Origin of the sequence: Dialister succinatiphilus YIT 11850, assembly GCF_000242435.1 — a bacterium.
Taxonomy (GTDB): Bacteria; Bacillota; Negativicutes; order Veillonellales; family Dialisteraceae; genus Dialister; species Dialister succinatiphilus.
Window position 1 is genome coordinate 247,672 of the sequence record NZ_JH591187.1, and the last position, 57,671, is coordinate 305,342.

Below are 57,671 nucleotides of genomic sequence, written 5' to 3' on the forward strand. Positions count from 1 at the left end.
ATCATCAGATTCCTTGATGATAGAAATAACTGCTCCTATTGCATTTTCACTCCAAATTTCTCCAGTTTTTGTTATAATATCCATGAGGAAAGACCTTTCTTTGTTTTATTCTTTGCCACGGAAATTATAACATTTCCACTCAAGGGGAGGCTTTCCTCTTTTATTGTTTCTGGAAAAATTCCCCTACCGAGTAAAATTTTACACTAAGATATATTATATAAGGTAAGGAGAAGGGGAAGGAGAAATTGAAATTCAAATTTGAATTATATATAATAGGGATAGAAATGAATCAGACAGGGACAGGCATCAGATGGCCTTCCCTTTCATGCATATCCAGCTTGTAAGGAGGTGGCGGCATGGATAAAAAAAGAAAAGCAGCCCTTGGCATGGTTTCCCTATTAGCGGCTGCTTTTTGTATGGTTCCCCTTTCCGGAAAAGCAGAGGAACCGGTGAATCTTGAGAAAACGTCATGGACGGCTCTGGCGTCCATGTACGGGAACCCCTATTTCACAGAAGAAAAGGGAGCCACCCTTTCGCCGGAGGTGCTGGCGGAATGGTGGAAAGTATTTCATGATGATACCCTGGACTCCCTGATTTATACCGCCCTGGACCATAACCGGGACCTGGCCCAGGCAGAGTCAAGACTGAAACAGGCCAGGGAGGCGCTGGGCATGACGAAAGCTTCTCTGGTGCCCTGGGTGAATGCAGGCGCCGGATGGGTGAGGGCAGAGGCACCGGAAGGGGTGATCACCGATGTCACTCCATCGGCTTTGGAAAAGGTGCCGGGCATGACCATCGATAACAGCCATAATCTTACCTACACCGGACTGGATGCGTCCTGGGAACCGGATTTCTTCGGTAAAAACCGGTCTAAAGTAAAGGCGTCGGAAAAATCGCTGGAAGCCCAAAGGGCCGCTCTCTACTCCACCTGGGTATCCCTTTCGGCGGAAGTGGCCATGAATTACATCACCCTCCGCACCCTGCAGGAAGAGCTGGCGGTGACGGAAGCCCATATCCATAATCAGAAAGAAAATCTCGCCCTTCTTCAGGTGAACGAGAATGCGGGCCTTCTCTCATCCCTCCCTGCAGACCAGGCGTCCTATACACTTCATGAATCGGAAGCGAAAGTGCCGGAGCTGAAGACGGAAATCGCAGATACAGCCAATCGGATTTCCATTCTCACCGGCACGGTACCGGGGGCGCTGAATGATAAGCTCCTTACCCCTTCGCCTCTTCCGGATATCGACAGCGCCATGTACAATGCCATTCCGGCGGAGGTGCTTCGCCAGCGGCCGGATGTGCGCGCGGCGGAAATGGCCTGGGCTGCGCAGATAGCAAAGACAAAGGAAGCAAAGGCGGAAATGAAGCCGAAGTTTTCCATTCTGGGCGTGCTGGGGCTGGCAGCCCTTTCCGGCGGCCTCTTCTCTGCCGGCAGCCACGCCTTCGGCATTATGCCTCAGGTGTCCTATCCTTTATTTAACGGCGGCGCGCTGAAAAGAAATGTAAGGGTACAGAGCGAAAAGGAAAAAGAAATGCAGAGTGCCTATGAAAATACGGTGCTCAAGGCGGCCGGTGAAGTACGAAGCGCCATGACTGCCATCAGCCAGGATAAGATCCGGAAGGACTCTCTGGAACAGGGAAGAAATAAGGCCAAAGAAGCACTGGATCTGGCACAGAACCAGTTCACCTACGGCCTTTCCGACTACATGGGAGTCCTGGACGCAGAGCGCCATTACCTGTCCCTGGACCAGAACTATACCCTGTCCAAAGGAAAGGAACTCACCGACATGGTATCTCTCTTCAAAGCATTGGGCGGCGGCTGGAAACCGCTGGATGAGGGGCTGGAAAAAGGGAGAAAATAGAGAGCAGGCCTATCAGCTTACGGCTGTCCGATTCTCCCGGGATGACATAGGTGGCGTTCCCAGGGAACGAGCTTTGCGAAGCGGTGCGGATGGTTCCTTATACTCATCGCCCGCAGGGCGAAGCGGGCAAACCTTCTACCCAACCCGCGGCGCCAGCCGCTATAATCTGCGGCGAAGCCGCCACTACCACCCTCTGAACCCTTTGAACCTTTTGAACCTTCTGAACCTTCTGAACCCTCATGTGCGCATTCTGCATAGAATGCGCAAGTCAGTCGAAGTTGGCCCTTAGCCTGCCCATAAAAGGGCCTTCTTATTGTCGGCTGACCGTTCGAAGGGCGTGTTTAATATAAAAATGTGAGGTGTATAGTATGTTTGAAAAATGCAGGGAGCATAAAAAAGCCTTTATTCTCATAGCGGCCCTTCTTATACTGGCCGTGGGCTTTGGGTGCTATGAGTACAGGAGCCGCAAAGCGGCGGAAGAGGCGGCGCATCAGCTGGTGCTCTATGGCAATGTGGATCTCCGGGAGGTGTCACTGGCCTTTAAGAACAGCGACCGCATTTCCGATATCCTTGTGGAGGAAGGGGATGCGGTGAAGAAGGGACAGGTGCTGGCGAAGCTGGACACGGCGGATCTGGAGCATCGCATGGACATTACCCGTTCCCAGGTCGATGCCCAGCAGGCAGTGGTGGATAAACTTCATAACGGCACCAGGGAAGAAGATCTGCGGAGCGCTGAAGCCAAGGTCCGGGAAGCCCGGGCAGAAAAGGATTTCCTGACTTCTGATTACCAGAGAAAACAGGATGCTTTCCAGGCTTCCGGCGGCAAGTCCGTAAGCCGCCAGGTCCTTGAAGATGCCAGGACGAAGCTTCAGGTGGCCGAGGCAAAGGTGAATGAGGCAGAGGAAGCACAGAATCTGGCTGTGGCCGGCCCCAGAAGTGAAGATGTGGCGGCCGGGGAAGCCCAGCTGGATGCGCTTAAGAATACGCTGAAGCAGGAAGAGTATACCTTGTCCCAGTCGGAACTGACGGCGCCCCAGGACGGCGTCATCCGGTCCCGTCTTATGGAAGTGGGGGATATGGCTTCTCCCCAGAAGCCGGTGTTCCGCATGTCCCTGAATACGAAGAAATGGGTACGGGTGTATGTGAAGGAAGGGGACCTGGGCAAAATCCATGAAGGCATGGACGCCCGGGTGTATACGGACAGCGATCCGAAAAATCCGGTGAAGGGCCAGATCGGATATATTTCCTCCACCGCTGAGTTTACGCCGAAAAATGTGGAGACCTCGGAACTCCGCACGGCCCTTCTCTATGAGGTGCGGGTGTATGTGACAGATCCGGAAAACAGACTGCGCATGGGCATGCCGGCTACGGTAAAAATCGGACTGTAAAGGGTGATGACATTGGAAGACTCTGTAATCAGGGCCAAAGACCTGTATAAAGGCTTTGCCATCAAAGGGGGCGTCCTTCCTGCCCTGGACCATCTGTCCCTTTCCGTGAAAAGGGGAGAGCTTACGGCGGTGATCGGTCCTGACGGCGCCGGAAAGACTACCCTCATGCGGCTCATTGCGGGCCTCATGGCGCCTTCCTCCGGCAGTCTTTCCGTCCTGGGTCTTGACAGTGTGAAAGATGCGCAGGAAATCCAGAGCCGCATTTCCTACATGCCCCAGAAATTCGGACTCTATGAGGACTTGACGGTGGCAGAGAATATGAATCTCTATGCCGACCTGCACGGCGTTGCGAAGGACAAGCGGCCTGCCCGCTTCCAAAAGCTCTTGGAAATGATGGGGCTGGAGCGGTTCACCGGCCGATTTGCGGGGAAGCTGTCCGGCGGCATGAAGCAGAAGCTGGGCCTTGCCTGCACCCTGGTCCGTTCGCCGGACCTGCTTCTCCTGGATGAGCCTACGGTGGGGGTGGATCCCCTGTCCCGGCGGGAGCTCTGGGACATTTTGAAGGAGTTTGTGAAGGAGGAGCATCTTTCTATTTTCGTCAGCACTGCCTACATGAATGAAGCGGAAATGTGCCGTCATGTGTTTGTGCTGAACAAGGGCCGTATCTTGGCTGATGGCACGCCGGAGGATCTGCGGAACCTGGCCAGGGGACGTACCTACCGGGTCATGCCGGAGGCGGGAATGCCTACCCGGATTCTCCAGGCCCATTTACTGGACGATGATGATCATGTGGTGGACGCGGTGCCCCGGGGCGGGGAGGTCCATTTCATTGCCCGAAAGCAGGGCATGGTAATTCCCTGTCTGGAGGCCGGAGGTCTCAAGGCGGAAGCCGATGAACCCCGTCTGGAGGACGGCTTTATGATTCTTCTAAGGAAAGCGGAGCCGTCGGTGCTGAAATCTTCACCGGACAGCGAAAGAGCCCTGGATGAAGGCGGCCGGCCTTCAGAAGAGGTCAATATCCGGGTGAAAAATCTGGTGAAGAAGTTTGGCGATTTCACAGCGGTAGCCAATACGTCCTTTGAAGTGCATAAGGGTGAAATTTTCGGCCTGCTGGGACCTAACGGTGCCGGAAAGACCACCACTTTCAAAATGCTCTGCGGCCTTCTGCCGGAAACCAGCGGTTTCCTTTCGGTGGCAGGGGTGGATTTGAGAAAGGCCAGAACCAGGGCCAGGGCCAACATAGGCTATGTGGCTCAGAAATTTTCCCTTTACAGCCACATGACAGTGCGGGAAAATCTGAATTTCTTCGGCGGTCTCTATGGACTGGCACCGGCAAAGAAGAAGGAACGGATCAGGGAAGTGGTGAAGGAATTTCATCTGGAAAACCGGTTGGACATGAAGGCGGGTGATCTCCCTGGCGGTTACAAGCAGCGCCTGTCCATGGCCTGTGCCCTTATTCATGAGCCTAAAATCCTGTTTCTCGATGAGCCCACCTCCGGCATCGACCCTCTGGCAAGACGCAATTTCTGGCGGCAGATTACCACCCTGGCCGCCCGGGGGACCACCATTATCATTACCACCCATTTCATGGAAGAGGCGGAGTACTGCGACCGTTTCATGATTCAGGATAACGGCCAGCTGCTGGCCATCGGAAGTCCTTCAGAAATCAGAAGAAAACTGAAGGAACCCCGGGCGGATATGGATGATATTTTTATTAAAATCGTTGATGAAGCAAGGAAGAAAGGAGAGAGAAATCCATGGAAGGATTCTGCCGGCGCATGAAAGCGCTGATTTACAAAGAATTTCTCCAGCTCATCCGTGATTCCAGTTCTCTTCTTCTGGGTATCGTGCTCCCCATCATTCTGATCCTTATCATCGGTTACGGCATATCTCTGGATGTGAAGAACGTACCCTGCGCCGTGGTGCTGGAAGATGCATCGCCCAAAGCCCAGGATGCCGTGAGCTTTCTGAACGGGTCCGACTACTTTTCACCGGTTTATGTGACAAGCATGAAAGAGGCGGAAAAACAGCTTCTGGACAGGGACGTAAATGTCATTATAGATATTCCTCCCGATTTCACCTCCTCCCTCTATGAAGGACGGGCGAAGGTTGAGGTCATTATGGACGGTGTGGAAACGGCCACGGCCATGAGCACCGGCTCCTATGTGGAAAGCTCCCTGTCCGCCTGGATGGCAAAGGAAGGGCTCACCGGTAAAGGCGGAATTTCCATCGTTTCCCGCATGTGGTTTAACGATGACAATTCCAGTACCTGGTTCTTCATTCCCGGTCTTATCATGCTCATTATGACCATCGTGGGGGTCATGCTGACCTCTGTGGTCATGGCCCGGGAATGGGAGCGGGGTACCTTTGAATCCCTCTTCGTCACGCCGGTGAAGCCCATGGAGCTGGTGCTGGCCAAAATGGTGCCCTATTTCTGCGTGGCCCTTCTGGGCATGGGCATCTGCCTGGTGCTGTCCCGCTTCCTCTTCGAGGTGCCTATAGAGGGGTCCCTGATAGCACTGATTCTGATTTCCATGGTGTATCTTCTGGTGGCCCTGGGCATAGGGCTGGTAATATCTGCCATTACGAAAAGGCAGTTCCTGGCCTGCCAGTTTTCTCTGCTCATCAGCTTCCTGCCCTGCCTGGTGCTGTCGGGCTTCATTTTTGACCTTCGCTCTACGCCGGAATTCGTACAGGCCGTAGGGGAAGTGCTGCCCTTTTCCCACTATCTTATTTCCATCAGGACCCTCTTCCTCTCCGGCACCGATACAGGCCTTCTTCTGAAAGAGGGAGGGCTCCTTATGCTGTATGCCCTGTTTTTTGTCAGTGCTGCCTTCGGCATGACCAGGAAGAAGGTGGAATGATGGATGACCTCAGACTCTTCCTCCAGCAGCTTCGGGTAATCTGCGTGAAGGAAATCATGGCTATCTGGAATGATCCCGCCACCCGCCGCATCGTGGTGGTGCCGGTCATCATTCTGGGGTTCCTTTTCGGCTATGCCGCCAATTACAATCTGGAAGACGCACCCTATGTGGCAGTGGATGAAAGCAGGAGCTATGATTCCTCCCGCCTCCTTTCCCGCTTTGATGGCACCGGACTTTTCCATCGGGTGGCCACGCTGCAGAGTCCCGATGAAATGGGGACTATCATTACCCGGGGCGACGCGGTGATGGCGGTGTTCATTCCCGCCGATTTCCAGCGAAAACTGGATGGGGGAGAAAAAGCGGATATCCAGATCATTACGGATGGCAGAAATACCATGACCGCCGGCCTCTCTTCGGCCTATGCCGCCCATATTGTGGGACAGTTCAATCTGGAAAGGGCCGGAAGGGAAAGCCCGGTGACCATAGAAAGCAGGACCTGGTTCAATCCGAACCAGATTACCCGCTGGTTCTTCCTGCCCGGTATTATCGGCCTTTTGAGCTTTGCCCAGGTCTTTCTCCTGGCAGGCCTTTCGGTGGCCCGGGAAAGGGAAGAAGGCACCTTCGAGCAGCTTCTGGTGGCGCCGGTCTCTCCGGTGGTGATTCTTGTGGGGAAGGCAGTGCCTCCCATGATCGTGGGATTTATCCAGTGCACCATTCTCCTCTGCATCAGCTACTTCTGGTTTAACGTGCCCTTTGCAGGCTCCCTTGTGACTTTCTATACAGCCCTTTTCTTCTACCTTTTAAGCTCTACCGGCTGCGGGCTCATTGTATCCTCTATTTCCAAAAACATGCAGCAGGTGCTGGTCTACGTCATTGTGTTCATGATTCCTATGGCCCTTCTTTCCGGCATTATTACGCCGGTAAGGAATATGCCTCCTTTCCTGCAGCTTGTGACCTATGCGGATCCCCTGCGCTTTGCCCTGGAATTGATACGGCGCATTTATTTGGAAGGCCTTACCTTCGGAGAGCTGGCCTGGAATTTTGTGCCCCTGGCCGTCATATCCCTGGTGACCCTCACCATTGCGGGGTACCTGTTCCGGCATCATATGAATTGAAGGTGAATCTATGAAATCCATCAAAAAGAATACAAGGGAAGACGGCGCAGAAACAAAAGCCCGGCTCATTCAGTGCGCCGGCCGCCTGATAGCAGACCAGGGCTATGACCGTACCACCAGCAAGGATATCTGTCGTCTGGCAGGGGTCAATATGGCAGCTGTGAACTATCACTTCGGCAGCCGGGAAGGTCTCTATCAGGCAGTGCTGGATGAGGTATACCACTATGTCCTTTCGCCGGTGGAAATAGAAACCATTTACCATATGGACATAGGGCCCCGGGAGAAACTGATGAAGCTCCTGGATTTATATGTGAAGGAAGCCCTCTTTTCTGAAAGCTGGCAGGTAAAGGTGAGCATACGGGAACTCATTAATCCGTCGGACGTATTCACCAGGTTTGTGGAAAGCTATATCGGGCGAAAGCTGACGCCGGTGCTGGATATCCTTTCCAGTTATCTGGGCCTTCCTGCCCATGATGCCAGAGTGCCCCGGGCCTTTCTGGCCGCCCTTTCGCCTTTCCTCATTTTCCTCCTCTCCGGCCACCGCCAGATGGGCCTTGTTATGTACGGCCTGTCCAAAAGAGACAGAAAAGAAAAAATGGAAGAAGCGGACCTGTTGAAAGAATTCGTCTTCGCAGGCTTGGACCGGCTGAAGGAGAAATGGAAAGGGAAGGAAAAGTAAGATTTTAAGATTTGAAGATAGGCAGAGAGTCAGACGGCAGACTCCTTTTCATCGGGCGCCGTCATTCTTCACCGGCGGCGCCAGCCGCTGCTGCAGCCCCCTGAATCTTCTGAACCCTTTGAACCTTCCTTTCCATTTGATATACTTACTATATAAATTCACGTAGGGGACAGGAGGAATTCCCATGCAGGAGCATTTAAAGGTTGCATATACGAAGAAGGCGCTGGAGCTGTTTGCGCCTATTCCCACACGGAAGGCTGCAGCGGCAGAAGAAACGGATTTCACAGATATTGCTGCCCTGGTGGTGACGGAGGAAGATGAATCCATTATCCATGACAGAAGGGTTAAGGCTTTTCACATTCCCCTTTTCCTCATCGTCCATGGCCATGAGGAAAGGACGGATAACACCCTGGGCCATGTGTACGGAATGATTGACACCCGGTCCCTTTCCCGGCCTTATTTTGAACGGCAGATTGAACAGGCCGCATCTTCCTATGAAGATTCCCTTCTGCCACCCTTCTTTAAGACGCTGAAGAACTATGTGGACTGCGGAAACGCCCAGTTTGACTGCCCTGGGCACCAGGGGGGAGCCTATTTCAGAAAGCATCCGGCAGGCCGTATTTTTTATGATTTCTATGGGGAAAATACTTTCCGCAGTGACCTCTGCAACGCCGACGTGGCCATGGGGGACCTTCTCATTCATGAAGGGGCAGCCCTGGCGGCCCAGAAACATGCGGCCCGGGTGTTTAATGCAGACAAAGCCTATTTCATTCTGAACGGCACGTCCGGTGCCAACAAGGTGGTTATGAATGCCCTCCTCACGCCGGGAGATCTGGTGCTCTATGAAAGAAACAACCATAAGTCCGTAGGCTACGGCGCCCTGATCCAGGCCGGTGCCATTCCCATCTACCTGGAAACCGCCAGGAACCCCTTCGGCCTCATCGGCGGGGTGCTGGATCACTGCTTTAATGAAGAATACATCCGCATGCTCATTGCGGAAAGAGATCCCCGGCGGGCCCGCATGGACAGGCCCCTTCGGGCGGCGGTAATCCAGCTGGGAAATTATGACGGCTGCATTTACAATGCCCGGCAGGTGGTGGAAAAAATCGGCCATCTCTGCGACTACATCGTCTTCGATTCCGCCTGGGTAGGCTATGAACAGTTCATCCCCATGATGAAGGACTGCAGCCCCCTGCTCCTTGACCTTAAGCCCGACGACCCCGGCATCATTGTGACCCAGTCCATTCATAAGCAGCAGGCCGGTTTCTCCCAGGCCTCCCAGATTCTGAAAAAAGACTCTCACATCAAGGGGCAGGCGCGGTATGTGCCTCATAAGATTTTTAATAATGCCTTCATGGTAAATTCATCCACCTCCCCGAACTACCAGATTTTTGCCTCTCTGGACATGAATGCCAAAATGCAGGAAGGCGATGCAGGGAAAATGCTGTGGCATGAATGCATTATCAATGCCATTGAAGCCAGAAAAAAAGTGCTCCGCCACTGCCGCTACCTCCGTCCCATTGTTCCCCCTGTGGTCCATGGGAAGAAATGGGAAGAAGGGGATACGGAACAAATGGCGGAGGATATTGCCTACTTCGCCTTCGAGCCGGGCGGCAAATGGCACTCCTTCCAGGGCTACGCCAAGGGCCAGTATTTCATAGATCCCCTGAAACTGCAGCTCATGACACCGGGTATTCATATGGAAACCGGGGAATACGAAGACTTCGGCATTCCCGCCATCATTCTGGCCGATTACCTTCGGGACTGCCAGATTATACCCGAAAAGTGCGACCTCAACGATATTCTCTTCCTTATGACGCCGGCCGAATCGAAAACAAAGCTGGATAACCTGATTACCAAGCTCATCCGGTTTGAAGCCCATATAGACAACGATTCCCCCATGGAAATGGTACTTCCTACGGTATACAGGAAATATCAGTCCCGCTACGAACGCTACACCATCCGGCAGCTCTGCCAGGAACTCCATGACTTTTACAAGGCAAAGAAAATCAACGTACTGCAGAAGAAAATGTTCCTGAAAGCCTACTTCCCCGAATATTTCATGAGCCCCCAGGAAGCCAACTGGGCCCTGGTGAGAGGTCAGGGAGAACTGATCCCTCTGGACGAGGCAGAAGGCAGAGTAGCCCTCCAGGCCGCCGTGCCCTACCCGCCGGGCGTTACCTGCGTGCAGCCCGGAGAAAGATGGACCCGCATCGCTTTAGACTACTTCCTGGACTTCGCAGAAACCGCCGATATCCTCCCCGGCTTCGCCCCGGAACTGCAGGGCGTGTACCTGGAAAAAGACAGCATGGGCCATGGAAAAGCCAAAGGCTATGTGCTGAAAAAGGAATATGAAAAAGACTATAAGAATGGCTGAGAAATAGGGAAATGGCATCGAGCGAGACCGCTGTCAGGTATCCGCCTTCAGCTTGGCAGGGCCGCCCCCTTCCGTCTCGCTGCGCTCGCCACCCACCCCCGGAAAGGGGTGGGCAGGTAACATGGAGGAGAGGACCACGCCTTTAAGCCTTGCCTCCCACCGCTTGCGGGGGGAGGGGGACCACGAAGTGGTGGTGGGGGGAGGCCTCCAATAGAGGCCGGTGCCCGCCAAGCGGGCTATAAAACTCATCGCCCGCAGGGCGATACCACCACCCTTTGAACCCTCAGAACCCGGGCCACAGAGTGGCCCATACGGCCGCCCCCTTCCGTCTCGCTGCGCTCGCCACCCACCCCCAGAAAGGGGGTGGGCAGGTAACATGGAGGAGAGGACTGCGCCCTTAAGCCTTGCCTCCCACCGCTTGCGGGGGGAGGGGGACCACGAAGTGGTGGAGGGGGGAGGCCTCCAATGGAGGCCGGTGCTCGCCAAGCGGGCTATAAAAGCCAGTGCCCGCCATGCGGGCACAAGATGAGTCAGTAACTAAAAGCTGATATTTAACTGTTCACTGGTGATGCATTCACGTTGCAATATCTACGGCTTCATCCGGAGGCTCCTATGGATAAGAAATACATGATGCCTGAAGACCGCTCTCTCTTGGAAAAAGCAAAAGAACTTCGAAGTCATATGACACAGGAAGAAAGGAAATTGTGGTATCTTTTCCTTCGAAAACACCGCTTTCGCTTTTACCGACAGAAAATCATAGGTCACTACATCTGTGACTTTTACTGCCCACAAACCCGCCTGGTCATAGAATTGGACGGGAGCCAGCACTACACTGAAAAAGAACTGGCCTACGACATGAAAAGAACCGCTTTCCTTGAAAGCTGTCATATTCATGTTATCCGTTTCTACAATGGGCAGGTTAACCTTCATTTTAGAGAAGTCTGCATAGAAATCGAAAGGACCATAAAAGAAAGGATAAAAGAGTGAAGAATGTACGGCCGCCCCCTTCCGTCTCGCTGCGCTCGCCACCCACCCCCGGAAAGGGGGTGGGCAGGTAACATGAGAGGACTGCGCTCTTAAGCCTTGCCTCCCACCGCTTGCGAGGGGAGGGGGACCACGAAGTGGTGGAGGGGGGAGGCCTCCAATGGAGGCCGGTGCTCGCCAAGCGGGCTATAAAACTCATCGCCCGCAGGGCGATACCACCACCCTTTGAACCCGCCTGCCAAAGGCAGGCAGAACCCTCTGAACCCAGGCACCAAAGGCGCCGAACCTTCACGCCCCAAAGGGGCTGTCCATAAGGGCACCCACCTCCCCAGTGGTAACGCCCTTCGGGCGATGAGTATAAAGTCAGCGTTACGGATTTACCTTTTTGCGTCATACGTTATGATAGGCATTCTGCAGTGGAAACCATACAACCGCGCCTGGGGCGCGAGGAAATGTACCCCTATCCCCACCTGCGGCGGTACTTCCCCCGGTGGGGGAAGTCTGCTCTGCGCTTGCCTTACTGCTAACTTAAGCAGCTCAACACATAGCGGAGAGTAAAGTTCCCCCGCCCGGGTGGCAAAGGAACTGGATTCATAGGGGAGCTCCGTGACCCGCGAATCCAGTGAGACGCCATCCAGCGAAGTCGGTGTGCATTCCCTCACCCGCCAGGGCGGTTATATAGTTTTTATCATATAATTTGGCGCCTTTTATAATTTAGAGGCGCCCACCACAACCCTCACGGCCGTAGGCCGTGTCAAACTTAAGCCCCTTAAGAACCTTCGGCCCGAAGGGCCGTCAACCCTCAAGCCCCATAGGGGCTTGTCCATAGAAAACCACCGCCCTCAAAGAGGACGGTGGTTTTCTGTTGTAGAGGATGTTATATGGTATGGCCTGTTCTGCCCCAGACAGGCCATATTTTATTTTTCTGCAGCTGCAGGAACAGCGTCAGCGGGAGCTTTGCCGGAGGCCACGGCTTCGTTGTCGGCTTTGGCCTTTTTCAGGTCGAAGCGGTCGGATACGAAACCGTAGAGGGTCCAGCCGAATACGGTGACGATGGCGCCGTAGGTCATGGCTTCAAAGCCGGAGGCGTAGCATGCATAGAGGCTGTAGAGGGAAGCGATGAAAGCGATGAGTTTCGTGGTTTTCAGTTCGCTGCCTACATGATCTACAGCTTTCATGATGACTACCACGGAAGCCATGCAGAGGAGGTAGGGCATGATGTTGGTAATGACTGCCAGGTTGACCAGGGTCTCGAACTGTTCGTTCAGGGAGGGGCTGATGGTCATGAGGGAGAAGAGGGACTGAATGATGGTGATGGCCACCATGCCGGCGATGGGAGCGCCGTGGGAAGTCACTCTCTTCAGGAAGGCCGGGAAGTATCCTTCATCGCTGCCTGCCTTGAATACGTTGGCAATGGTGAACTGCCAGCCCAGGAGGGAACCGAAGCAGGAGAGAACCATGAGGCCCATGATGATCTTGCCTACGGTGCCGCCAAACATCTGGGAGAATACGAGGCCGAAGGGAGCGGAGCTGGAGACGAGAACGTCAGCAGGAACGATACCGAAGATAATGTTGGTGGAAACGATGTAGCAGGCTGCTGCCAGCAGGGTGCCGCCGAGAACGGCTTTCGGCACGTTCTTTTCCGGATTATCCACGGCATCGGCATTGGCGCAGGCCGATTCCATACCCAGAAAAGCCCACAGGGTCATGGTGATGGCGTTCAGTGCAGCTTCACCGAAGCCCAGGTCATGGACATTCCAGTTAGCGGTGTACATGGAGGGGGAGAACCAGAACCAGCCTACGAAAGCGAGGCCGATACAGGGAATGATGACGCCCCATACGGTGATGGAGGAAACCTGGCCGGTATACTTGGCGCCGCCGAAGTTAAGAACGGTAGCCAGCCAGAGGGTGAAGATAGTGGCAGCGCAGGTCATGACCGGGTCCAGAGTCGTATCCAGGAAACCCAGGGCATAGCCTACGGCGGAAATGGCAATGGCGGTGTTCGCAAAAATCAGGGACACCCCATAGGTGTAGTTGGCAAGGAAGTTTCCGGCCTTGCCGAAGGAATATTCAGCATAGCCGCCCATGCCGCCGCCTTTTTTACTGTACATGCCGCACTTGGCAAATACATAGGCCAGAGCCATGGATCCCACGGCCGTTACCAGCCAGGAAACGATGGACAGGGCACCCACCTGAGCCAGTTTGGATGGCAGCATGATAATGCCGGAACCCATCATATTGACTGCTGTCAGGATGGTGAGCTGGAAAACGCTCATTTTGTTTGCTTTACTCATGTTTGTCTCCTTTGATAAGGAAGGATGGGGAAACCCTGTTTCCCCGCTTCCCTATGAGTTTATTTCTTTTCAAATTCCTTTTTCAGCACATAGCCATAGGCATGTTTCTTTCCATCAGCGCCAGGCTGTACATAAACGCCCTGGATTTCAGGAGCAAAGCCGGGCAGCTGGTTGATGCCTTCCACCAGGTCCAGGAAATAGGTGACAGCGGTTTTGGACCACTTTTCACCGGGATGTACGCAGAGTACTCCTGGCGGATAGGGGAGAGCGCCTTCCAGGGCGGTGCGGCCTTCTGCATCAGCCAGGTCCACCAGTTCGCCATGGGCTCTCATGAATTCATACTGCGCTTCCTGGGGATTCATCACGTATTCCGGGAAATAGTCCTTCAGGAAGAGTTCCTTCTGCAGAGTGGAAACTTTGCGGTCCTTGTAGAAATCATGCATTTCCTGGCAGAGACGGCGGATGGTGTAGCCTCTGTATTTTTCTTCGTAAGCGTTATAAATGGAGGGGAGCACTTCAGACATGGGCGCATCCTGGTCGATGAGCTGTTCGAAACGGATGAGCTTTGCTACCAGGTCGTTCATCTTTGTTTCGCTTTCCGCAGGGGTCATGAGGAAGAGGATGTCGTTGAGATCGCATTTTTCCGGAATAATGCCGTTTTCACGGAGATAGTTGGCCAGAATGTTTCCTGGAATGCCGAAATCTTCATAGCCGCCGTTTTCTACATCAATGCCGGCAGTGACGAACTGCAGCTTCATGGGATCGATGAAGTACTGGCCCTTGCCGTAGCCGTCGAATCCGTGCCATTTGGCGCCCGGTTCGAAAGCCCAGTAATTGATGTCGTTAGCCATCTTTTCGGTGTCTCCATCTTCCCATTTCTTTCCGTAAACCACCGGAGGAACCAGAGGACGGATGTAGTGGCAGTTGCGGAGCACCTGTTTTCTTGTTTCAATCACAAGCTTCACAGCGTCCATCCAGAGCTTTCTGCCTGCTTCGCCTTCATGCATCTTGGCATTCACGTCAAGGGCTGCGAAAAGCTGGTACAGCGGGGAAGTGGAAGCGTGCATCATGAATGCATTGTTCACTCTCTTATGAGGTACATAGCGGTCCTGGCCTTTAATGTGAGAGTCTTTCTTGTGAATCTGGGAGGTCATGGAGAAGCCGGCCTGCTGTTTGTGGACGGACTGGGTGACGAAGATGCCGGGATCTTCCGGTCCCAGGTCCAGAAGCAGAGGAGAGCAGTCCTTCATCATGGGGATAAACTGTTCATAGCCTACCCATGCGGAATCGAAGAAAATGTAGTCGCAGAGATGGCCGATCTTATCCACTACCTGGCGGGCATTATAGATGCAGCCGTCGTAGGTGCCCAGCTGAATCACTGCCAGGCGGATCGGTCTTTTAGCCTTGGCTTTTACCGGATCCTTTTCAGCCACCAGTTTCCGGATGTAATCTTCATTGAAGCAGTGTTCCGGAATGCCGCCGATGGAGCCGAAGGCATTTCTTTCCGTTTCCAGATATACCGGAGTTGCGCCGGCCAGTACCAGAGCGCCGTGGTCAATGGACTTATGGTTGTTTCTGTCGTAGAGGACGATATCGCCAGGAGTGAGGACAGCGTTGAGCACCACCTTGTTGGATGTGGAAGTGCCGTTCAGTACGAAGTAGGTCTTGTCGGCGTTGTATACCCGGGCTGCATGCTTCTGGGCTGCCAGAGCCGGGCCTTCATGAATGAGGAGATCCCCCATGGCCACGTCGGCGTTGCACAGGTCGGCGCGGAAAGTGTTTTCACCGAAGAAATCGTAGAATGCGCGGCCTGCAGGATGCTTGCGGAAGAAAGCGCCGCCCTGATGGCCTGGGCAGTCAAACTGGGAGTATCCGTTTTCCACGTATTTTTCCAGATCCTTGAAGAATGGGGGCAGTACTTTTTCTTCATAATGGGAAGCAGCGCTTTCAATCTGGCGGCTGTAGAAAGCATGATCCGTGTCGTTCAGGTCAATCACCCGATATACCTTGCTGATGACATCATCGGCTACCGGGCCTTCCTTGGTGCGGATGAGAAGTACCGGAATATGGAAGGCAAAAATCATTTCCTTCTTGAGCACATCGGTATCGGTGTCTGTAATGACTACGGCACCTACATCGGTAAAGTCGGTATCATTGACGTTTACCGTTTCGCGGGATGGAATGGCTCCGAAAATTTCGAGTGCTTTGTCAGAGTAAGCAATTTTTAAACGTTTCACGATTGAAACCTCCTGTACTGAACATTTTGTTATGAATGGGAAGCGGAAGGTGTGTGCACATCACCGAAGCCGCTTTCCCGGCAGGGGACGTATGTCCTTTACTGAGCTTATTGTATAGAAAATGGAGAAAATACTCCAATACCGATTCCATGCAAAAAATAAAAATCCCCGAAATGATTACAAATTGCATGGATAAAACGAAATATGAGGCTATTTATAACAATATTGCTATAAATAGCCTCGATGAATGGCGCCCATGCAGAACAAATACATGTCTATATTATGTAAATAGTTTGTAAAATCATGGATTCTATGAGAAGCAAAGAGAATGCCGGAAAGAAGAAGGCGGAAAAAATCTGTATTTCCTGAAAGAAAGCATGGCTGGCAGAAAAAACTCCGAACAATAATAACAAGATAGTTATTATTGTTCGGAGTCATTACCTTCCGTGGACCCATTTCCAGTAGGACAAAAGGCAGAGGGCGTAGCCGCCAGTCATGAGGAGCCCCAGGGGGAGAGCCGTATCTTCCCCGGCAATACCGGTGAGAGGCATGGTCAAACTGCCCGGAGCTACCGTAAAGAATCCCAGCAGCGCAGAAGCGGCGCCGGCATTCTTTCCCTGCCTTGAAAGGGCCATGGACATACTCACCGTTTCTGTAATGGATAAAGGAATGACCGTGATAATAAGGATGGGAATGAGCAGGTGAAGGGGCCAGAGGAAATAAAAACCGGCCAGCAGGAAAAGACTTGCTATAAAGAAAAGAATAATAGAATGGCGCAGCATGGCATCATCCAGCAACTTCTTTGCCAGGGCTGCCGGAAGAAGGCCTGTAAGCAGAAGCCCCACGCCCACCACGCCCAGAATCAAACTGTAAGTCTGGGCACTGAGACCGTAAATATGCTGGAACAGGAACGAAGAACCGGCCAGATATCCGAAGAAAGAAATGAAAAGGAACCCTTCCAGAAGACAATGACCCATAAAGTAGGAATCATGGAAAAGATGGGGATAGGAGCGGAAAGCGGCAGTGAGCCGGGGAAGACGGTGTTCCTTGGGAAGTGTTTCCCGGTAGGGGATACAGGACAGGGCCAGCAGGAGACCGATACCAGTCAGCACATAAAAAACGCCTCTCCAGTCAGTCCAGCGGAGAATCTGTCCTCCTGCCACAGGAGCCAGCACCGGCGCCAGACCGTTAATCATCATGAGGGCGGAATACAGAGTCAGAAGCTCAGTGCCTGTCTTGATATCCCGGGCAATGGCCCTGGCAATGACCAGCCCGAAAGAGCCGAAAAAGCCCTGTACGAAACGGAAGAAAAGAAGCACCGAAGGCGTAGAAGCCTCACTGGCACCGTAGGAAGTCAGAGTAAAAACAGTCATGCCCACAAGGATAGGAACCTTCCTTCCGAAACGGTCGGAAAGAGGGCCGCCAAAGAGCTGCCCCAGCGCCATGCCCGCCATGGTCATGGTGAGAGTCAGCTGGGCCAGGGATGGAGAAATACCAAAGAAATCCGCCAGCTCGGGAAGGGCCGGAAGATACATGTCCGTAGCCAGCGGCGCTACCGCCGTCATGAGACCCAGAAAGATAAAAAGGCCGATTTCAGATACTTTCATACAAACCTCCAGAAAATACAAAGAAGCAGGCTGCCCTGCAAAAAAAGCCGCCCAACGCTAAACAGCGCTGAACGGCTTATATTGCGGATGCTCAGAAAACGCAGCTCTACTGTGTGGAGCCTACGGCTCCTTATCTTGAGTAAATGATAACAAGAGGGCTGGAAATTGTCAAGGGCAGGCGGTGGAGGCGCCTCTAGCACTTGCACTCCCCTGAATGAGGGCGGGGAAGTAAAATAGTGGAGAGGATCGCACTCTTTAAAATCTGCGGCGTCAGCCGCCACCACAACCTCTGAACTATCGGAACCCGGGCCGCAGAGCGGGCCCATACAGCCGCCCCCTTCCGACTCGCTGCGCTCGCCACCCACCCCGGAAAGGGGGTGGGCAAGTAAAAAGGAGGAGAGGGACGTACTCTTTAAAATTTGCGGCGTCAGCCGCCACCACTACCCTCGGCCTGAAAGGCCGTCAAACTTACGAACCCTCCGGCCGTCAGGCCGGTCAATCCTAAGAACCTTTTCCATCCCCGTTGACACCATCCTGCGGGGGTGATATACTCTTGACATACAAATACAAAGCCATAGAACAGGAAGAGTAGTCCTGATGGAAGCCATCCAAGGGAGCCGGCGCAAGTGGAAGTCCGGTATGGCAGTCTGGATGAATGGGCCTGGGAGGCGCTGTTTCGAACCATAGGTGTAGAGACAGACGGATTTCACCGTTACAGGAAACTGAGTTGGGCATTTGCCAAGTTGGGTGGTACCGCGGAAATAGATCCTTTCGTCCCTTTGCTTTTCAGCAGAGGGACGAAAGGATTTTTTGTTATATTGATTAAGGAGGAATGTCATGATGGAACAGGTTATGGATGTATCAAAACTTGTCTTTACCAAGGCGAGGGGAGGTCGGTTCCGCTGGCTTACCATTTCCACCCTCATGCTGGCTATCGGCATGCTGCTCCATCTGGTCTCTCCGTCGGTGGCAGGTTTTACGCCGAACTGGATGATCGCCTGCTATGTGGTGGCTATTCTTCTGACGAAACCGAGCTACAAGCAGTGCCTGGGCATCTGCATGGTGGCGGCGCTGATGGAAGTTTTTACCAGTAAGTCCGCTTTCCCCTACGGCGACTTTGCTTCCGAATTCTTCGGCGCCTATGTGGCAGGCTTCTTTGCCCATTCCGTGCCGCCCATTAAAATCGGGAAATTTTCTCTCCGTCCTGCCATTGCAGGATTCATTACCACCTGCGTGTCTGGCTTCACCTTCGTTTCCATTCTGACCCTGGTCATGGGGATTCCTATGAAGGTATACCTCTATGGTATGCTTCCGGCAGTCGCCATGGTGGGTATCGGAAATGGCATTATCACACCGTTCCTTTATTTCCCGGCGCTCCGCCTTTTCAAGTCCATGCATTACATGGCAGAGTCCGACGTGGAGGACAGCGACCACAGCGGTCTGGTGCTGAAGCAGCAGCAGGAAGGGGTCATCAGCGTGGAGCATCTGACCTATACCTATCCCTTCTCTAAGAAGAAAGCTCTGGATAACGTGTCCATGGCAGTATCCAAAGGAGATTTCGTGGTGGTTACCGGCCCTAACGGTGCCGGCAAAACCACTCTCCTCATGTCCATGGCCGGCGCCATTCCTCATTACTACGGCGGCACCATGGAAGGCATGGTCTTCACCGGCGGCAAGGCAGTGACCCAGCACACCATTGCGGATCTGGCATCCTCCATCGGCGTCATCCTTTCAGACTACAAGGCCCAGATCGTCACCCTCACCGTGGGAGAAGAAATGGCATTTACTCTGGAAAACCACGGATTTCCGCCGGATGAAATCCGCCGCCGGTCAAAAGAAGCTCTGGCCAAGGTTCACCTGGACGGACTGGAGGAACGGAAGGTTTCCACCCTTTCCGGCGGCCAGTGCCAGCGTCTGGTGGTGGCTGCGGTGCTGGCGGAAGAGCCGGAAGTACTGGTATTCGATGAACCTACCTCTGCGCTGGATCCGGAAGGTATCCGCGAATTTTATGAAATGGTGGGCGAACTGAACCGGAAGGAAGGACTGACGGTGATTGTGGCGGAACACCATCTGGAAGCTGCCCTGCCTTTTGCGAAGAAATTTATCCTCATGAATCAGGGAAAGATTATCAGCCAGGGCACGCCGGAAGAAGTGATGCGGGCCATGAAACAGAATCACATTTATGAAGAAGCCATTCCGGATATGTACCGCGCCCAGCTGACCCTGGAAGACCAGGGGATTTCCTTCGAAAAACCGTTCCTCAACATCAGGGATGCAGAGCAGTCTGTGATGGATTCATTCGAGAAAGGAGAGGGGAAACATGCTTGAGCTGAAAAATGTATCTTTCCGTTACGCCAAAAACCTGCCCCTGGTCCTGGATGGGGTGTCCCTCTCCTTTGACAAGGGAGAATTCGTAGCCATCACCGGACGCAACGGCAGCGGTAAAACCACCATTACCCGTCTTCTTACGGGACTGGAAAAACCAGCTTCCGGAGATATTGTCTACAATGGCACCTCTGTGACAAAGGAAGATGCTTCGAAGAGAAGCCGCTTTATCGGCTATGTGTTCCAGCAGCCGGACCGGCAGATGTTCATGCCCACGGTGCGCGAGGAAATCGCCTTCGGCCCCTTCCATCAGGGAAAACGGGGGCAGGAACTGGAAGATGCCATCGACCGCGCCATGGCGGATACCGATACGGAAAGCTTATCGGCGGAATACCCGAGAACCCTTTCCCGGGGCGACCAGCAGCGGGTGGCCATTGCCTCTGCCCTGGCCATGGATACGGAATACCTGGTGCTCGATGAACCTACCAGCGGACAGGACGGCAGAGAAAAGAAAAGACTCATGGCCCTCATGGAAAGACTGCAGCAGAAAGGCATCACCATTATCCTGGTTACCCACGACATGGACATTGTAGCCAGAGACTGCACCAGGGTGGTGGTCATTGCAGGCCACAAAGTGGTCTTTGATGACAAGCCGGAAATCCTGTTTTCCGAAGCCAACCGCCCCGAAGACTGGGGCCTGGCCTATCCGCCGGCAGTTCTTCTGGGCCGGCGCCTCCCCGGCGCTCCCTACTGCCGGGACATGGACAGCTTCTGCAAAGAATTTATGAAACGGAAAGGAGGAGCTTCCTTATGAGAAATCTGGTACCCCTGACAAAAATCCTTTTAACCCTGGGCACTGCCGTATGGGCCATTGTGCTTCACCGGCCGGAAAGCCTCCTTTACCTCTGCGTTCTGGAACTTCTCATCCTCCTCGTATCCGGTGAACTTTTCAAAAATATCAAAGCCCTCATTATGCTCATCATCTTTGCTGCCCTTCTGGGAGCTATTGAAAAGGTGGGCGGCGGCTCCACCGAAGAATCGGTGGTGGCGGCCCTTCGCATGCTGGGCATGACCATCATCTTCATTTACCTCCTGGGCACCGTGAAACTGCAGGATCTCACCGCCTCCATGGTGCGGCAGCTGAAGGTACCTTATGAATACGCCTTCATGTTCACTGCAGGACTTCGCTTCATCCCTGATTTCATTGAAGAAAACAGAGCTGTCTCCGAAGCCCAGGCCTGCCGCGGCCTGGCTGTCAAAGGCAACTTCTTCAAACAGGTCAAGCGCTACATGTCCATCGTTCGTCCGCTGATGCTCCGCTCCCTGGGAAGAAGCGAAACCATGGCCCTCTCCCTGGAACTCCGCGGCTTCGGCGGATCCCGGAGAACCTTCATGGAAAGCGTGGCGCCCAAGGGAAAAGACTACGTCTTCATGGTCCTCATCCTCCTCGTCACCGCTGCCGTCATCTACGGCCGGGTGAAACTGGGGATGTGAAACAGGTATAAAAAAAGCACCCTGCCAAAGGGTGCTTTTTTAGTGGATTCGTAGGCCGGTAAAGACCGCTGCCGGCTATCCGCTGACCGCCATCCGCCGTTGTCCCCATCCATCTGATTGCCAGACCGGAATGGAACGCCCTGGATCCCTGAGGATAGGACATATAAAACTCATCGCCTCCTGAGCGAAAGCGACGCACAAAATGTAGTGAGTCATTTTCCCTGTGGGATGCACAACCCTTCTACACAACTCGCGGCGTCAGCCGCGCCCCTTATTATAATTTGCGGCGAAGCCGCCACCACAACCCTCGGCCTGAAAGGCCGTCAAACTTAAGAACCCTCTGGCCGCAGGCCGGTCCATCTTAAGAACCTTTCTCCCTGCCCCCTGAGCGAAGCGAATATAACCTGCCGCCGGCAGGCGGCCACAACCCTCGGGGCGCAGCCCCGTCAACCCTCACACCGAAGGTGTGTCCAAAGCCGTCACTTTTTAAATGAAATGAACTTACCGATTATCCACTTTTTCCGGATTCATATCGTGATGGAGCAGACGGAAACGGGCGAAATCCTTCCATTCTGTACCGGGAATGCCGTAGTTGCAGTAGGGGTCGATGGAAAGGCCGCCCCGGGGGAGGAATTTTCCCCATACTTCAATGTACCGCGGCCGCAGCAGACGGATGAGGTCGGTCATAATCATATTCACGCAGTCCTCATGGAAATCACCGTGATTCCGGTAGCTGAAAAGATAGAGCTTTAAAGACTTGCTTTCTACCATGTACTTGTCAGGAATGTAGGAAATATAAATGGTGGCAAAATCAGGCTGTCCCGTCTTCGGGCACAGGCTCGTAAACTCCGGGCAGTTGAACTTGATAAAGAAATCCCGGTCACTGTGCTTGTTGGGAATCCTCTCCAAAAGGCCCGGGTCATAATCATAGGTATATTTCGTGTTCCGGCTGCCCAGCTGTTTCAGCTCATCCAGCCCTTCTCTCTTTTCTGTCATAACGTACCTCACATTCATATAATTCAATGTAACTGTAACAAGAATATCACAGGAAAGAAAAGATGTAAATAGAGGGGCGCCTTGGGGCGAGGTCGGGATCGGGATCGGGATCGGGATCGAGGTCGGGATTGGGATCGAGGTCGTGTGAACCCCGATAGGGGGGGAGGATCATTCTATAAAAACTGCGGCGAAGCCGCCACCACAACCCTCGGCCCGAAGGGCCGTCAACCTTCCCCTCTGAACCCTCACACCGAAGGCCCGTCCAATCACATGGGAAATTCGCTGTTTGCCTTTTCTCTCACGTATTCCCAGAAGTGGTCGATAATGTATTCCCTGAGGAGCACGGCGGAGAGGGACAGCTTTCCTTCTGTTTTCCAGGAAAGATTCAGGTAGCGGTGGCAGTCCATGTCTCCCACTGGGAGAGAGGCCAGACCGCTGTAGGCGTTGTACCAGGTCATCTGGGGGACCAGGGCGATGCCAAGGCCGGCATTGACAAATTCATGGATGGTGTCGGGGTTGTCGCTTTCCATGACGATTTTTGGTGAAAATCCAGCTTTTCCGCAGTAGGTTTCAAGGATGTCCCGGAGCACGAATCCCTTGGGCGGGGCGATGTAGTTTCTGTCTGCGAAATCAGCCAGATTGATGTAGGGCAGCCGGGCATGGCGGTCGGAAAGGGGAAGCACCATGACCAGGTTTTCCCGGAAAAGGGTGACGGTATGTTCATTCTCCACATGATGAATGCTGGAATAGAGGGTGAGATCCGTATGTTTCGGAGCGGCTTCCATCTTTGGGTTGATGATTTCCATCATGGCTTCGGGATGGTCTTTCCGGAATTCCGCCAGAAATGAAGGAATGAGCTTGGTGGCGGAATGGATGGCAAGGTTTACTGTCATCTGCTGGAGATTTTTAGAATCGGCGAATTCCTGTTGCATTTCATCATATTCCTGCAGGAAATTTTCCGCATGCTTCAGAAGGATGTGACCGTCCCTGGTGAGATGGATATTTCTTCCTTCCCGTTCAAAGAGGGTGACACCCAGCTCCTCTTCCAGCCCCCTGATGGTTCGGGAAAGGGCAGGCTGGGCGATATGGAGGGCCTCCGCTGCTTTGGTGAGATGCTCCATTTTCGCCGCTTTCCGGAAATATTCCAGGGAAGTGAAATTTAATTTCATGGCTGCCTCCTGACTTCAAACTGTCTGCAGGAAAGAGAAAGGCTTTCTGAAGGATATCGAAAGATTTGCCTTTTTCTTGCTATAGTAGTATACTATAAGTGGGTATTAAAAATACCAATAAAACATTTCGGAAATTTAACCGCCGGTACTTGACCTTTTTATAAAAATAAAGGCCGGCTGTATGCAATCATTATATCATAGACCCTTTGGGTTCATGTCAGATTGTGACATTTTTTACCAAAGAAAGGAGGACAATATGGAAATCGGTGAACTGATGGACCTGGAAATGTACGGCAGCATGTACCTGCTCTTTGCCATGGCTTTCTTCTATGTAGAAGGAGCCAATCTTCTGGTGCCGTCCCGGGTGAATTTCAATTTCAAACGTATCCTTTCTCCATTTGCCTCCTTCTTCAAAGGTTTCATCGGTGCAGGAGGATGGAATCATTACGCCTCTGTGATTTTGGGGCGCAATGATTTTGTACAACTGAATGACGGGGCATCTGTTTTGGGATGTCCGGTTTCCGCCGCTACCTGACACGCGGGGGAAACCCTGCGCGGCGGCACAGCCATGAAACTTTCAAATGAAAGGCTTTTTCAGCGTTCTCTGAAAAAGCCAGCTTTGCAGAACTTTCAATGGAAGACGCCTCGCGGCGTCTTTTTTGATGAAATTTCTGGAGAGTGCATTTACATGTTATTCGTAAAAAAAGATATTAAGAAACTGCTGTCGGTGATGATACCGATACTGGTGGCCCAGGTATCTACGGCAGGAGTGACTTTCATTAATACCACCATGGCCGGCCATGCCGGCGCCGACGATCTGGCCGGTGTCTCTGTGGGAGCGGGACTCTTTTACCCCCTCCTGGCTTCCATTATCGGTCTCCTCATGGCGGGAACGCCCCTCATGGCGCAGCTCATTGGACGGAAAGAAAGAGAAAGCCTTCCCTTCATCGTAAGAAGCGGCATGGTCATTGGCCTTTCGGTGTGGGCCCTCTTCACAGCAGCCTATTTCTTCTTCATTGATGACCTCCTGGCCTCCCTTGCTCTGGAAGCAGCAGTGGAACACATTGCCCGGTACTACCTGATGACCATGATTGGCGTAGTCTTCTTCCTGGCCCTCATGATTCCGCTGCGCTGCCTCACCGACACCGCAGGCTCCACTTCCATTTCCATGAAACTTTTCCTCATGGCACCGGTGATTAATGGCATTTTCAACTATCTTTTCATCTACGGCCACGGCGGCATGCCTGCCCTGGGCGGTATCGGAGCCGGTCTTGCCACCATGATGACCTACGGCTTCCTCCTGGGACTCTTCCTTCTGGTAGTTATGAAGTCGAAAGATCTGGGCGGAAGACAGATTTTCTCAAGCCTTGCCCTGCGTTCGAAAGACCTTCGAGAATACCTGGTCGTAGGCGTGCCCAGCGGCCTTTCCATCTTCATGGAAATGAGCCTTTTCAGCCTGATTATCGTATTCCTTTCCCGCTACGGCACCGACGCTCTGGCGGCCTACCAGATTGCCGACAACTTTGCCAGCCTGGTATACATGCTTCCCGTATCCTGCTCCATGGCCCTCACCATCCTCATCGCTACGGCAGTGGGAGCCGGTGATATGACCCTGGCACGGCGGTACAAAAAAGCAGGCTTTGTGGTGGCCATGGGAGGCGCCATGATGACCGCCTCCTTCACCGTCCTCTTTAGAAACTCCATCGGATCCGTCTATACCGACGACGCCGCTGTAGCCCTCATTGCAGGACAGTTCCTCATCTACAGCGCCGGCTGGCAGCTCTTCGACGCCATTTCCACCCCCATCCAGGGCATCCTTCGGGGACTGAAGGACACAAGGATTTCCTTCGTCCTCATGGTTCTGGCCTACTGGGGCGGCTGCTTCCCCATGAGCCTCTTCCTGGACAGTCACACCGCCCTGGGCGCCGACTCCTTCTGGCTGGGACTTGACTTCGGCGTAGGCTGCTCCGCCTTCCTCATGATACTCCGCCTTCTCTACGTAGAAAGAAAACTGGACGGCCGGCCGATGCCCTCCCTCAGCTGGTTCCTTTCCCTTATCCCCGGCAGAAAAACAGCGCCTGCTGCTGTCTATGCCATTTCCCTCCAGAGAAATATAAAGAAAGCAGAAGAACTGCTGGACCTCTGGACCGCCATGGAAGAAAAACTGTCCATGCTCATGCAGGAAATCAAAGAATCGGAAGTCGATATCTACGAAGCCCTGGGAAGAATCCTCCCCATCCGCCTATCCCTTCTGACCGACCTTCACCTGTCCATCATAGGCCACGCCTCCAGGGCCTATATCCCATAGGTACCTTCGATAAAAAAGCTCTCTGCTCTATAGCAGAGGGCTTTTTCAGTGGGGATGTGCCAAAGGCGCGTCTGATGTCTCAACTCTCAAAACCATCTTTTTCCTCCACGGTAAGCGTGCAGCCGAGATCTCTCTCCCCGTCATTTCGAGCGAAGCGGAGTCGAGAAATCTCCTCGCACAAAATACCTGTCATAGGTGGAGTATACGTTCCAAGGCGTACTGCCAGTCTGAAGTCTGATAGTCTCATCATCTGACGTCTCCTGCCGAATTGTCTCCGCATCCTTTACAAATTTATAATTCTTTTACCTTACACCGTATCATCATGTGCTATTATAATAGTAATAAATAACTAAAATAGACTTATCACAGTCATTTCTATAGAAAAAGGTGAAGTTATGAAGATTCTTGTAACCGGCGGTGCCGGCTTTATTGGTTCCCATCTGGTGCGTCAGCTCATGGAAGCAGGGGATGAGGTCATTTCCCTGGATAATCTCTCCACGGGCCTTCGGGAAAACCTGCCGGAAGGAGCCCGGCTGGAAGTGATGGACACCCATGACGACAAAGTGGAAGACCTCTTCCGCCAGGAACATTTTGATGCTGTAGTCCACCTGGCTGCCCAGACCCTGGTGAGCGACTCCATGGTGGACCCTGAAAACGATATGTACCAGAACATTGCAGGTACCGTTCATATCATGGAATGCTGCAGGAAATACGGCGTAAAGCGGGTAATCTTCTCCTCCTCCGCCGCCACCTATGGCGACGTGGACGAGAAAGCCCTGCCTGTGCAGGAAACACTCCCGCAGATTCCCCTTTCCTTCTATGGCCTGACCAAAATGACCGTAGAAAAATACCTGGCCCTCTACCATATGGCCTTCGGCATTCACTACGTGGTACTCCGTTTCTCCAACGTATACGGCGAACGTCAGGGCGATGGGGGAGAAGGCGGTGTCATCAGTATCTTTGCCAAACGACTCGCTAAAGGACAGGACATTACCATCTTCGGAAACGGCAAACAGACCAGAGACTTCGTCTACGCCGGCGACATTGCCCGGGGCATCCGCCTGGCACTGACCACCCCAAATGCCGACACCTGCTACAACCTCAGCACCCAGACAGAAATCAGCCTGAACGAACTGGTCACCATCCTTTCCCGCATTACCGGAAAAGAAATCACCCCATCCTACGGTCCCGTCAGAGAAGGGGACATCTACCGCTCCTCCCTTTCCAACGAAAAGGCAGTGAAAAACCTCCACTGGACCCCGGAAGTATCCCTGGAAGAAGGACTGAAACGGACCTACCAGTACTTCCAGAAACAATGAAATACGAAAAGCGCCCTCTTGAGAAAAAAGGGCGCTTTTTAATTGATAGAAGGCGCCATGACATAGAAAGGCCAATTCCCGTAACGTTCTTGCGGCCCCTTTAGGGGAAGAGGGCCACGAAGTGACGAAGGGTGTGCAAGCGAACTGGATTCATAGGGGAGCCCCGCGACCCGCGAATCCAGTGAGACGCCATCCAGCGAAGTCGGTATGTACGAGGTTAAGAATGATTATGATACTCTTATTCTATGTCTTATCGCCCTAAAGGGGAAACGACTCACTACATTTTGCGCGTCGCTAGCGCTCCTTCATCCACTGCTGTCACTGACTCACTGGATTTTCAGGTCGCTGATGCTCCCTTACAAATCCAGTTCGCATAGTGCATCCACTGCTGTCACTGACTCACTGGATTTTCAGGTCGCTGATGCTCCCTTACAAATCCAGTTCGCATAGTGCAAATCATGTTCGCTGTGCATCGCTTCGCTCAGGGGGCCGCCGATTGGCGGTCAGGACCGCGATGGAGCATCATATCGGTGCTCTGCCCCGTACACCCTTTTGCCACTACGTGGCATTTCCCCTCAAGGGGAAACGAGAAAATAGGTGGCACTGGATATTGTGTCACATATGACACAGACAGCCAATCCCGTAACGCTGACTTCATACTCATCGCCCTGCGGGCGATACCACAACCCTCGGCCTGAAAGGCCGTCAAACTTAAGAACCCTCCGGCCGTCAGGCCGGTCCATCTTAAGAACCCTCACACCGAAGGTGTGTCCAAGGGCAATCCAAAACCCTCGGGGCTAAAGGCCCCGTCAAACTTACGAACCCTTGGGCTCCAAGGGCCTATCCATCTTAAGAACCTTTTTTCCGCAACCCTTCTATACAACCTGCCTGCGTCAGCAGGCCATAACCTTCGGGCCGCAGGCCCGTCCACCCTCTGAACCCTCCGAGACCTGCGGTCTCGGCCCCTTTGGTACTGCGTACCACCTTTCCGCCCACAGTTCGGTGGGGCGGCAAAAGGAAAGCGCCTTAATGGGCAGGCTAGGCGCCTTACTTCGCCCCACTTGGAGGTCCTATGCAGGACCTCCACAGTGGCACAATAAGGATTTCAAATTTCTACTTCACCACTTAGATGTAAACTTTTTAAAATAGATATTTTTTATTCTTTTTTGTTAAATATATTGACGAGAAATGTAAAATTATTTATGATGATACCAGCAAGTACCGGTATATAGGAGGAAATGCAAAGATGGCAAAGGGAGATATGGTGCGCATTACTTATGTGGAACTATGGAATTTTAAAAATGTCAGGCATGGAAGCATTAACTTATTATTGCAGCCCGAAGGCTTTAAGTCCTCTGTGCTGGGCATTTTTGGACAAAATGGTTCTGGAAAGACAGCATTCATAGATTCACTGAATATTTTGAAGCAGGCGCTGTCTGGGAGAATCTTAGATAATCAATATGCAGGATACATTATGTATGGTGCTGAGTGTGCTGTCCTGTCATTTCATTTCATAGTATCAGCAGGCAATATACATTACAGGGTAAAATATACATTTAAATTAAGAAAAGAGGCCGCACTGCCGGATTCCAATGTAGAGGCTTTTAGTGAGACCGAGGAAGACACAGTACAGTATCGCCCTGTGATTTTTGATGAAGAATTGAAATGCGCGGTAGAAACGGAATCTTTAAAATGTCCTATGACCACCGTCATGAATACAAAATCAAATAAAGCCGTATTTCTGCCCAAAGCTAAATATAACCTTCTCATTGACGATAAAACTGCCTATATACAGCTCATGGGGGATAAAGGGATGGCATTGAAGCTGGGGAAATCCTTCCTTTTCTCTTCAGAACTTCTTTCCTTCATACGTAAAAATAAAAATGCCGAAATTTATCGGTTATTGCTTGACTCCCTGGTGCGATTTGGAAACTTCGAGTTATTTGTCATGAAAACAGATATGAACGGGATCATCAGTTTATCCGGGCTTCCCTTTGCATTCCATCTGGAAGGAAGCGCCATTGGGCAAACACTGCTTCCGATAAATAAACCGCCGGTCATTCCAAAAGATATGTTTCGTGTCCTATCTGAAATGATTGGTTATATGAACATCGTCCTCCAGACGCTCATCCCTGGATTGACCATAGGAGTTCACGATTTGGGCACTGCCTTTGTGGGTAAAACGCATATGGAAGGAATCAGGATAGGGCTGACCTCCTGTCGCAATGACCGAGAAATTCCGTTGGTTTATGAATCGGATGGTATTAAGAAAATCGTCTCCGTCCTGCAGCTCTTTATAGAAATTTATAATAGACCGTCTATGACCGTGGCAGTGGATGAATTGGATTCCGGTATCTTTGAATACCTTTTGGGGGAGCTCCTGTCCATCATTCAGGAAAGAGGAAAAGGCCAGCTGATTTTTACATCCCATAACCTGAGGCCTCTGGAAACCCTGCCGACTCTGTGCACCGCTTTTACCACAACAGATCCCGATGAGCGATATATTCGAATCAGAAATATGAAACGCTCCAATAACCTGCGCAGCAGCTATTACAGAAATATTATTTTAGGAAACGATCATTACACATTATATGATGAAACAGAAAATTATAAAATTGCAGCAGCATTCCGCAAGGCCGGAATGCAGGAAGAAGAACGCAGGTTAAATTCCAAAGGGGGCAAACCCAATGCGTAAAAAAGCCATGATTTTCATTTTGGAAGGCCCTTCAGACGATACATCACTTGCCGGCTCCTTAAAGTATATTTTTTCATCCAGCCGGATAGAACCCCTGGTTATGCATGGAGATATCACATCGGATAGGACCATCACAAACAGGAATATAATCAAAAGGCTTCATGAAGAAATCAGAGCATTTTGTAACACAAAATTTCTTACGAAAAGCAACATCCTTAGAATCGTCCATATTATTGATACGGATGGAGCCTTTATTCCCGACGATTTAGTTCAAGAATCCCCTGACTGCAGTCAGATTGTTTATTCAGAAGATAACATCAGATGCAGCTCAAAACAAAACCTCTGCCGAAGAAACCATATAAAGCAACAAAATGTCCAAAAACTGCTTGATACTTATAAAATAGGAGGATTATCCTACAGCGTATACTATATGTCATCAAACCTCGAACACGTCCTTCATAATCGCATCAATCTATCAGATGATGAAAAAGAACAATTATCCTATGATTTTGCAGAACACTGTATGAACAAACCGGAATACTTCATCCAATTAATGACATCCAAAGCTGTTTATATAGATGAATCATATAGAGAAAGCTGGGATTTTATCAAAAGCGGAAAGCATTCACTGGAACGCCACTCCAACCTGGCCTTATGCTTCCACGGCTCATTCGGCTACGAGAGTATAAATAGTCAATAAAGACGAGCCACTTATGGTAAAAACCATTAAAACCGCCTCAAGGGGCGAGGGGAAAACCGCAAAACCGGACTTCGTCCGCTGGAAATACACCCCTTTTGGTGCTAACGCACCACCTTTCCCCCGGAGGGGGCACTTTTACCGGCGCTATGCCTTGCGTTGCTTATGAGGGCAAATACTGAGTGGAGAGCAAACTTCCCCCTCCGGGGGGAAGTACCGCGCAGCGGGGATAGGGGTGCATTTCCTACAGGCGCAGCCTGGTCGGCATGTTTTCCTTTCGCGCCAAAGGCGCGGTTGTATGATTTTACCAAAAGAAGCGGCCCTCTATGATTGTAAAGGCCGCCCACGAAAGGCCCGAAGGGCCCGTCTGAAGTCTGACCATCTGAAATCTGACCGTCTGACGTCTCCCTTCTGATTGTCTCCAATCTCCTCCCGTCATTTCGAGCAAAGTCGAGAAATCTCCCAGAACCATGCTGCCCATGACTCATGACCGAGAAGCTATCGCCCTCAATGCCGTCTGACAGTCTGAAGTCTGAATGTCTGAAGTCTGACCGTCTGATTGTCTCTATCTGCTCAAATCTCAAATCTCAAATCTCAAATCTCAAACATCCCCCTTTTGGTACTGCGTACCACCTTTCCGCCCGCAGTTCGGTGGGGCGGCAAAAGGAAAGCGCCTTAATGGGCAGGCTAGGCGCCTTACTTCGCCCCACTTGGAGGTCCTATGCAGGACCTCCACAGTGGGACAACAAAACGCCCTGTCATTTCGAGCGAAGCGAAGCGGAGTCGAGAAATCCCCCAGCACTATGCTGCCTGCCGTAAGTAGGGATACGTTTCCAGTCACACTGCCAATCTGACGTCTCATTGCCTCTACGCTCCTCAAACCTCAAATCTCAAACTTCAAATCTCAAATCTCCTACATCAAATCTCTATTCTCCCACTCTCTCATCTGTGCTATAATACATAAATAACACACATATAAAACAAAAGGATTTATCTGAACTTTCCGGGGGATTTATGAATCGTAACTATACACAGGCAGCAAGGCAGGACGCAGGCGGGAGACTTTTACCGTCTCTTATTTTTGCCCTGGGTGACTATGCTGCCCTGGCGGTGGCGGGGTTACTGGCGGTGTATTTGAGAAACTGCATTATGACCTACAACACCTTCCGCCTTTCCATGGCCTACCTTTTTCTCTGGCTGCCCATGGTATTTATGTTTTTTATTTTCTATAGCGGACTTTATGGAAGGCGCATGCTTATCTACCGTATGGTGGAGCGCCTTTTCTTTGCGTGTCTGGAAGGGGCCGTGCTTTCTATTATCCTCATGTTCTTTGCCCAGGTATCGGGACAGGTGTCCCGATTCTTCGTCCTGGCCTATGTGGTCATAGCCTTTGTACTCCTTGCCATTGTCCGGGTCATCCTCAGCAAAGCCATGAAGAAGGTGAAGGCCTTCCAGATTCCCGTGCTCATCGTAGGCGCCGGGCAGACGGCGGAGCTGGTGGTGCGGCAGATTCTTCACGACTCCGGCATGCGGTACCGGGTGGTGGGGTTCCTGGAAGACCGCCATCCTGTAGATACCATGCTCCATGGCTTCCCTGTGCTGGGGGGCTTTGGAAATATGGAAGAAGTGATACAGGAAACCGGCGTACACACCGTATTGATTGCAGCGCCCGGCCTTCCCCAGGACGACCTGTCCAACCTGATTTACCGCGCCCAGTCCCTGGTGAAGCAGGTGGACGTCATTCCGAACCTGGTGGCCGTCCCCATGTCCAATGTCACCGCTGAATCCTTCTTCGATGCGAAAATCATGGTTCTCCACATCCGGAACAACCTGGCCAGCCCCTGGAACCAGATGCTGAAGCGTCTCTTCGATATCGTCGCCACCATCTGCGGCGGCATCCTCATATCGCCCATCCTTCTGGCCATCGCCTTCTGGGTCTACCACGACTCCCCGGGGCCCGTCATCTTCAAGCATAGACGGGTAGGAAGAAACGGGAAGGAATTCAACTGCTATAAATTCCGCTCCATGTGCGTGAACTCGAAGGAAGTGCTGGAACACCTCCTGGCCACCGACCCGGAGGCCAAAGCGGAATGGGATAAGGAATTTAAGCTGAAAAATGATCCCCGCATTACAAAGAGCGGCGCCTTCCTCAGAAAAACCAGTCTCGACGAACTTCCCCAGCTCTGGAACGTGCTGAAAGGGGAAATGAGCCTCGTGGGACCCCGGCCTATCGTACAGGCAGAAGTGCCAAGATATGGGAAATATATCAAAGAATACTACTCCGTCCTTCCCGGCATCACCGGCATGTGGCAGACCAGCGGCCGCAGCGATATAGACTATCCGGAAAGGGTCCAGATGGACAGCTGGTATGTCCACAACTGGTCCGTATGGCTGGATATGGTGCTGCTGTGGAGAACCGTGGCAGTGGTATTGAGCCATAAAGGGGCGTATTGAGTCCATGAATAAAAGAGTAAAAGTAGTATTTCTTGACAGGGATGGAGTCATTAATGCGAAAGCGCCGGAAGGTGACTATATAAAGTCTTGGAAAGAGTTTCATTTCCTACCGGGCGTTATAAATGCGATTCGTTTGCTGAATGATAATAATTATCGCGCCATTATCATTACCAATCAGCGAGGAATAGCCAGGCATTTAATGACTATGCAGGATTTGCATGTGATTCATTCCTCTATGGAAGACGTATTACAAAGGTATGGTGCACATATAGACGGCATTTATGTCTGCCCTCATGAGAAGGGAACATGCCACTGCCGCAAACCGGATATTGGCTTATTTCTGCAGGCTGAGCAGGAGTTTCCGGTGGATAAATCCAAGTCCTGGATGGTTGGTGACAGTGAGAGCGATATAGAAGCTGGCCGAAACTATGGGATTCGTACCATTGCAGTTGCAAATCCGATTCCGCTGGCGGATGAGCAGTTTCCAAATTTGTTAAGTGCCGCATATTTTATAGTGAATGGCTGAGGTGGTCTGATGGTTATTACCAAGACACCGTTTCGTATGTCTTTTTTTGGCGGCGGGACGGATATGAAAGAATTCTATGAGGAGTATGGAGGAAGCGTTCTCTCCACAACTTTTGATAAATATTGCTATGTGACAGCCCGTTATTTGCCGAAATTCTTTAATTACTCTTCTGAATTTGTATATTCCCATATTGAGAGGGTCACAGATGTTGACCAGATACAGCACCCATTAATTCGGAACTGTATGAAGTACCAGAAAATGCATCATATACGGTTAGCTTATGACGCAGATCTTCCGGCAAGGACAGGACTTGGCACCAGCTCATCCTTTGCAGTAGGAATGTTGAATGCTTTTCATGCTTTAAAAGGAGAGATGGCGGATAAGAAAAAGCTGGCAAATGAAGCTATTTATGCAGAAAGAATATTATGCCATGAAGCCGGTGGGATTCAGGACCAGATTGCAGCTTCTTTTGGCGGCCTGAATAGAATCGATATGGATGAGGACGGATATCATGTGATTCCTATCGTGATTTCACGGGATCGGAAACAGGAGTTAAATGATTCCCTTATGCTGTTCTTTACCGGATTTTCGCATATGTCGGCCGCCGTGCAGGAAAAGGTGAAAGAAAATTTCCAGGATAAAATACGCCGTCTGCAGGATATGAAGGGCATGGTAGGAGAAGCCCAGAGAATTTTGACGGGCAAAGGAAATTTAACCGAATTTGGCCATTTGCTTCATGAATCATGGCAAATCAAGAGAAGCCTTTCCGGTGGTATTTCTACAGGAGAAATTGATGCTATGTATGAAGCTGCCTTCAAAGCAGGAGCAGAAGGAGGAAAACTCCTGGGTTCCGGGGGCGGTGGTTTCTTGTTGTTTTATGTAGAAAAAGATAAAAAGCCTTATGTTAAAAAGGCTTTGGATAAGCTTCTTTATGTCCCGTTTTCTTTTGAAACAGGTGGCACACGCATCATTTATTACAGAGCAGAAGATCCGGTAAATTTTTGAGGAGGACTTATGACTTATGAAAAAGACAACAGAAGCATATCTGATAGAGTTGCTGGATAGATACCCTGCATTGAAGACCATTGAAGATGATATATATGCAGCTGCTGAATCTTTAATTCATTTGTATCAACATAAAGGGAAGATTTTAATATGCGGTAACGGCGGCAGTGCCGCAGATTCTCTGCATATAGTTGGAGAATTGATGAAATCCTTCAAGCAGTATCGGTCGATCCCCATAGAACTCCGGAACAAGCTTGAGAAATATGAGGATGGCTATGAATTAGGAAATCATCTTCAAATGCCGCTCCGTGCCATAGCCCTTGTTTGTGAGTCCGGATTAAACACGGCCTTTGCCAACGATGTGAATCCGAACTATGTATTTGCCCAGCAGGTCCTTGGCTATGGAGACAAAGGGGACATCCTTATGGGAATCAGCACATCAGGGAATTCCCATAACGTTGTTTATGCAGCTGAAGTGGCTAAAGCCATGGGGCTTACCGTCATGGCACTGACCGGACAGGGCGGTGGAAAGCTGAAAAAATTAGCAGATATCTGTATTGCTGTACCGGAGACGGAAACTTTTAAAGTACAGGAACTCCATCTGCCCGTTTATCATGCTCTCTGCCTGGCAGTGGAAAATGAGATTTTCAAGGTGGGAGATATATCATGGAAGCAGTAATATTAGCCGGTGGATTTGGCACCAGACTGCAAAAGGTAGTTCATGACGTGCCCAAGCCCATGGCACCCGTTGCGGGTAAACCATTTCTTTCCTATTTACTTGACCAATTAGATAGACAGGGCTGTACCCATGCTGTTCTGGCAGTGGGCTATAAAAGGGAAGTCATTCAAAACTATTTTGGCTCCGGTTACAAACGTATTTCTCTTTCCTATTCTGTAGAGGATAAGCCGCTTCTTACCGGTGGGGCATTGAAAAAGGCATTACAAATGGTTACGGAAGATGCGGTGCTTGTGTTAAATGGAGATACGTTCTTTGGCGTAGATTTCTCTAAAATGATGGATTTTCATTATCGGACTCATTCTGACGCTACACTGGCAGTAAAAGAGCTTCGTGATTTCTCACGATATGGGACAGTCCACTTTGATGATGATTATAGAATCACCAAATTTGTAGAGAAAAAAGCATGTCCGAAAGGTTTTATCAATGGTGGAGTATATGTACTGAATCGTAACCTTTTTTGTGATATTCCTCAGGATAAATTTATGATGGAAAAAGACTTTCTGGAAAAGTATGTAGACACAAAATTGTTTAGTGCTTTTCCATGTGACAGTTATTTTATAGATATTGGCATTCCGGAAGATTATGAAAAGGCAAATAAGGAGTTTCGCAAGCTGGTATGAAGAATAAAAGGCTGCTTTTTGTAACGACAAGGCTTTTCTGGCCAACGGATAGCGGGAGGAAATTAAGCCTGTACTATTACTGCAAAGGCATTCATGAAAAATATAATTGTGATATTTATATCTATTCCTTTCTGGAAGCAGGACAGACAGAGAAAGATATAGAGGAAAAACCTGAATTTATCAAAGAGGTTCGGCTGGCGCAGACCATTGGAAAAGTCGAGAAAATTCAAAATCTTGTGGCAAAGACGTTGCTTAGTCGAAAATGGCCGATTCAGTGTTCTTTGTATTATAGTGAGCAAAATGCTGAACGCATAAAAAAGTACTGTAATGAAATTCAGCCGGATTATATTTTTACTGATATGATTCGTACATCCATGTATTATGATTCCTTTCAGCACAGTCATGCAGTAAAAGTGTTGGATATGGATGATTTGTTATCAGCCCGCTACGAAAGGCAGCTGCATGCCAGGTATAAATCTAATATTTCCGGGCAATATGCTGGCAGACTGCCCGGCATCATCAATAAACTTATTGGAAATCAGGTGGTGCGCAATGCAGTCCTTGCTATGGAAAGAGAACTGACGGCAAAAGCAGAAATTCATTACTCCAAGCTTTACGACCAGGTTATTTTTGTTTCTGCAGTAGAAACAGCTTATCTCAACAAGAAACTGCCGGGAAAAGCTATAACGATTCCTGTTGGAATTAATGCTGTTCCGGAAGGGGAATTGGCTGGAATACCCGAGAAAAATCTTCTTTCCTATGTGGGCAATCTAAAAGTGGCAGCAAATGTAGATACACTGCATTGGATTATTTCCGATATACTTCCTAAAATTCATCACGATGTGAAATTCATGGTTATCGGAAAATGCCCGGATGATATCAGAGAGAAATATAAGGGTAATAATCATGTCATATTTACTGGACGTGTTGACAATTTAGTGGAATATATTCGAAAAAGCCAGATTTTCCTTTCACCGATTCTTTATGGTACAGGAATCAAGACAAAGATTCTGGAAGCCATGTCTATGGGTGTACCGGTTGTGACTAATGACGTTGGAGCAGAAGGAATTGAAGCTAAAGATGGTCAAGAGTTCTGGGTTAGGAATGACTCTGCGGCCATAGCTGGACAGGTAGACTATTTACTCGGACATTATGATGCTGCACTGAGCGTGGCTGAAGCTGGGAAAAAACTGGTAGAGGGAAAGTATGAATGGAACAGAATCTGGGAAAGCTTTCAGGAAGTTCTCACTTAAAGAGGATTGAAGATGAATATTTTATACATTACTGATAATAACATTATGGGACATGGCGGCGGCTGCTTAGGAGCACGGAAATACTATAGTGCGATTAAGGCTTATGCAGAGAAGAAAAATGCGAATTTTAAAGTCATTTCCCTGGGACAGAATATGCCGGAAGCTATGGATGTAGATGTTGTTAAAAATAGGAAACTGGATAAAAGTGCCAGGCTGCATGGCCATAGCAATTTTATGTATTTCACCTGGGAAAAGCATAAAGATAAAATCATGTCATATCATCCGGATGTGCTCTTTTTAGGGCGTACACGGTTGGGATTTATTGCTAAAGAATTTAAAAGGGTACAGCCTGAAATCAAGATTATTACGTTTGTAGACAATATTGAATATGATTATGTTGATTCCTACTTTGCTTTGGAAAAGGGAATTAAAGGAAAAATCCTTAAAACAATTGAAAAGCATGTGGTGAAAAATGATGAAGGAGATGCAGTAAAATATAGTGACAGACTTGTCTATTTGACTCAAAGAGATGTAAAACGATGTAAAGAACTCTATCATTATAATGATCCATATGAGTATATTCTTCCTATATGTTTAGAGCATACTCGTAACTTGAAAATAAAAAATCCTAAGAAGACAGTAGCATTTATAGGAAGCTTAGGGTATGGCGCTAATGTATCGGCAGTAGAAATGCTGATAAAACAGGTGTGGCTTCCAAATTTTGCTCAAAATGATGACTTCCAGCTCATAATTGCCGGCGGGAACCCGGCAGATGAGATTTATCGCTGGACAAAACTGGCTCCCAATATTAGACTGGTGGCGAACTTCAATGAACCGGAAGATTTTCTCCCTCAAAACAGCTTAATGGTAGCGCCTATTCCCACTGGGGCGGGAATGAAAGTGAAGGTTGCTGAAACTCTTAGCATGGGGCTTCCTATTGCTGGAAGTGATGAGGTGCTGGTTGGATATGAAGATGCTATAAGAGATGTTAAATTGGGTGGTATTCGGCGGGCTAATAATGCGGCTGAATTTACACAGGCAATTCGTGAATTTTCAGAGATGTGTGAGCAAGATCTGGTGCATATTGCCTTAGAAAACAAGAATCTTTTTAACAAGTATTACACTTTTGAAACAGCTAAGGAACTAATAATTGATATATTAGGGAAATTGGCTTAAATTTTATAGGGGCGTTTGCTTAATTTTTATAGAGGCGATTATCTTTTATTTAGAAAGCTAATTATTATTATCTATTGTTACATGCCAGTTGTTCAGTTATACCTATGCTATTAGCCGTAATCAGAAAGGAGCAGTCTTTATGTGTAGTGAATTTTATACTAAAGATGAAGTTATGACAGTTCTAAATGATTATAAAGTCACACATTTATATCATGCGAATACTGTGAAAACGGCATGTTCTTATTTAGCTTATAAAGGGCTTTTTTCTCGGCGGAAAATGGAAGTAAAAGGATATCCTCAGACGGCACAAAGCAGTGACAGAATTGATATGAAATATGGAATTTATAATGATATTTTTTTTGATAGTTGTGATATTCACAACAGGGCACATAATGTTAATAAATATGGCCCTGTGTTATTTGTATTTTCCAATAAGGTCATATACGAAGCTTGCCATATAGCAATTACTCGAAAGAATCCCATTTACTGGGGAAATTCTTATCAGCTCAATGAAAATGAACATTATTTTACCAATATTGAGGATCTTAGAGCAGGATTTTGTTATGGGAATTTTGGCCAAAGTATTACCTTTCATAATCAAGAGCAGGTGTCATTTAATACCTTGCAAGGGATTGTGCTTGATTGTTTACCTGATGATTTATTGAGACAGGAAAAATATAAACAAAAATGGGATTCGGCATATTGTAGATTAAAATACTTTGTGAAACAATTGAATAAGCAAGTTCCTATCACTCTTCGTTCATGTGATGAATTGTGTCAATGTAGTGATTTTTATCGTAACAATTATTTAGAGATAGATAGATTTTTTGATATGTGAATTATTTATGGAGGTATCGAATGAATAAATATATAGCATGTAATGCCGATGAATTATTAACTCATCGAATTTATGAAGAACTGCCTGAAAGTACTATGTGCCGTAGAGATGCATTTCAACGTGATAGAGATCGTATTATTCATTCCAGAGCTTTTCGGAGAATGATGCATAAAACGCAGGTATTTAATCCTAATAAAGGAGATCATTATAGAAATCGTTTAACACATACTTTGGAGGTATCTCAGATTGCCAGATCAATAGGCAAAGTGTTAGAGCTTAATGATGAATTAATTGAAGCTATTGCGTTAGGACATGACTTGGGGCATACACCATTCGGGCATGTAGGAGAGAGGACTTTAGATGAAATCCTATGGCAAGGAATACTCGAAGCTAACATCGAGCCAATTAAAGAAAATTTCAAGCATAATTTTCAATCTCTGGAAGTAATTGACCATCTGGAGACCAGATGTAGCGAATACACTGGTATTAACTTAACTTTGGCTGTTCGAGAGGGTATTATAAAGCACACAAAGGTTACAAAAAACCAAGGCAAAGATTTTATTGTATATAAAGATTTAAACATGGAGGGAATTGATTTAAGGTTGCCATCGTTCACTGTAGAAGGACAGGTTGTAGCGATTGCAGATGAAATAGCACAATGTACACATGACTTGGAAGATGGTGTTCGCAGTGGAATCATTGAATTTAGCCCTCTGATTAATATGCCTCTTGTACAAGAATGTATCAATAAATATAAAGTTAAGGTCAATCCGGCTGCATCAAGTTTAGCATATGAAACACGGTCTCAAATTATCAAAAATTTGGTTGGCTTTTTGATTGAAGATGTATGTCAGAAGTCTTGTAAAAATATTTTGCAATGTACTAAGAGTTTGGAAGAATTCAGAAAATCACCAGTCCAGCTGATTGAATTTAGTGATAATATCAAATCCATGGAAGAAGAACTGATGAAATGGATGAGAGATAAAATTATTTCTTCGGAAGAAATCAGTATAGCTGATGCCAAAGCCAGGTATTTTATTCGTCATATTTTTAGAGCATTTTTCGAGCATCCGTTGGAACTTCCTGATTATGTTTTAAGTAAATATCTCTGTGGATATAATAAGGTTTCTACTTATTCGCGGTCGAAAATTGATATAGAAAGACTGCAGGATGATCCGGCTTTTCGAAGGACAATTGCTAATCATATAGCAGGAATGACGGATCAATATGCGGCTAGACTTTATAAAAAATTGTACTATCCTGATTACGTATAAGATTATAAAAGTTTCTGATTATAGATGATGGCTGCTATTTTGGTATAAGGAAAAAATTATGATATATTTCCTATTTATTTTATGTCTATTATTAGTCTCTAATTACAGGTTTTATCAAAAGGGCTATTGCAAAAACTATTTGGATAAGTATCATTGTAATGTGATTAAAGGTCTCTTTATTGGGATTGTATTTATGGATCATTTTTCACAGTATGTGAAGCTAAATAACTATCTCGATATTCCGTATATACATTTTATACATTATGTTAATCAATTTGAAGTTGCATTGTTTCTTTTCTATTCCGGATACGGACTAATGGTTTCTATCATGCAAAAAAGGATGCCCTACATTAAAAAGCTTCCTTCCCACCGCATACTTAGGACGCTTATTCATTTTGATGTAGCAGTATCTCTCTATTTGATGATATCTATTTGGAAACATGGAATTCCTTCAATAAAAGCAGTCGCTTTGGGTTTTATCGGATGGGGGGGCTTTGGCAATTCTAATTGGTACATTTTTGCTATTTTGGTTTTATGGATGATTTCCTTTGTCGTTTTTTATGTTTTTAGAACGGATAAATATATTTTACAGATTTCTATTACTACGTTACTTACGGTTACAGCAGCATATCTGATTTCTTTATATAAGCAGCCATATTGGTATAATACATTGTTGTGCTTTCCTTTGGGGATGTCTTTTGCCCTTTATAAGGACAAATTAGAAAAGATTTTCTTTAAATCATGTACTAGATGGCCGTATTTGTTTACAACTATATTTTGTGGAGCAGGGACATACATATTTGGAAAACACCAGGCAAATTTCTATCTGTATGAAGTTTGGATACTTTTCTTTACGATGTTTACCGTGTTGATTACTATGAAATTTGAATTTAATAATTCGATTTTGGCCTGGATGGGTAAGCATCTATTTGAAATTTACATCTTAATGAGATTACCCATGATTTTGCTGCAGCCCTATTTTAAAGGACATAATTATCATTATCTTGTTATTTCTGCTATAATTACCGGGGCACTTGTCGTTGTATTTACTCCATTTTTAAAATGGCTTGATGTGCATCTGTTTCAAGTTAATAAGAGAAGAGGCGAATTTTAAATGAATAAAGAATATGAATTTCTCAAGACAATGTTGTCCTTTTCAATTTCAGGAGTTCTACATTTATTTAAGGTATTTCCTATCCAACGGAATAAAATTCTGCTTTATCCTTTTAATGGACATTACTATTGTAATCTTAAATACATTGATGAAAAAATCAGGGAAGAACATTTACCAATCATATGTGTATGGGAAACGCACAACGTTAAAGACCGTTCTTATCCGGCAGGCGTAAAAACAGTCAAAAAGAATAGTTTTGCTATGTTTTATCATTTTTATACAGCATCAGTCATTATATTCAATAGTGGCTTACCGAGCTGGATGTATAAACGAAATGGGCAGACCTTCATTGAAACTTGGCATGGCGGCGGAGCTTATAAAAAGAATGATGCAGTATTCAAAAATATGAAAAATAAGTGGAAATTAGTTCGAGCTGAAAAAGCATGGCAGCGTGTTGACTATATTATAAGTTCCTGTGCAAAATTTACTAAGATATTTCGGGATGATACTGGGACAAAGGCCGCTTTTTTATCGATTGGCATGCCTCGTAATGATATCTTTTTCAATGAAGCGCGTATGCAGAAGGCTGCATCATTGGTTCGGGATACCTATCAAATACAACCGGATTTTGGAATAGTCTTGTACGCACCCACATTTAGAAATAACGGTATGTTAGTAGACTTGGATGTAAATGAATTATTATGCTCATTGCAGTTACGATTTAAGAAACCGTTTGTACTTTTTGTGCGCAGCCATCCACATCTTGCAAAAGATATTTTCGCTAAGACAAATAGACATGATAGGGTTATAGATGTGAGTGGTTATGTGGATATGCAGGAGCTGCTAGCTGCAGCTGATGTTCTTATTACAGATTATTCTTCCAGCATGTGGGATTTTTCTTTGACCGGACGTCCGTGCTTTATCTATGCTAACGATTTGTCCAGCTATAAGAAAGAAAGAAATTTCCATACTCCTATTAATGAATGGCCATTTCCGCTGGCAGAAAGGAATGAAGAATTGAAGAATAACATATTAAACTTTGATCAGCATGATTATGAATGCAAGGTTAGACAGCATCATGAAGAGTTAGGTTCTTACGAAAATGGTAATGCCTCTTTAGAACTATGCAATATAATTATGCATTTGATAAATAAAGAAAAATTAGAAGATAATTATCGGGGGGGTATAACCTCTTAATCTTTTCTTTCGCTCATGGTAGAGAAAGGAAACAGACCATATCCCGAGGACTTACATTCCGAATGGAATGTGCTGCTTAAGGGAGGATATTGGTCATGAAATGCGTTTCCGTTGTTATTCCATCCTATAATAGAGCACACTTGTTATCTTATACAATTCCCAGCTATGCTCAGGATTTAGTAGGAGAAATCATCATTGTAGATGACTGTTCAACCGATAATACCAGTGAAGTAATAAGGCAGTTGCAAGAGAAATATCCTTTTATCCGTTATTTTCGAATGCCTCGTAACAGCAAACAGACCGCAGCCAAAAATGAAGGAATAAAGCATGCAAAATATCCGTTTATTTATCTGGGAGATGATGATTCTTTTATTACTCCAGATACCATTCAGAAACTGTATAATACTTTGATTACTTATGATGCTGATGTGGTAGGTGCTAAAGCTCTATATATGCATAATCAAGAGGAGTTGAAACATATAAATGAGTTTATTCTGCAAAACAGCAGACATGTTAAGTCTGCTCAGAATGCCCTGGATATTAATAAACTTTTTTATATCAATTTTGATTTTGACTGTGACTCTCCTCAGTCTGTTCCCTTTTGTCACGCCTGTGCTTTGGTAAAAAGAGAGATTTTTGATTCTATACATTTTGATGTGGGTTATAAGGGTAATGCTTTCCGCGAAGAGACGGATCTATTTACACGAGTAAGTGCAGCAGGTTATTCCATTTATTATGATTCGTCCGCTGTTCAGATTAATCTTCCTCGTACCATGATTTTACGTAAGAATTCTATTTTACAGCATAAGCTGAAAGCAGCCTTTTATGAATTTTGGAATACATATAAGTATTTAAGAAAAAATAAGAAATTCCTTCAAACCTATTATCATACGTCAAAGAGCTTTCGAAAATTGTGGCTATGTTACATGAAGGATGCGCTTTATGTGAAGGCAGGTAAATTTTTCAAGATTTTATTGAGTTTAGAAAAGGAAAAGAAATGAAAAAAGTTGTAGATATGCTGACCTGGGCAAAAGATGCCTGTCTGTATTGGATGCATAAAAACCATAAAAGAGATATGAATTTATGGGTATTTGGATGCTGGGGTGGTAATAAATACGCAGACAATGCAAAATATCTTTTTGAATATATAAATGAGAATTATCCTTCTATTCGTGCGGTCTGGATTACGGCAAAGACTGAGATAATCGATACGCTGGCGAATGCAGGATTTGAGGTTTATCTGGCTGATACAGAATTAGCGGAAAAAGTGCTTAGACAGGCGGGAGTTGCGTTCTTTACTAACAGTCTTAATGATTTTGGCATGCACCCATATCTGAATGGAGCAAAGATTTGTGCTCTTTTTCATGGAGTAGGCTTTAAGAATGAGCTGAGGGAATTAGATAATCAAAATACTTTAAAAGCTAAACTTAAAGGGCTGAAGCATGCTATATACGATTTATCCTATACAGACTATATTTTTACAACATCACAATTTGCAAGAGAAAAGTTCTACAGACAGCAGTATAATGCAAAGTTAAACTCAATAATATTAACAGGACAGCCAAGGAATGATGCTTTATTTGATGAAAGTGGTAAGCCTTTTCCTGCAGAGAGGACTATTCTTTACCTACCTACGTTTCGTGAAAATAAGGAAGGTCAGATTCGGCTGGAGAAAGTTATTAACGATTTGCTAACTTACTCTGAGTTAAACGACTTATTGAAAAATTATGGCTATACTTTATTGATTAAACCGCATTACTTGACCAAAGTGCACAAAGAAAAACGTTTAACCAATATCCAGGTATTAAACGATTCAGACGTTACAGATGTTCAGAAGCTGCTGGCAAAAGTAGGAATGTTGATTACCGATTATTCCAGCGCTATTGGGGATTTTGCTCTGCTTAACAGACCTATTATTTTTTATTCTTATGACCTGGAAGACTATTGTAAAAATAGCCATATGGATCCGGCTTATTTGTCTATATTGCATGAGACTTATGTAAAAAATAAGGAAGAACTATACGCCACTTTAGCAAAATTATTTCAAGAAAAAATTTATTACCAAAGCACTGCTGAGTCAATTAATTCATATCTCAATGAACAATTATTGAGGAATGGTGGCTATTGTAGAAATGTCTGCCAGTATCTTTTTGAGAATGAAAATATTAAGTAAAAATAATTATGATTAAGGTGATTGAAATGAATCTGTATGTTTTTATGCTTAAATGATGTATTATCATAGCAAAAGAATGTGATAATAGAAGAATATTCTGAGATAAATGTAAACGGAATTGATTTCCTGTTATTGGCTTAATGTACTTAAAGATTTAAATTACCTATCAGATTTTGGAAATTAAAGACAAAAGCATAGAAAACCGCTTTTTTGTATAAAATGAATTTTGTTTATAAATGGAAATAGCAATTGCATCGATAGAATGAGAGGTGCCCTTATTCTTGGATGCTGGAAAAGAGGAAAAATGAATAGTTCAGAACCATTAGTGTCTATTATTGTACCTGTTTATAATACCGAAAAGTATTTACCGCGTTGCATTCATTCTATCTTAGAACAAACATATAAAAAGATTGAGTTATTACTCATTGATGATGGAAGTACTGATTCGTCTGGAGAAATATGCGATGCGTTTTTTGAAAAAGACAAGCGAGTAATAACAATTCACCAAAAGAATCAAGGTGTTTCAGCTGCTCGAATTTGCGGCTTTGAAAATTCTCATGGCCAATATATTATGTTCGTTGATAGTGATGACTATATTGCACCTTCCATGGTAGGTTATATGATTAGTGAAATAATAAAGTATCGTGCTGATTTAGTAATCTGCCAAATGAATAAAGTAGGTGATAGGGCAATAGTAAATGATGTAATTCGTCCGGCGCCAGGATTTTATGATACAAAGAAAATTCATGAGCTTTTGGCAACAAATGCCTTGGTTGACATAAAATCAGGTAGATCCGGATTTCCTTTTGAAATTTGGGGAAAGATATATAAAAGGGAGATAATGACATATGCACTAACTGAAGGTATCGGGATTTGGTATCAAGAAGATATGATAATTAACTTTTCCATATTATTTCAAATTCACTCTATGATTGTCATTCCGGAACACTTTTATTATTATTTCTCCCGACCAGGTCAGGCAACTTTACAATATAGGCATGATGCAGGGAAGAATTTCCTGGTTACATTTGATAAACTTCAAAAACTTGATAATTTGCATTTACTAAAAGAGCAATTACCAGTTAGAGCCATGCTTGAAGCAGTACGAATCCTTTCGTTATGTGAACGCAAAGGGGAAGGTAAAAATGAATTCATGCATTTGTTTCGTTATTTGAGAAAGAGCTCTATTTTTTTTGAGTTAATCAATCAACCGGCAAATTATGGTAATATTCTTACTTATTTTAAACGTTTTTTAATATTAAATAATCTTGGATATGTTTATTATTGGACTTCGAAAGCATTTCATATACTAAGATGGAGGCGGATGTAGATATGTCAGAAAGTCTCAAGAGAAAACTATTTTGGAGCATTATTATTACAAGTATGTTTTGCACAATACCTGCTGCAGTGCGTCTAAATTTTCTAGGCTCAATCATGGGAGCCAAACTAACTTTATATCCTTTGCTTATTGGGGTACTTTTTTCGATTTATGATTGGCATAAGAATGGGAAAAGTTTTTCAAGAGAAGACAAATATGTTGTATATTTTCTTCTTCTGTATGGTGGGGTCACTTTTATTTCGCTGATTCATGGATTAGCAATTTATCCCTATTATAATGATATATTAAACGGACCAATGAATCAGATAGAAAAGCTGCCGAAGGCTTATAATCTTCTTCATCGATTTGGTATTCCCGTAGACGAAAAAATGCTTCTTGGAATATGGCTGATTATTCGCCCTATCAAAGGTTTTATACTTGAAATTTTCTGGTCGTTCGGAATTTCCTACATGATTTATTGCTGGTATCGTAATCATTGGGAAGAGGGCTTTTCTATTATGAGAAAGGGCCTTTTATGGTGTATCGTTATTATTGTCTTGTATTCTATTCTAGATATCCTATATTTGTACGGCTTTTGGGGAGCGGAAACGGTTCTTAAATTTCTTAATCCTATCATTCATGATATCAAACAGGATGGTACCTGGTGGCCTCCTCTCGTATGGCCTGGTCAGCTTCGTTCTATATTTGCTGAACCTTCTTATTTCGGCATATTTGCTGCTTTTGCTATGCCCTGGCTCTGGTATTCTATTTGCAAAGAAAAATCATATAGGAAAAAAGTAGCCATGTTTATTTTGTTTACATTTTATGTGATATGTTTGTTCTTGACGAGAGCTCGTACAGCCAATGCTCTTTTTTTAGGGGAACTTTTGCTATTTGGAATTGCCAGTGTTCTCTTTAGAAAAGAACTTCTCAAGAATTTTATTATTTTGGCTTTGTGTGCTATCGCTGCTCTTGGCATTGCATCCTATGGCATTGATAATTTCTTGCCGGGATCACCTGAGAAGGCTCAGGTAATTTCCGAACAGCGTGCGGGGCACAAGCCTGTAAATAAGGCTACAAATAAGGCTACAAATAAGCCTACAAATAAGCCTGTAAATGTGTCTGGATATATGGCAGATAATTTAGGCTCTTTGGCTAGTGCTGATAAAAGGAGCAATCGTTCCCGTTACTCTATATTGAAAGCTAATATTGGTATAGGTATGGATTACCCGGTCTTGGGGGTTGGCCTTGGCTTAAGGCATGCTTATATCCCTGAATATTTGCCTAAAGAAGCCTTTTCGGTCTCGGAAATACAAATGTGGATTAGAAACCAGAAAGAGAAAGGTATCATGCGATCGGGATTTCCCTCATTAGGCGAATATTCCTCCAGGTTTGCGGAGACAGGTATTCTTGGACTTATTGTTTATTTGATTCCGGCATTTTTCCTTATATATCGACTTTTAGCTGTTAGTTGTAATAAAGCCGTAGGTTCCCCAAAACGCATTCCCTATGTATTTTTCCTCATATCTATTCTTGGCGTGCTGGCATCTGGGTTGGGGGATAGTATTAACATTACATATGCCTACTGGTTACTTTTGGGTCTCGGATATGCTATGTGTTTTGGAAAGAAAACAATTAGTGCTCTTAAGAGTGATTAATGTATGAACCAACGTAAATTAGGAATTCTTCTCAGCTATTTGAATATTGCACTTCATGCTGTTATAGGCTTTCTCTATGTGCCGATACTTCTCCATTTTATCGGCAAAAGCGAATATGGGCTTTATCAGCTTATGGGTTCTTTGATTGCCTATTTCAGCATTATGGATTTCGGCCTTTCTGCTGCAGTTATCCGGTTCTATGCCAAGTACAGGGCATTAAAGGACAGTATCGGCATGGAGAATATCCTTGCCATTTCTGTTCGTGGATATGGTGCTGTTACCGTATTAGCACTGGCCATTGGCTTTATTTGCTATGGATTTCTGGATGTTATCTTTGCAGGAAGCATGACCGTATCAGAAGTGGCGGAGGCAAAGCAGATTTTCCTGCTTTTGCTTTTTAATATTGTCATCACTTTATCTACCATGGTTTTCCGTTCTGTGATTAATGCCCATGAGCGTTTTTTCTTCCTAAAAGGAATGGAGACCATCCAGCTGGTATTGCAACCTGTTCTTGTAGTGCTGGTACTGCAGCGTCATCCCAGTGCGTTTTCCGTAGCCGCTGTGCAGACTGTATTGAATCTGGTGCTCAGTGGAGCAAGGGTTTATTACTGTTTCCATGACCTTCACGTGAAAATTCATTTCCATTACTGGAACCATGAGCTTTTCTCAGAGTTCAAGAAATTGGCTTTGAGCGTTTTTGCTGTGTCCCTGATTGACCAGGTCTTCTGGAAAACAAACCAGATTATTCTGGGTATCATCAGCGGGACGGCAGCAGTGGCGGTATACTCTATTGCTTCCTTGATTTATATGAACTATATGGCCCTCTCCACAGCCATTTCCGGTGTGTATCTTCCTCATGTTACCGGCATGGTGGCCAGGAAGGAGCCCATCAGCAACCTTTCTGAGCTCTTTATTCAGATTGGCAGATGGCAGTACTATCTTCTGGCCCTGGTGGCGACCGGCTTTATTATTTTCGGAAAGCAGTTCATCTCTTTATGGGCAGGACCAGGGTTTGAAGACTCTTATATCATTACTCTTCTCATTATTCTTCCATTTACAGTAGACCTGATTCAAAACATAGGCCTTGCTATCATGCAGGCCATGAACCGTTATGACTTCCGTGCCCGCATTTATTTTCTCACAGGGGTTTTGAATCTTCTCCTCGCTATCCCACTGGGAATCAAATATGGCGGTATTGGCTGTGCGGTGGCTACCGGCATTTCTATGATTGTGGGAAATGGATTCATCATGAACTGGTACTACGCAAAGGAGATACACCTTGCCATCGCTTCCTTCTGGAGACAGATAGGCAGAATATCGCTGGTTACAGGTGTATGTCTTGTGATAGGATATGCTGCCAATATGTACCTTTTGCCTCAAAGGGGAATAGGGCCTTTCGTTTTGAAGACAGCAATGTATACTGCTCTATATATGGTAATGATATATGTCTTTGCCATGAATCGGACGGAACGAGAGAAAATCCAGGCTACGTTTAGGAAATTGCATATTCACTAAGAAGCGAACGTGGGTAAAGGAGTTCTCTTTTACTTTTATAATTGTTAGCCATTATTTACCTATTGTGGTTCTTTAGGATGCTTACGAAGAAATGAATAGGTGATAGGATGCGAAAAATATTGGTAATTGAGTAGGCAGTAAGTGGTAAAATAAGAAGTAGTTTATCAGTACCGAAGGGTACAGATTGATAAACATTTTCTTGCTAATTTTTTATCTAGCTTATTATATGATGCTTTTATATGATGATTTCTTATTCATGGCGTTAAGTGCAGGGGGCAAAAATGGCTTCAAAGGATGCTGCGACCTATGATGAAGCACGCAGGCTGATTCGTAAGGCAATGGCTGAACATAAACTGGTTCTTTTTGTTGGATCCGGTACGTCTCTTGATGCGGGGATGCCCAGCTGGTCAAGCGCGGTCTCTCAGATTGCACAAAAATTGCAAATTCAGGTGAATGATGCCGATATGCTTAAAATTCCGCAGTATTACTACAATATGCATGGAAAGCATGAATATACGGTATTGATGAGAAGCATTTTTAAATATGGAGTGCCGCTTCATCCCGGGAAAGTACATAAACTTATTTTTCGATTTGATGCAGATACGATTATAACAACCAATTATGACCATCTGCTGGAACAGGCCGCTGAAGAAAGTGGCAAGATTCTCCATGTCGTAGCAAAAGATGCAGAACTTCCCTATGCGAAGGGAAAGAAAATTATAAAAATGCATGGTGACTTCGGGCATGAAAACTTCGTGCTTAAAGAAGATGATTATCTGAATTATACACAGAGTTTTAAATTAATAAATAATTATATTACATCGGTGGCCGGGACAAATCTGATTCTTTTTGTTGGTTATAGTTTTAGCGATCCTGATGTTAAACAGATTTTGACATGGCTTAAGAATGCTCTCGGGAATGATTTACAACAGGCTTATATGATTAGTGTAGGGCCTTTTGAAAAAGTGATAGATGATTATTTCAAAAAATTTGGCATTAATGTAATTTATGCAGAAGATATAGCAGCAGCACGAGGAAAAGCCAATCTTTCTAAGACGATGATATTGGAAGAAACTCTGCAGTGGATTTTAGAAGATAATAACCATAGCTTGTTGGAAGAACTTTATCAGCAACTGGGGCCTTATCACTATCTGGATTTTCCATATGTAAATGATGTGAAGGAAAAGTTGTTAAACTTTAGGCTTGCAACTGGGGAAATGGTTTCGGCTGAGAATGAGATAGAAGATACTAATGCTGTTGCCGTAAATGACAATAATGTCAGTCATGATAGTAATGCTTCAATCCAACAGGAAATAAACGGTGAAGAGGCAGCTGCTTCTATTCCGGATCTTATAGGCAAACGAACTCAATATTGGTTATCCAATCCAATTCTTGAATTTGGCAGCCATATTACATCAGATATTTTTGAACTGGATTCGGGGTCAGATCCGTGTGCTTCCCTTTTCTTGCGGATTTGTTATGTCGCAGACCAGCGAGCGGGATGTTATTCTGATGCCCCAATTATTCGTAAGCAGTCGTGGTATCGGCTCATTGATGATATTTATCATAAAAGAAGTAAAAGTGGAACTCGTAGAGGCATTCAGCTTTCTCAAGATGAATATCATAAAATTGCTGAAATTCTTGCAGTTATGGAAAAGGTTGGCTATGAATCTATTTCTTTTGAGCTTTATGATTGTGATTATAGCCAGTTAAAGACTGCGGATAAACCTGTTCGTTTTCAAGTACAATGCAATATTCCCTTGCATCCGGTAAAGTGGGATGACCGGATGGAAAATGCTATGGATTATTTTGATTATGTGGCATTGGAAGAAAACGAAAGAAACGGGGAGAATTGGGTTTTTCGTGACAATCCGGACATTGTTTTAAAAGAGGCTCATATCTGCTATTTTCTTGGCAATTATCTGAAGGCTTATAACTTGACTAAAATGGCAGCGTCTCAGTATTATCATCGCCCTAATTATGCGAAATACTTTATTGCTAAATGTGATCAGTATTACCTCGGAAGATCGCTTATTCATAAATTAATGCTTAATTCTGAGGAAGAGCATAGTATCATAAAAAAAGAAGTTGATAACATTGATTTAGCTCGTATTTTTGCAGGGATGCCGGACTTATCTGGCGAATCGGGTGGAACAGGTAAAGGGAATCAATTTCTGAAGGATTTGTATTCTTTTCAACTGGTTTATAAAACGTTTAAACAAACAGTAGATGAAGCAAAGCAGACAAGCAAAGAAGCCAAAACAGATTATATTATACATACGGGGATGCCAGCATACCAGACTTTAAGAACGATGATAGCAGCATTTTATCTCTATCAACAGAGAAATCATTTCCTGGTAGACGATTATTCTGAAGTTCAGGAAATCTATAGGATGGCATTTTCATTTTTGCTTTTATCGGTGTTAGCAAAGGATAGAAGATATAACGGTGACAGTATCAACCCGAATCGTTTGAAGACTAAAAATATACACGAAGTTGAACTGAAGCCATTTGACTTACTTCTGGCAGTGAAATTTTCATCTCCAGAGGAGATTAATCAGATTCTGAGAGAAAGAGATACTATTCCTATATCCCAAGCAGGAATACAATATTTAGAACTGCTGGCTAAAAATCTGGCTAAAGAACCGAAGGAGATTCAGTGGAGACATCGTTATTTCCGTACGTTTATGAGTGTGTGCTGCTATGCTGTATTATCGGAAAGTTTAGCTAAGCAGATTCTTGAAACCTTGATTGACCGTATTTCACAAACAAATCAATGGAGTAGATATAATGATATTACTGGATTATTCATTAATCATTTGAGACAGCAGACTTGGTTTTCTAAGTGCGAGTGGATTCCTGGCGTTTTATGCAAGTTGATTGATGCGTTGGTAAGAAACTTGAATTTGAATATTTTCAGAGGCAATGGAAAATGGGCTGCCTGGCAGGTATCAGGTTTACTAGATTCTATTCTTTCGGCCTTGGACAGCGCTGGGAAAAAATATGATAGGGTAAATGTCATTAAACAAATTTTTGATAATGGCATAGACATGACAATAAAAGTTAATTTGGTTATACATATGTATGCTTATAGCTCAAAAACAGTAAAGCAAACAATCAAAAAAGGCATCTACATTTGGAAACCGGATAAAGATGTGAATGGGTGTTTGCTATATGCCGCAGGAGTTGAAGCGGGAGCCATTAGTCATGCTATGGAGCTAGATGAGAACTGTTTCAATCTATTGGAAGAGCATAAGGCTGAATTTAATGAACGAATCAGTAATGGCAAGCACAATTCCAATGATGATTTCTACGTTGACCTGATTTATAAACTTGTACATCTTACGCGATTGGGCATATTATCTCAAAAAAATCGTTTGAAAGAAATCTGTCAATCCTATCGGATGGAAGCTGCCTGCTGGCTGTTGGATTTTCATGATGAGGAATCTTTTTCTAAGTTTAATCCGCAGTGGCTATCTTTATGTGATTCAACATTTTTGAAAAAACTTGCTGCAGATGCACTTTTGAAAAAGGAAATTAATAGGCAGATGAAGGAAGCTTATGGGAGAGGAAACCTTGATGAGAAATTGGTGGGGGTGTATTTTAAATATTTTTCTTAAAGGTAGTCAAATATATCGTTAGCATGTCGTATAGATAAATCTACAAGACTTGCTACATTTGTAGGGCACTATTCCTATTTGCAGAATAATTAAGCGGTCTTTTAAATATGGAGAAAATTATGAATATTGCTATCATTTTTGCCGGTGGTACAGGCACCAGGATGAATACGAAATCAAAGCCAAAGCAGTTTCTAGAAATGCATGGCAAGCCGGTCTTAATTTATACTCTGGAAAATTTTCAGAATCATCCTCTGATTGACCATATTATTTTGGTCTGTTTAGAAAGCTGGATGGATTATGCTGCAGGGCTTATGAAGAAATTTGGTATCACGAAGGTATCGAAAATCGTACCCGGTGGGGCAACAGGGCAGGAATCTATTTTTCATGGTATCAAAGAGGCGGAGATTTTATATGGTGATGATCATATTGTTCTCATCCATGATGGGGTGCGGCCTTTAATTAATAAAGAAACGATAACAAATTGCATAAAAACTGCCAAGCTGCATGGAAATGCCATTACCGTTTCGCCAGCTATTGAGACTATATTCCTGAAAAATGAAGGTGATGATTGCGTAGGAAAGATATTCGACAGGTCTCGCTGTGAAATGGCCAAGGCGCCACAATGTTTTATTTTAGGAGATATCTATAAGGCACACATGAAGGCCATAGAGGAAGGAAACTGTGATTTCATTGATTCGGCTTCACTGATGCAGCATTATGGGATGAAGTTGTATACGGTTGACGGACCTTCAGAAAATATAAAGATAACAACACCATCTGATTTTTATATTTTCCGTGCTATCATGGATGCGAAGGAAAATTTGCAGATTCTTGGGTTATAAGGAGTTATATATGGTTACTAATGTATATCAAGAAGATATGGAATATATATCCAGTGCTGAGGGCATTGATTGGAAACTTTTAGCGGGAAAGACAATCTTTATAACCGGCGGGACAGGGCTTATTGGATCAACTGTTATCAATGGCCTTCTTTACGCAAATAATAAGTATAAACTTAATGTGCGAATCATTGCTCTTGTACGAAACCTCGATAGAGCTAAAGGGCTTTTTCATAATGTCAATGCGGGAACCTCGTTAAGTTTTATTGTTGGCTCTGTAGAAAGTTTACCGGAAGTTCGAGAAAAGGTGGATTATATCATCCATGGCGCAAGTCCTACTGCCAGTCTCTATTTCGTTCAGCATCCAGTTGAAACAATCCAGACTGCAGTTAAAGGAACAAAGAACATTTTGGAACTGGCCAAGAAGAACCAGGTGGAAGGTGTTCTTTACCTTTCCAGCATGGAAGTGTATGGAGCGCCGTTAACGGATGAACTTATTCTGGAAACACAGGGATGCACACTGGATTCTATGACTGTACGCAGTTGTTATCCTATATCTAAACGGCTATGCGAAAATCTATGCGCCAGTTACTCCAGCGAATATGGGGTACCAGGGAAAGTAATTCGCTTGGCCCAGACCTTTGGTCCGGGAGTCAGCATGAATGATGGTCGTGTCTTTGCAGAGTTTGCTAGGGATGCTATGCACAAATCTGATATTGAATTGCAGACAGTTGGCACCAGTAAGAGAATGTATCTCTATACCGCTGATGCGGTAACTGCAATATTGACAGTCCTTTTATCCGGAAAAAACGGTGAGGCATATAATGCTGCCAATTCGGGAACTTATTGCAGCATTGTAGAAATGGCACAGCTGGTAGCTCATGAAATTGCTCATGATTCTATTAAGGTGCATGTGCCTACGATAAAGCTCGATGCAGATTCAAAATTCCCCCCCCTCCATCACTTGAATTTGGATACGAGTAGGATTTACAAGCTGGGGTGGAGGCCAAGTGTTGGTTTAAGAGAAATGTATTTAAGAATGATTGCGACAATGTGATTAACTTTTACCCCAAATGAGTGTGAGTATGTACAGAAGATTTTGAATATCACGTCGCTTCAAATATTCCCCAATATGCGTGAGTTTTTATGGTATGTGATTTGAGAGCGAGTGAATATGCAGAAGGAAACTGGCTGTTTCATATGGGCGACTTCTTCCTGATTTGTCTATAATTGAGCAATTAATCATGCTTGTTGTATAGACACAGAAACTATGGGCTTGATTCTTTGCGCATATTGGGTTAAATAGAGTAAAAGAATGGGTGGATGGATCCCATTGGCATATATGATAGTTGATATGATAGTTGAATTCTTTTCGTCTATAAAACATGCAAACATCGATAAACACTGCATAAGAGATACTCTGCCGCTGATGCTCATTAGGGGAGCTTTTAATAGAAGCTATATTCTTTTAGTGAGTGGAGTCTATGATGCTTTTGTATGAATAGTATCTGGAGGGTGCTGAATGAGATTAACATATTTCAGTGTGGAAAATTTTAAGAACTTTTCAAAATTGTTTTATATTGATTTTTCTAAAGTAAAGGATTATGGTTTTAATACATCTTGTTTGAAAGATAATATAATAAAGAACGCAATTATCTATGGAAAAAATGCTGTCGGCAAGACTAATTTTGGCTTTGCTTTATTTGATATAACTTATCACTTAGTGGATAAACTCAAGGATCCAAGAGTCTTAATCAATTATCTTAATGCGGATTCTGAGAAGAAAGAGGCATCTTTTTGTTATAAATTTCAAAATAAAAATGATGTTTTTGTTTATTCATATCGGAAAACAAATGCAGAGCATTTGACTTACGAATGTTTATCTGTCAATGGGAAATTAGTGTTCTCTTTTGATTTCCAAGAGGGGAAGGGGGATTTTTCTCATCTGTCAGAATTTGGCCTCAATACATTGAATTGGAAGTATCGGGATAAAGATATATCCTTAATTCGATATATGGCTAATAATCTAGCTCTTTCATCGGATCATCCCATCATGAAAATCATGAATTTTGTCAATGGAATGTTGTGGTTCTGCAGCTTTGGAAATGGAAATCAATATGTTGGCTTTTCTTCAAAACTTGAACAGATCCCTGATTTTATAATAAAAGAAGGATATGTAGCAGAATTTCAGGATTTCTTAAATCAAAATGGTGTGAATGAATCTATAACTAAAGCAGTAAATCCAGATGGTTCATCTAGCTTATATTTCAAGCATAAAAGACTGATACCGCTAAGTATGGCGTCAAGTGGGACAAACGCATTGATAGCTTTCTTCTATTGGTATAAACACAGCAAGGGGATAAGCTTTCTCTTTATTGATGAGTTCGATGCTTTTTATCATTATGAATTGGCGGAGAATATAGTGAAGCTGCTTCGTGATAAGATTCCAGTACAGGCTGTCTTGACGTCACATAATACTTCTCTGATGACTAATCGATTTATGCGGCCGGACTGTTACTTTATCTTGACAGCAGATAAAATTGTTTCTTTACCATATGCTACGGATCGTGAATTGCGGCAAGGGCACAATCTTGAAAAACTATATATGAATGGTGAGTTTGATGAGTAAAAAAATTCTTGCTATAGTAGAAGGGGAAAAAAAAGAACCAGAAATTCTGAGAAGAGTCTTTGATATTTCTGGCTTGAAGCAAAGAGAAATTGTGCCCTATAAGACAAATATTTACGATTTATATGACCGATTGTATGGGGAGTACGGAAATGCGATTGACGAAATAGATATCCAAGAGTTCTTAAGGGAGATTCATCCAGAACCTGAAATGCAATCCATACTGGATGAACATTTTACGGATATATTATTAATATTTGATTTTGACCCACAGGATAATCGCTACAGTGCAGATAAGTTGTTGAGACTTTTGAAAATCTTCAAAGAATCTACCCAGATGGGACGGCTCTATATTAATTATCCGATGGTGGAATCCTTTTATCATTTTTGTTCACTGAAAGATAATAGCTTCCTACAAGCAATGTTCAACTTGAAGGAAATAAGTTCAGGAAGCATATATAAAGAGAAGGTTAATAAACTTACTTGTATACATCAACTGAGGGATGTCAGTAAAAAAGAATTAGCCTATATGATTAGGTTAATCTTAAAAAAGGTGAATCTAATCTGTGCGCGGGAGTGTAAGTCTGCAGAACTAGCAGACGACTTGCTGGATGTTGCTGAATGTCAGATAAGCCGGTTGGAAGCCAATCAGGAAATGTATGTTCTCAATACGTGCATTTTGTATGTTTACGAATATAATCCGAGTATGTTGGATTGGTTGGATCGTAAGTGAAAAAGGTAAGGATTCCCGAACCTTGATACTATGGAAAAGTAGGACAGCTACCTGTACATCCATGACTTGCTCCTGCTTTTTTATATTCGTTGGGACGGTATATGGTAACACTGATTGTTTTTCTCTGTAATCTTGTGAAATTATGCCGTAAGTGTCAAGTTTTCCTCGGTAATTCATTTGACTGTCGATAATTACAATCTCCGTGGCTTCGGTTTTGTCAGTAGTTCTGTATGGCATGGGCCAATGCACCTATTGGAGAAGAGGAAGCAGCATAAGCACCTATGCGGCCTTCCAGACATCCCGGCCTATATCTTTCGCTTTGTGCTTCTGAGCCGCGCTCAGGCCATCCTGAGCGATTTTACGCTCTGCCTGCGCAGCAGCCTTATGCATGGCCTTATCCATCTTTTTGTAGTTTGTTCCATTGGCATGGTATAGAAAGGCTTGCGTAAGCGTTTTGTTCTTCCTTGCTGTCAGTACCCAGACCAGGTGCTCCATTCCCTCGCCGGACCAGCTCCGGCCCTGACGCTTCATGCGGTAGCTGTAGAACCGGTGATTCGTTTCCGCAGTACCCAGATGAATCTCT

The 57,671-nt window shown here is 45.9% G+C and carries 42 protein-coding genes, 1 pseudogene and 1 other annotated feature (1 of these 44 running past the window's edge); of the genes and pseudogenes, 37 read left to right on the plus strand and 6 right to left on the minus strand.

Features of this window, described 5'->3' with window-relative positions; genetic code table 11:
* Positions 1-356 precede the first annotated feature (356 nt).
* The 8 genes from HMPREF9453_RS01015 (at position 357) to HMPREF9453_RS01055 (ending at position 11,272) form a co-directional block, all read left to right on the plus strand.
* Complete coding sequence (locus HMPREF9453_RS01015) at positions 357-1,862, plus strand: efflux transporter outer membrane subunit (RefSeq protein ID WP_008858695.1); 1,506 nt, start codon at positions 357-359, stop codon at positions 1,860-1,862.
* Between the two features lie 368 nt (positions 1,863-2,230).
* Positions 2,231-3,250, plus strand: coding sequence for an efflux RND transporter periplasmic adaptor subunit (locus HMPREF9453_RS01020; RefSeq protein ID WP_008858696.1), 1,020 nt, complete (start codon positions 2,231-2,233; stop codon positions 3,248-3,250).
* 6 nt (positions 3,251-3,256) lie between these two features.
* Positions 3,257-5,032 carry an ATP-binding cassette domain-containing protein gene (locus HMPREF9453_RS01025; RefSeq protein WP_008858697.1) on the plus strand — a complete coding sequence of 592 codons (1,776 nt, stop codon included), beginning with the start codon at positions 3,257-3,259 and terminating at the stop codon, positions 5,030-5,032.
* Positions 5,008-6,114, plus strand: a complete 1,107-nt coding sequence (locus HMPREF9453_RS01030; RefSeq protein WP_008858698.1) for an ABC transporter permease — start codon at positions 5,008-5,010, stop codon at positions 6,112-6,114. The genes HMPREF9453_RS01025 and HMPREF9453_RS01030 overlap by 25 nt, the downstream gene beginning before the upstream one ends.
* Positions 6,111-7,229 carry an ABC transporter permease gene (locus HMPREF9453_RS01035; protein ID WP_008858699.1) on the plus strand — a complete coding sequence of 373 codons (1,119 nt, stop codon included), beginning with the start codon at positions 6,111-6,113 and terminating at the stop codon, positions 7,227-7,229. Before HMPREF9453_RS01030 ends, HMPREF9453_RS01035 begins: the two co-directional genes overlap by 4 nt.
* Positions 7,230-7,239: 10 nt before the next feature.
* Positions 7,240-7,908: a TetR/AcrR family transcriptional regulator gene (locus HMPREF9453_RS01040; protein WP_008858700.1), complete on the plus strand. Its 669-nt coding sequence runs from the start codon at positions 7,240-7,242 to the stop codon at positions 7,906-7,908.
* A 184-nt stretch (positions 7,909-8,092) separates the two neighbouring features.
* Positions 8,093-10,285, plus strand: a complete 2,193-nt coding sequence (gene speC / locus HMPREF9453_RS01045; RefSeq protein ID WP_008858701.1) for an ornithine decarboxylase — start codon at positions 8,093-8,095, stop codon at positions 10,283-10,285.
* Positions 10,286-10,897: 612 nt separating this feature from the next.
* Complete coding sequence (locus HMPREF9453_RS01055; RefSeq protein WP_008858702.1) at positions 10,898-11,272, plus strand: endonuclease domain-containing protein; 375 nt, start codon at positions 10,898-10,900, stop codon at positions 11,270-11,272.
* A 914-nt stretch (positions 11,273-12,186) separates the two neighbouring features.
* Here HMPREF9453_RS01055 and potE read toward each other — a convergent pair.
* From potE to HMPREF9453_RS01075, 3 genes are all read right to left on the minus strand, one after another.
* Positions 12,187-13,563: a putrescine-ornithine antiporter gene (gene potE / locus HMPREF9453_RS01060; protein WP_008858704.1), complete on the minus strand. Its 1,377-nt coding sequence runs from the start codon at positions 13,561-13,563 to the stop codon at positions 12,187-12,189.
* 59 nt (positions 13,564-13,622) lie between these two features.
* Entirely contained in the window at positions 13,623-15,800 is a 2,178-nt protein-coding gene (gene speF / locus HMPREF9453_RS01065; protein WP_008858705.1) for an ornithine decarboxylase SpeF, read from the minus strand.
* Positions 15,801-16,237: 437 nt separating this feature from the next.
* Entirely contained in the window at positions 16,238-17,407 is a 1,170-nt protein-coding gene (locus tag HMPREF9453_RS01075; protein ID WP_008858707.1) for a multidrug effflux MFS transporter, read from the minus strand.
* A 566-nt stretch (positions 17,408-17,973) separates the two neighbouring features.
* Positions 17,974-18,189 (plus strand) — a binding site (T-box leader).
* Between the two features lie 55 nt (positions 18,190-18,244).
* Here HMPREF9453_RS01075 and HMPREF9453_RS01085 point away from each other — a divergent pair.
* The 3 genes from HMPREF9453_RS01085 to HMPREF9453_RS01095 are packed head-to-tail and all read left to right on the plus strand — an operon-like array spanning position 18,245 to position 21,226.
* Complete coding sequence (locus HMPREF9453_RS01085) at positions 18,245-19,735, plus strand: tryptophan transporter (RefSeq protein ID WP_008858708.1); 1,491 nt, start codon at positions 18,245-18,247, stop codon at positions 19,733-19,735.
* Complete coding sequence (locus HMPREF9453_RS01090; RefSeq protein WP_008858709.1) at positions 19,728-20,546, plus strand: energy-coupling factor ABC transporter ATP-binding protein; 819 nt, start codon at positions 19,728-19,730, stop codon at positions 20,544-20,546. Before HMPREF9453_RS01085 ends, HMPREF9453_RS01090 begins: the two co-directional genes overlap by 8 nt.
* The gene (locus tag HMPREF9453_RS01095) at positions 20,543-21,226 is read left to right on the plus strand and encodes an energy-coupling factor transporter transmembrane component T (RefSeq protein WP_008858710.1); all 684 of its coding nucleotides are present in this window, start codon (positions 20,543-20,545) and stop codon (positions 21,224-21,226) included. The genes HMPREF9453_RS01090 and HMPREF9453_RS01095 overlap by 4 nt, the downstream gene beginning before the upstream one ends.
* A 501-nt stretch (positions 21,227-21,727) precedes the next feature.
* Here the strand turns inward: HMPREF9453_RS01095 and queF are convergent.
* Both queF and HMPREF9453_RS01105 read right to left on the minus strand, forming a co-directional pair.
* Complete coding sequence (queF, locus tag HMPREF9453_RS01100; RefSeq protein WP_008858711.1) at positions 21,728-22,222, minus strand: preQ(1) synthase; 495 nt, start codon at positions 22,220-22,222, stop codon at positions 21,728-21,730.
* 266 nt (positions 22,223-22,488) lie between these two features.
* Positions 22,489-23,391 carry a LysR family transcriptional regulator gene (locus tag HMPREF9453_RS01105; protein ID WP_008858712.1) on the minus strand — a complete coding sequence of 301 codons (903 nt, stop codon included), beginning with the start codon at positions 23,389-23,391 and terminating at the stop codon, positions 22,489-22,491.
* 256 nt (positions 23,392-23,647) lie between these two features.
* Here HMPREF9453_RS01105 and HMPREF9453_RS01110 point away from each other — a divergent pair, with 256 nt between their 5' ends.
* The 26 genes from HMPREF9453_RS01110 to HMPREF9453_RS01240 all read left to right on the plus strand — a co-directional run bounded on the left by HMPREF9453_RS01110 (position 23,648) and on the right by HMPREF9453_RS01240 (position 57,088).
* Complete coding sequence (locus HMPREF9453_RS01110) at positions 23,648-23,926, plus strand: hypothetical protein (protein ID WP_008858713.1); 279 nt, start codon at positions 23,648-23,650, stop codon at positions 23,924-23,926.
* Positions 23,927-24,079: 153 nt separating this feature from the next.
* Entirely contained in the window at positions 24,080-25,699 is a 1,620-nt protein-coding gene (locus tag HMPREF9453_RS01115; protein ID WP_008858714.1) for an MATE family efflux transporter, read from the plus strand.
* 395 nt (positions 25,700-26,094) lie between these two features.
* Entirely contained in the window at positions 26,095-27,018 is a 924-nt protein-coding gene (locus HMPREF9453_RS01120; RefSeq protein WP_008858716.1) for an NAD-dependent epimerase/dehydratase family protein, read from the plus strand.
* Between the two features lie 1,246 nt (positions 27,019-28,264).
* Positions 28,265-29,713: an AAA family ATPase gene (locus HMPREF9453_RS01125; RefSeq protein ID WP_008858717.1), complete on the plus strand. Its 1,449-nt coding sequence runs from the start codon at positions 28,265-28,267 to the stop codon at positions 29,711-29,713.
* Positions 29,706-30,413 carry a hypothetical protein gene (locus HMPREF9453_RS01130; protein ID WP_008858718.1) on the plus strand — a complete coding sequence of 236 codons (708 nt, stop codon included), beginning with the start codon at positions 29,706-29,708 and terminating at the stop codon, positions 30,411-30,413. The genes HMPREF9453_RS01125 and HMPREF9453_RS01130 overlap by 8 nt, the downstream gene beginning before the upstream one ends.
* Positions 30,414-31,424: 1,011 nt before the next feature.
* A complete protein-coding gene (gene wbaP / locus HMPREF9453_RS01140) occupies positions 31,425-32,864 on the plus strand; it encodes an undecaprenyl-phosphate galactose phosphotransferase WbaP (protein WP_008858721.1) in 1,440 nt (479 codons plus the stop codon).
* 4 nt (positions 32,865-32,868) lie between these two features.
* Positions 32,869-33,390 carry a D-glycero-alpha-D-manno-heptose-1,7-bisphosphate 7-phosphatase gene (locus HMPREF9453_RS01145; RefSeq protein ID WP_008858722.1) on the plus strand — a complete coding sequence of 174 codons (522 nt, stop codon included), beginning with the start codon at positions 32,869-32,871 and terminating at the stop codon, positions 33,388-33,390.
* A gap of 9 nt (positions 33,391-33,399) precedes the next feature.
* A complete protein-coding gene (locus HMPREF9453_RS01150) occupies positions 33,400-34,395 on the plus strand; it encodes a GHMP family kinase ATP-binding protein (protein ID WP_008858723.1) in 996 nt (331 codons plus the stop codon).
* 16 nt (positions 34,396-34,411) lie between these two features.
* A complete protein-coding gene (locus HMPREF9453_RS01155; RefSeq protein ID WP_008858724.1) occupies positions 34,412-35,074 on the plus strand; it encodes a D-sedoheptulose-7-phosphate isomerase in 663 nt (220 codons plus the stop codon).
* Positions 35,062-35,754, plus strand: coding sequence for a nucleotidyltransferase family protein (locus tag HMPREF9453_RS01160; RefSeq protein ID WP_008858725.1), 693 nt, complete (start codon positions 35,062-35,064; stop codon positions 35,752-35,754). The genes HMPREF9453_RS01155 and HMPREF9453_RS01160 overlap by 13 nt, the downstream gene beginning before the upstream one ends.
* Positions 35,751-37,007: a glycosyltransferase family 4 protein gene (locus HMPREF9453_RS01165; RefSeq protein WP_008858726.1), complete on the plus strand. Its 1,257-nt coding sequence runs from the start codon at positions 35,751-35,753 to the stop codon at positions 37,005-37,007. Before HMPREF9453_RS01160 ends, HMPREF9453_RS01165 begins: the two co-directional genes overlap by 4 nt.
* Positions 37,008-37,019: 12 nt before the next feature.
* Positions 37,020-38,183 (plus strand): glycosyltransferase, encoded by a 1,164-nt coding sequence (locus HMPREF9453_RS01170; protein ID WP_008858727.1) that lies wholly within the window; start codon positions 37,020-37,022, stop codon positions 38,181-38,183.
* A gap of 139 nt (positions 38,184-38,322) precedes the next feature.
* A complete protein-coding gene (locus HMPREF9453_RS01175; RefSeq protein WP_008858728.1) occupies positions 38,323-39,021 on the plus strand; it encodes a hypothetical protein in 699 nt (232 codons plus the stop codon).
* 20 nt (positions 39,022-39,041) lie between these two features.
* On the plus strand, positions 39,042-40,295 hold the full coding sequence (gene dgt / locus HMPREF9453_RS01180) for a dGTP triphosphohydrolase (RefSeq protein ID WP_008858729.1): 1,254 nt from the start codon (positions 39,042-39,044) through the stop codon (positions 40,293-40,295).
* Positions 40,296-40,353: 58 nt separating this feature from the next.
* Positions 40,354-41,409: an acyltransferase family protein gene (locus HMPREF9453_RS01185; RefSeq protein ID WP_008858730.1), complete on the plus strand. Its 1,056-nt coding sequence runs from the start codon at positions 40,354-40,356 to the stop codon at positions 41,407-41,409.
* Positions 41,410-42,606, plus strand: a complete 1,197-nt coding sequence (locus HMPREF9453_RS01190) for a CDP-glycerol glycerophosphotransferase family protein (RefSeq protein ID WP_008858731.1) — start codon at positions 41,410-41,412, stop codon at positions 42,604-42,606. It begins immediately after the preceding gene.
* A 95-nt stretch (positions 42,607-42,701) separates the two neighbouring features.
* Complete coding sequence (locus HMPREF9453_RS01195; RefSeq protein WP_008858732.1) at positions 42,702-43,607, plus strand: glycosyltransferase family 2 protein; 906 nt, start codon at positions 42,702-42,704, stop codon at positions 43,605-43,607.
* Complete coding sequence (locus HMPREF9453_RS01200; protein WP_008858733.1) at positions 43,604-44,779, plus strand: CDP-glycerol glycerophosphotransferase family protein; 1,176 nt, start codon at positions 43,604-43,606, stop codon at positions 44,777-44,779. Before HMPREF9453_RS01195 ends, HMPREF9453_RS01200 begins: the two co-directional genes overlap by 4 nt.
* Positions 44,780-45,083: 304 nt before the next feature.
* Entirely contained in the window at positions 45,084-46,109 is a 1,026-nt protein-coding gene (locus HMPREF9453_RS11170) for a glycosyltransferase family 2 protein (RefSeq protein WP_071986731.1), read from the plus strand.
* 2 nt (positions 46,110-46,111) lie between these two features.
* Positions 46,112-47,755 (plus strand): O-antigen ligase family protein, encoded by a 1,644-nt coding sequence (locus tag HMPREF9453_RS01210; RefSeq protein ID WP_008858735.1) that lies wholly within the window; start codon positions 46,112-46,114, stop codon positions 47,753-47,755.
* A 3-nt stretch (positions 47,756-47,758) separates the two neighbouring features.
* Positions 47,759-49,270 carry an oligosaccharide flippase family protein gene (locus tag HMPREF9453_RS01215; RefSeq protein WP_008858736.1) on the plus strand — a complete coding sequence of 504 codons (1,512 nt, stop codon included), beginning with the start codon at positions 47,759-47,761 and terminating at the stop codon, positions 49,268-49,270.
* A gap of 281 nt (positions 49,271-49,551) precedes the next feature.
* On the plus strand, positions 49,552-52,890 hold the full coding sequence (locus tag HMPREF9453_RS10990) for an SIR2 family NAD-dependent protein deacylase (protein WP_008858737.1): 3,339 nt from the start codon (positions 49,552-49,554) through the stop codon (positions 52,888-52,890).
* Positions 52,891-53,009: 119 nt separating this feature from the next.
* Entirely contained in the window at positions 53,010-53,732 is a 723-nt protein-coding gene (locus HMPREF9453_RS01225) for an IspD/TarI family cytidylyltransferase (RefSeq protein ID WP_008858738.1), read from the plus strand.
* Between the two features lie 10 nt (positions 53,733-53,742).
* On the plus strand, positions 53,743-54,786 hold the full coding sequence (locus HMPREF9453_RS01230; RefSeq protein ID WP_008858739.1) for an NAD-dependent epimerase/dehydratase family protein: 1,044 nt from the start codon (positions 53,743-53,745) through the stop codon (positions 54,784-54,786).
* A gap of 465 nt (positions 54,787-55,251) precedes the next feature.
* Complete coding sequence (locus HMPREF9453_RS01235) at positions 55,252-56,358, plus strand: AAA family ATPase (protein ID WP_008858740.1); 1,107 nt, start codon at positions 55,252-55,254, stop codon at positions 56,356-56,358.
* A complete protein-coding gene (locus tag HMPREF9453_RS01240; RefSeq protein ID WP_008858741.1) occupies positions 56,351-57,088 on the plus strand; it encodes a hypothetical protein in 738 nt (245 codons plus the stop codon). The genes HMPREF9453_RS01235 and HMPREF9453_RS01240 overlap by 8 nt, the downstream gene beginning before the upstream one ends.
* Positions 57,089-57,305: 217 nt before the next feature.
* Here HMPREF9453_RS01240 and HMPREF9453_RS11855 read toward each other — a convergent pair.
* Positions 57,306-57,671 (minus strand): annotated as a pseudogene (locus tag HMPREF9453_RS11855) (ISLre2-like element ISDsu1 family transposase); its annotated part runs 29 nt beyond the window's last position; the annotation flags it as partial.

Excerpts from the sequence above, each read along its gene's own strand:
- HMPREF9453_RS01195 (WP_008858732.1), top strand. The coding sequence starts at position 42,702 with ATGAAATGCGTTTCCGTTGTTATTCCATCCTATAATAGAGCACACTTG.
- HMPREF9453_RS01130 (WP_008858718.1), top strand. The coding sequence starts at position 29,706 with ATGCGTAAAAAAGCCATGATTTTCATTTTGGAAGGCCCTTCAGACGAT.
- HMPREF9453_RS01115 (WP_008858714.1), top strand. The coding sequence starts at position 24,080 with ATGTTATTCGTAAAAAAAGATATTAAGAAACTGCTGTCGGTGATGATA.
- HMPREF9453_RS01160 (WP_008858725.1), top strand. The coding sequence starts at position 35,062 with ATGGAAGCAGTAATATTAGCCGGTGGATTTGGCACCAGACTGCAAAAG.
- HMPREF9453_RS01235 (WP_008858740.1), top strand. The coding sequence starts at position 55,252 with ATGAGATTAACATATTTCAGTGTGGAAAATTTTAAGAACTTTTCAAAA.
- HMPREF9453_RS01185 (WP_008858730.1), top strand. The coding sequence starts at position 40,354 with ATGATATATTTCCTATTTATTTTATGTCTATTATTAGTCTCTAATTAC.
- HMPREF9453_RS01210 (WP_008858735.1), top strand. The coding sequence starts at position 46,112 with ATGTCAGAAAGTCTCAAGAGAAAACTATTTTGGAGCATTATTATTACA.
- HMPREF9453_RS10990 (WP_008858737.1), top strand. The coding sequence starts at position 49,552 with ATGGCTTCAAAGGATGCTGCGACCTATGATGAAGCACGCAGGCTGATT.
- HMPREF9453_RS01110 (WP_008858713.1), top strand. The coding sequence starts at position 23,648 with ATGGAAATCGGTGAACTGATGGACCTGGAAATGTACGGCAGCATGTAC.
- wbaP (WP_008858721.1), top strand. The coding sequence starts at position 31,425 with ATGAATCGTAACTATACACAGGCAGCAAGGCAGGACGCAGGCGGGAGA.
- HMPREF9453_RS01155 (WP_008858724.1), top strand. The coding sequence starts at position 34,412 with ATGAAAAAGACAACAGAAGCATATCTGATAGAGTTGCTGGATAGATAC.
- HMPREF9453_RS01170 (WP_008858727.1), top strand. The coding sequence starts at position 37,020 with ATGAATATTTTATACATTACTGATAATAACATTATGGGACATGGCGGC.
- HMPREF9453_RS01085 (WP_008858708.1), top strand. The coding sequence starts at position 18,245 with ATGATGGAACAGGTTATGGATGTATCAAAACTTGTCTTTACCAAGGCG.
- HMPREF9453_RS01055 (WP_008858702.1), top strand. The coding sequence starts at position 10,898 with ATGGATAAGAAATACATGATGCCTGAAGACCGCTCTCTCTTGGAAAAA.
- HMPREF9453_RS01035 (WP_008858699.1), top strand. The coding sequence starts at position 6,111 with ATGATGGATGACCTCAGACTCTTCCTCCAGCAGCTTCGGGTAATCTGC.
- HMPREF9453_RS01105 (WP_008858712.1), bottom strand. The coding sequence starts at position 23,391 with ATGAAATTAAATTTCACTTCCCTGGAATATTTCCGGAAAGCGGCGAAA.
- HMPREF9453_RS01215 (WP_008858736.1), top strand. The coding sequence starts at position 47,759 with ATGAACCAACGTAAATTAGGAATTCTTCTCAGCTATTTGAATATTGCA.
- HMPREF9453_RS11170 (WP_071986731.1), top strand. The coding sequence starts at position 45,084 with ATGAATAGTTCAGAACCATTAGTGTCTATTATTGTACCTGTTTATAAT.
- HMPREF9453_RS01190 (WP_008858731.1), top strand. The coding sequence starts at position 41,410 with ATGAATAAAGAATATGAATTTCTCAAGACAATGTTGTCCTTTTCAATT.
- potE (WP_008858704.1), bottom strand. The coding sequence starts at position 13,563 with ATGAGTAAAGCAAACAAAATGAGCGTTTTCCAGCTCACCATCCTGACA.
- HMPREF9453_RS01200 (WP_008858733.1), top strand. The coding sequence starts at position 43,604 with ATGAAAAAAGTTGTAGATATGCTGACCTGGGCAAAAGATGCCTGTCTG.
- HMPREF9453_RS01120 (WP_008858716.1), top strand. The coding sequence starts at position 26,095 with ATGAAGATTCTTGTAACCGGCGGTGCCGGCTTTATTGGTTCCCATCTG.
- HMPREF9453_RS01240 (WP_008858741.1), top strand. The coding sequence starts at position 56,351 with ATGAGTAAAAAAATTCTTGCTATAGTAGAAGGGGAAAAAAAAGAACCA.
- speC (WP_008858701.1), top strand. The coding sequence starts at position 8,093 with ATGCAGGAGCATTTAAAGGTTGCATATACGAAGAAGGCGCTGGAGCTG.
- HMPREF9453_RS01025 (WP_008858697.1), top strand. The coding sequence starts at position 3,257 with ATGACATTGGAAGACTCTGTAATCAGGGCCAAAGACCTGTATAAAGGC.
- HMPREF9453_RS01150 (WP_008858723.1), top strand. The coding sequence starts at position 33,400 with ATGGTTATTACCAAGACACCGTTTCGTATGTCTTTTTTTGGCGGCGGG.
- queF (WP_008858711.1), bottom strand. The coding sequence starts at position 22,222 with ATGACAGAAAAGAGAGAAGGGCTGGATGAGCTGAAACAGCTGGGCAGC.
- HMPREF9453_RS01095 (WP_008858710.1), top strand. The coding sequence starts at position 20,543 with ATGAGAAATCTGGTACCCCTGACAAAAATCCTTTTAACCCTGGGCACT.
- HMPREF9453_RS01030 (WP_008858698.1), top strand. The coding sequence starts at position 5,008 with ATGGAAGGATTCTGCCGGCGCATGAAAGCGCTGATTTACAAAGAATTT.
- HMPREF9453_RS01075 (WP_008858707.1), bottom strand. The coding sequence starts at position 17,407 with ATGAAAGTATCTGAAATCGGCCTTTTTATCTTTCTGGGTCTCATGACG.
- HMPREF9453_RS01040 (WP_008858700.1), top strand. The coding sequence starts at position 7,240 with ATGAAATCCATCAAAAAGAATACAAGGGAAGACGGCGCAGAAACAAAA.
- HMPREF9453_RS01020 (WP_008858696.1), top strand. The coding sequence starts at position 2,231 with ATGTTTGAAAAATGCAGGGAGCATAAAAAAGCCTTTATTCTCATAGCG.
- HMPREF9453_RS01125 (WP_008858717.1), top strand. The coding sequence starts at position 28,265 with ATGGCAAAGGGAGATATGGTGCGCATTACTTATGTGGAACTATGGAAT.
- HMPREF9453_RS01015 (WP_008858695.1), top strand. The coding sequence starts at position 357 with ATGGATAAAAAAAGAAAAGCAGCCCTTGGCATGGTTTCCCTATTAGCG.
- HMPREF9453_RS01145 (WP_008858722.1), top strand. The coding sequence starts at position 32,869 with ATGAATAAAAGAGTAAAAGTAGTATTTCTTGACAGGGATGGAGTCATT.
- HMPREF9453_RS01165 (WP_008858726.1), top strand. The coding sequence starts at position 35,751 with ATGAAGAATAAAAGGCTGCTTTTTGTAACGACAAGGCTTTTCTGGCCA.
- dgt (WP_008858729.1), top strand. The coding sequence starts at position 39,042 with ATGAATAAATATATAGCATGTAATGCCGATGAATTATTAACTCATCGA.
- HMPREF9453_RS01090 (WP_008858709.1), top strand. The coding sequence starts at position 19,728 with ATGCTTGAGCTGAAAAATGTATCTTTCCGTTACGCCAAAAACCTGCCC.
- HMPREF9453_RS01225 (WP_008858738.1), top strand. The coding sequence starts at position 53,010 with ATGAATATTGCTATCATTTTTGCCGGTGGTACAGGCACCAGGATGAAT.
- HMPREF9453_RS01230 (WP_008858739.1), top strand. The coding sequence starts at position 53,743 with ATGGTTACTAATGTATATCAAGAAGATATGGAATATATATCCAGTGCT.
- HMPREF9453_RS01175 (WP_008858728.1), top strand. The coding sequence starts at position 38,323 with ATGTGTAGTGAATTTTATACTAAAGATGAAGTTATGACAGTTCTAAAT.